General features: G+C 61.8%; 57 protein-coding genes (1 of these 57 only partly in view). 42 read left to right on the forward strand and 15 right to left on the reverse strand.

What is annotated here, in order from left to right:
• The 5 genes from Q1A91_RS20965 to gspL form a co-directional block, all read right to left on the reverse strand.
• A partial coding sequence (locus Q1A91_RS20965) for a penicillin-binding protein activator (protein WP_299882277.1) occupies positions 1–848 on the reverse strand: 848 nt, incomplete at its 3' end.
• A gap of 37 nt (positions 849–885) precedes the next feature.
• Positions 886–2,091, reverse strand: a complete 1,206-nt coding sequence (locus Q1A91_RS20970; RefSeq protein ID WP_299882279.1) for a type II secretion system F family protein — start codon at positions 2,089–2,091, stop codon at positions 886–888.
• Entirely contained in the window at positions 2,088–3,500 is a 1,413-nt protein-coding gene (locus tag Q1A91_RS20975; protein WP_299882281.1) for a GspE/PulE family protein, read from the reverse strand. The genes Q1A91_RS20970 and Q1A91_RS20975 overlap by 4 nt, the downstream gene beginning before the upstream one ends.
• Before the next feature lie 71 nt (positions 3,501–3,571).
• Positions 3,572–4,018, reverse strand: a complete 447-nt coding sequence (gene gspM, locus Q1A91_RS20980; protein ID WP_299882283.1) for a type II secretion system protein GspM — start codon at positions 4,016–4,018, stop codon at positions 3,572–3,574.
• On the reverse strand, positions 4,015–5,175 hold the full coding sequence (gene gspL / locus Q1A91_RS20985; RefSeq protein WP_367278702.1) for a type II secretion system protein GspL: 1,161 nt from the start codon (positions 5,173–5,175) through the stop codon (positions 4,015–4,017). Before gspL ends, gspM begins: the two co-directional genes overlap by 4 nt.
• Before the next feature lie 74 nt (positions 5,176–5,249).
• Between gspL and gspG the strand changes: the two genes are divergently transcribed.
• The 8 genes from gspG to Q1A91_RS21025 are packed head-to-tail and all read left to right on the forward strand — an operon-like array spanning position 5,250 to position 11,377.
• Positions 5,250–5,726 (forward strand): type II secretion system major pseudopilin GspG, encoded by a 477-nt coding sequence (gspG, locus tag Q1A91_RS20990; protein ID WP_299882285.1) that lies wholly within the window; start codon positions 5,250–5,252, stop codon positions 5,724–5,726.
• A complete protein-coding gene (locus tag Q1A91_RS20995) occupies positions 5,723–6,214 on the forward strand; it encodes a prepilin-type N-terminal cleavage/methylation domain-containing protein (protein ID WP_299882287.1) in 492 nt (163 codons plus the stop codon). The genes gspG and Q1A91_RS20995 overlap by 4 nt, the downstream gene beginning before the upstream one ends.
• Positions 6,215–6,224: 10 nt before the next feature.
• The gene (gene gspI, locus Q1A91_RS21000) at positions 6,225–6,590 is read left to right on the forward strand and encodes a type II secretion system minor pseudopilin GspI (RefSeq protein WP_299882289.1); all 366 of its coding nucleotides are present in this window, start codon (positions 6,225–6,227) and stop codon (positions 6,588–6,590) included.
• Positions 6,587–7,453, forward strand: a complete 867-nt coding sequence (locus tag Q1A91_RS21005; RefSeq protein WP_299882291.1) for a type II secretion system protein N — start codon at positions 6,587–6,589, stop codon at positions 7,451–7,453. Before gspI ends, Q1A91_RS21005 begins: the two co-directional genes overlap by 4 nt.
• Positions 7,454–7,456: 3 nt before the next feature.
• On the forward strand, positions 7,457–9,370 hold the full coding sequence (gene gspD / locus Q1A91_RS21010; RefSeq protein WP_299882293.1) for a type II secretion system secretin GspD: 1,914 nt from the start codon (positions 7,457–7,459) through the stop codon (positions 9,368–9,370).
• 30 nt (positions 9,371–9,400) lie between these two features.
• Positions 9,401–9,964, forward strand: a complete 564-nt coding sequence (locus Q1A91_RS21015; protein ID WP_299882295.1) for a sigma-70 family RNA polymerase sigma factor — start codon at positions 9,401–9,403, stop codon at positions 9,962–9,964.
• A complete protein-coding gene (locus Q1A91_RS21020) occupies positions 9,961–10,617 on the forward strand; it encodes an anti-sigma factor (RefSeq protein WP_299882297.1) in 657 nt (218 codons plus the stop codon). Before Q1A91_RS21015 ends, Q1A91_RS21020 begins: the two co-directional genes overlap by 4 nt.
• Positions 10,618–10,657: 40 nt before the next feature.
• On the forward strand, positions 10,658–11,377 hold the full coding sequence (locus Q1A91_RS21025; protein ID WP_299882299.1) for a hypothetical protein: 720 nt from the start codon (positions 10,658–10,660) through the stop codon (positions 11,375–11,377).
• 41 nt (positions 11,378–11,418) lie between these two features.
• Here the strand turns inward: Q1A91_RS21025 and ppsR are convergent, their stop codons facing one another.
• A complete protein-coding gene (ppsR, locus tag Q1A91_RS21030; RefSeq protein WP_299882301.1) occupies positions 11,419–12,846 on the reverse strand; it encodes a transcriptional regulator PpsR in 1,428 nt (475 codons plus the stop codon).
• Positions 12,843–13,649 carry a hypothetical protein gene (locus Q1A91_RS21035; protein ID WP_299882303.1) on the reverse strand — a complete coding sequence of 269 codons (807 nt, stop codon included), beginning with the start codon at positions 13,647–13,649 and terminating at the stop codon, positions 12,843–12,845. The genes ppsR and Q1A91_RS21035 overlap by 4 nt, the downstream gene beginning before the upstream one ends.
• Positions 13,650–13,897: 248 nt before the next feature.
• Between Q1A91_RS21035 and bchF the strand changes: the two genes are divergently transcribed.
• From bchF to Q1A91_RS21120, 17 genes are all read left to right on the forward strand, one after another.
• Entirely contained in the window at positions 13,898–14,386 is a 489-nt protein-coding gene (bchF, locus tag Q1A91_RS21040) for a 2-vinyl bacteriochlorophyllide hydratase (RefSeq protein ID WP_299882305.1), read from the forward strand.
• Positions 14,383–15,675 (forward strand): ferredoxin:protochlorophyllide reductase (ATP-dependent) subunit N, encoded by a 1,293-nt coding sequence (locus tag Q1A91_RS21045; RefSeq protein ID WP_299882307.1) that lies wholly within the window; start codon positions 14,383–14,385, stop codon positions 15,673–15,675. Before bchF ends, Q1A91_RS21045 begins: the two co-directional genes overlap by 4 nt.
• Before the next feature lie 85 nt (positions 15,676–15,760).
• Positions 15,761–17,299 carry a ferredoxin:protochlorophyllide reductase (ATP-dependent) subunit B gene (gene bchB / locus Q1A91_RS21050; RefSeq protein WP_299882309.1) on the forward strand — a complete coding sequence of 513 codons (1,539 nt, stop codon included), beginning with the start codon at positions 15,761–15,763 and terminating at the stop codon, positions 17,297–17,299.
• Complete coding sequence (locus Q1A91_RS21055) at positions 17,271–20,831, forward strand: magnesium chelatase subunit H (protein ID WP_299882311.1); 3,561 nt, start codon at positions 17,271–17,273, stop codon at positions 20,829–20,831. Before bchB ends, Q1A91_RS21055 begins: the two co-directional genes overlap by 29 nt.
• A 31-nt stretch (positions 20,832–20,862) precedes the next feature.
• A complete protein-coding gene (gene bchL / locus Q1A91_RS21060) occupies positions 20,863–21,762 on the forward strand; it encodes a ferredoxin:protochlorophyllide reductase (ATP-dependent) iron-sulfur ATP-binding protein (protein ID WP_299882313.1) in 900 nt (299 codons plus the stop codon).
• Complete coding sequence (gene bchM, locus Q1A91_RS21065; protein ID WP_299882315.1) at positions 21,763–22,431, forward strand: magnesium protoporphyrin IX methyltransferase; 669 nt, start codon at positions 21,763–21,765, stop codon at positions 22,429–22,431.
• Positions 22,428–23,858 (forward strand): PucC family protein, encoded by a 1,431-nt coding sequence (locus tag Q1A91_RS21070; RefSeq protein WP_299882317.1) that lies wholly within the window; start codon positions 22,428–22,430, stop codon positions 23,856–23,858. The genes bchM and Q1A91_RS21070 overlap by 4 nt, the downstream gene beginning before the upstream one ends.
• Positions 23,859–23,923: 65 nt before the next feature.
• Entirely contained in the window at positions 23,924–24,697 is a 774-nt protein-coding gene (gene puhA / locus Q1A91_RS21075; RefSeq protein ID WP_299882319.1) for a photosynthetic reaction center subunit H, read from the forward strand.
• A 63-nt stretch (positions 24,698–24,760) separates the two neighbouring features.
• Positions 24,761–25,396 (forward strand): photosynthetic complex putative assembly protein PuhB, encoded by a 636-nt coding sequence (gene puhB / locus Q1A91_RS21080; protein WP_299882321.1) that lies wholly within the window; start codon positions 24,761–24,763, stop codon positions 25,394–25,396.
• A 5-nt stretch (positions 25,397–25,401) separates the two neighbouring features.
• Positions 25,402–25,872: a photosynthetic complex assembly protein PuhC gene (gene puhC / locus Q1A91_RS21085; RefSeq protein ID WP_299882323.1), complete on the forward strand. Its 471-nt coding sequence runs from the start codon at positions 25,402–25,404 to the stop codon at positions 25,870–25,872.
• A gap of 23 nt (positions 25,873–25,895) precedes the next feature.
• A complete protein-coding gene (locus tag Q1A91_RS21090) occupies positions 25,896–26,192 on the forward strand; it encodes a hypothetical protein (RefSeq protein ID WP_299882325.1) in 297 nt (98 codons plus the stop codon).
• Positions 26,189–27,331, forward strand: coding sequence for a magnesium-protoporphyrin IX monomethyl ester (oxidative) cyclase (gene acsF, locus Q1A91_RS21095; RefSeq protein WP_299882327.1), 1,143 nt, complete (start codon positions 26,189–26,191; stop codon positions 27,329–27,331). Before Q1A91_RS21090 ends, acsF begins: the two co-directional genes overlap by 4 nt.
• An 8-nt stretch (positions 27,332–27,339) precedes the next feature.
• The gene (gene puhE, locus Q1A91_RS21100; protein WP_299882329.1) at positions 27,340–28,140 is read left to right on the forward strand and encodes a putative photosynthetic complex assembly protein PuhE; all 801 of its coding nucleotides are present in this window, start codon (positions 27,340–27,342) and stop codon (positions 28,138–28,140) included.
• Positions 28,130–29,344 carry a 5-aminolevulinate synthase gene (gene hemA / locus Q1A91_RS21105; protein ID WP_299882331.1) on the forward strand — a complete coding sequence of 405 codons (1,215 nt, stop codon included), beginning with the start codon at positions 28,130–28,132 and terminating at the stop codon, positions 29,342–29,344. The genes puhE and hemA overlap by 11 nt, the downstream gene beginning before the upstream one ends.
• Positions 29,345–29,404: 60 nt before the next feature.
• Entirely contained in the window at positions 29,405–29,983 is a 579-nt protein-coding gene (locus Q1A91_RS21110; protein ID WP_299882333.1) for a GNAT family N-acetyltransferase, read from the forward strand.
• Positions 29,984–30,059: 76 nt separating this feature from the next.
• Positions 30,060–30,338, forward strand: coding sequence for a type II toxin-antitoxin system ParD family antitoxin (locus Q1A91_RS21115; protein WP_299882335.1), 279 nt, complete (start codon positions 30,060–30,062; stop codon positions 30,336–30,338).
• Entirely contained in the window at positions 30,313–30,663 is a 351-nt protein-coding gene (locus Q1A91_RS21120; protein WP_299882337.1) for a type II toxin-antitoxin system RelE/ParE family toxin, read from the forward strand. The genes Q1A91_RS21115 and Q1A91_RS21120 overlap by 26 nt, the downstream gene beginning before the upstream one ends.
• Here Q1A91_RS21120 and hemC read toward each other — a convergent pair.
• Complete coding sequence (gene hemC, locus Q1A91_RS21125; RefSeq protein WP_299882339.1) at positions 30,660–31,607, reverse strand: hydroxymethylbilane synthase; 948 nt, start codon at positions 31,605–31,607, stop codon at positions 30,660–30,662. The genes Q1A91_RS21120 and hemC overlap by 4 nt on opposite strands.
• Before the next feature lie 95 nt (positions 31,608–31,702).
• On the opposite strand from hemC, the gene hemE reads away from it, so the two are divergent.
• Positions 31,703–32,737, forward strand: a complete 1,035-nt coding sequence (gene hemE, locus Q1A91_RS21130) for a uroporphyrinogen decarboxylase (RefSeq protein WP_299882341.1) — start codon at positions 31,703–31,705, stop codon at positions 32,735–32,737.
• Positions 32,738–32,754: 17 nt separating this feature from the next.
• On the opposite strand, the gene Q1A91_RS21135 is transcribed toward hemE, so the two are convergent.
• Complete coding sequence (locus Q1A91_RS21135) at positions 32,755–33,432, reverse strand: hypothetical protein (protein ID WP_299882343.1); 678 nt, start codon at positions 33,430–33,432, stop codon at positions 32,755–32,757.
• A gap of 496 nt (positions 33,433–33,928) precedes the next feature.
• On the opposite strand from Q1A91_RS21135, the gene Q1A91_RS21140 reads away from it, so the two are divergent.
• Both Q1A91_RS21140 and Q1A91_RS21145 read left to right on the forward strand, forming a co-directional pair.
• The gene (locus Q1A91_RS21140; RefSeq protein ID WP_299882345.1) at positions 33,929–35,233 is read left to right on the forward strand and encodes an AAA family ATPase; all 1,305 of its coding nucleotides are present in this window, start codon (positions 33,929–33,931) and stop codon (positions 35,231–35,233) included.
• Entirely contained in the window at positions 35,230–36,303 is a 1,074-nt protein-coding gene (locus Q1A91_RS21145) for a ParB N-terminal domain-containing protein (RefSeq protein WP_299882347.1), read from the forward strand. Before Q1A91_RS21140 ends, Q1A91_RS21145 begins: the two co-directional genes overlap by 4 nt.
• 52 nt (positions 36,304–36,355) lie before the next feature.
• On the opposite strand, the gene bchO is transcribed toward Q1A91_RS21145, so the two are convergent.
• From bchO to crtA, 4 genes are read right to left on the reverse strand one after another with little or no spacing between them, the layout of a single operon-like run.
• Positions 36,356–37,183, reverse strand: coding sequence for an alpha/beta fold hydrolase BchO (bchO, locus tag Q1A91_RS21150; RefSeq protein ID WP_299882349.1), 828 nt, complete (start codon positions 37,181–37,183; stop codon positions 36,356–36,358).
• Positions 37,184–37,218: 35 nt separating this feature from the next.
• Positions 37,219–38,856, reverse strand: a complete 1,638-nt coding sequence (locus tag Q1A91_RS21155) for a magnesium chelatase subunit D (RefSeq protein ID WP_299882351.1) — start codon at positions 38,854–38,856, stop codon at positions 37,219–37,221.
• Positions 38,853–39,857 (reverse strand): magnesium chelatase ATPase subunit I, encoded by a 1,005-nt coding sequence (gene bchI, locus Q1A91_RS21160; protein ID WP_299882353.1) that lies wholly within the window; start codon positions 39,855–39,857, stop codon positions 38,853–38,855. The genes Q1A91_RS21155 and bchI overlap by 4 nt, the downstream gene beginning before the upstream one ends.
• On the reverse strand, positions 39,854–40,558 hold the full coding sequence (crtA, locus tag Q1A91_RS21165; protein ID WP_299882356.1) for a spheroidene monooxygenase: 705 nt from the start codon (positions 40,556–40,558) through the stop codon (positions 39,854–39,856). Before crtA ends, bchI begins: the two co-directional genes overlap by 4 nt.
• A gap of 129 nt (positions 40,559–40,687) precedes the next feature.
• Here crtA and Q1A91_RS21170 point away from each other — a divergent pair, with 129 nt between their 5' ends.
• The 3 genes from Q1A91_RS21170 to Q1A91_RS21180 are packed head-to-tail and all read left to right on the forward strand — an operon-like array spanning position 40,688 to position 43,747.
• Positions 40,688–42,220, forward strand: a complete 1,533-nt coding sequence (locus tag Q1A91_RS21170; protein WP_299882358.1) for a phytoene desaturase — start codon at positions 40,688–40,690, stop codon at positions 42,218–42,220.
• A complete protein-coding gene (gene crtB, locus Q1A91_RS21175) occupies positions 42,217–43,248 on the forward strand; it encodes a 15-cis-phytoene synthase (RefSeq protein WP_299882360.1) in 1,032 nt (343 codons plus the stop codon). The genes Q1A91_RS21170 and crtB overlap by 4 nt, the downstream gene beginning before the upstream one ends.
• A 19-nt stretch (positions 43,249–43,267) precedes the next feature.
• Positions 43,268–43,747 (forward strand): TspO/MBR family protein, encoded by a 480-nt coding sequence (locus tag Q1A91_RS21180; RefSeq protein ID WP_299882362.1) that lies wholly within the window; start codon positions 43,268–43,270, stop codon positions 43,745–43,747.
• A gap of 79 nt (positions 43,748–43,826) precedes the next feature.
• On the opposite strand, the gene crtC is transcribed toward Q1A91_RS21180, so the two are convergent.
• Together crtC and crtD are read right to left on the reverse strand one after the other, a co-directional pair.
• A complete protein-coding gene (gene crtC, locus Q1A91_RS21185; protein ID WP_299882490.1) occupies positions 43,827–44,666 on the reverse strand; it encodes a carotenoid 1,2-hydratase in 840 nt (279 codons plus the stop codon).
• Entirely contained in the window at positions 44,651–46,225 is a 1,575-nt protein-coding gene (crtD, locus tag Q1A91_RS21190) for a 1-hydroxycarotenoid 3,4-desaturase CrtD (protein ID WP_299882364.1), read from the reverse strand. The genes crtC and crtD overlap by 16 nt, the downstream gene beginning before the upstream one ends.
• A gap of 92 nt (positions 46,226–46,317) precedes the next feature.
• Between crtD and Q1A91_RS21195 the strand changes: the two genes are divergently transcribed.
• From Q1A91_RS21195 to pufM, 11 genes are all read left to right on the forward strand, one after another.
• A complete protein-coding gene (locus tag Q1A91_RS21195) occupies positions 46,318–47,202 on the forward strand; it encodes a polyprenyl synthetase family protein (protein ID WP_299882366.1) in 885 nt (294 codons plus the stop codon).
• Positions 47,202–48,329 carry a methyltransferase gene (locus Q1A91_RS21200; RefSeq protein ID WP_299882368.1) on the forward strand — a complete coding sequence of 376 codons (1,128 nt, stop codon included), beginning with the start codon at positions 47,202–47,204 and terminating at the stop codon, positions 48,327–48,329. Before Q1A91_RS21195 ends, Q1A91_RS21200 begins: the two co-directional genes overlap by 1 nt.
• A 117-nt stretch (positions 48,330–48,446) precedes the next feature.
• Entirely contained in the window at positions 48,447–49,388 is a 942-nt protein-coding gene (gene bchC / locus Q1A91_RS21205; protein ID WP_299882370.1) for a chlorophyll synthesis pathway protein BchC, read from the forward strand.
• Positions 49,385–50,404, forward strand: a complete 1,020-nt coding sequence (locus Q1A91_RS21210) for a chlorophyllide a reductase iron protein subunit X (protein WP_299882372.1) — start codon at positions 49,385–49,387, stop codon at positions 50,402–50,404. The genes bchC and Q1A91_RS21210 overlap by 4 nt, the downstream gene beginning before the upstream one ends.
• Positions 50,397–51,977, forward strand: a complete 1,581-nt coding sequence (gene bchY, locus Q1A91_RS21215; RefSeq protein WP_299882374.1) for a chlorophyllide a reductase subunit Y — start codon at positions 50,397–50,399, stop codon at positions 51,975–51,977. Before Q1A91_RS21210 ends, bchY begins: the two co-directional genes overlap by 8 nt.
• 64 nt (positions 51,978–52,041) lie before the next feature.
• The gene (gene bchZ, locus Q1A91_RS21220; protein WP_299882376.1) at positions 52,042–53,505 is read left to right on the forward strand and encodes a chlorophyllide a reductase subunit Z; all 1,464 of its coding nucleotides are present in this window, start codon (positions 52,042–52,044) and stop codon (positions 53,503–53,505) included.
• The gene (gene pufQ / locus Q1A91_RS21225) at positions 53,502–53,738 is read left to right on the forward strand and encodes a cytochrome PufQ (RefSeq protein WP_299882378.1); all 237 of its coding nucleotides are present in this window, start codon (positions 53,502–53,504) and stop codon (positions 53,736–53,738) included. Before bchZ ends, pufQ begins: the two co-directional genes overlap by 4 nt.
• 144 nt (positions 53,739–53,882) lie before the next feature.
• Positions 53,883–54,041 (forward strand): light-harvesting antenna LH1, beta subunit, encoded by a 159-nt coding sequence (gene pufB, locus Q1A91_RS21230; protein WP_299882380.1) that lies wholly within the window; start codon positions 53,883–53,885, stop codon positions 54,039–54,041.
• A gap of 15 nt (positions 54,042–54,056) precedes the next feature.
• On the forward strand, positions 54,057–54,224 hold the full coding sequence (pufA, locus tag Q1A91_RS21235) for a light-harvesting antenna LH1, alpha subunit (protein ID WP_299882382.1): 168 nt from the start codon (positions 54,057–54,059) through the stop codon (positions 54,222–54,224).
• Between the two features lie 127 nt (positions 54,225–54,351).
• Entirely contained in the window at positions 54,352–55,185 is an 834-nt protein-coding gene (pufL, locus tag Q1A91_RS21240; RefSeq protein ID WP_299882384.1) for a photosynthetic reaction center subunit L, read from the forward strand.
• A 14-nt stretch (positions 55,186–55,199) separates the two neighbouring features.
• On the forward strand, positions 55,200–55,965 hold the 5' portion of the coding sequence (pufM, locus tag Q1A91_RS21245; RefSeq protein WP_299882386.1) for a photosynthetic reaction center subunit M. Its footprint extends 161 nt past the window's final position; only the first 766 of its 927 coding nucleotides appear in the window; the start codon lies at positions 55,200–55,202; its stop codon lies beyond the right edge, outside the window.

The raw sequence follows: 55,965 nt of genomic DNA on the forward strand, positions 1-55,965 counted from the left end.
GCCCGGTAGGTGGCGGAAAGCCGGTTGAACTGAACCGGATCGGGCCCCACAAAACAGGCCTTGTCGAGCCGCACCAGCGTTGCCGGGGGCAATCCCGCCCATTGCAGTGACCCGATGGTCGTGACCCCGGTCTGCACGGCGGCAATTGCCTGCTCCAGCGTCTTGCCGCCCGATGAGGGCACATAAATGATGTCGGGCGCTGATCCGTTGCCCACAGCCGCCATGGCCTGCTTCATGCCTTCAGGCGTGGTGTTTGCCGGCACCGATGGCAGTGGATCAACCCGCGCCTTTCGCGCGCCGCGGGTCAGGGCCGCATGCGCGCGCGGCGCAAGGGCACTGGCGGTTTCAAGCATCGTCACCCGTCTGGCACCGCTTTGTTTTGCAAAGCGCAGAACGGCCTGGGCCGATTGCGACGGTGTCACACCAAACACCCAGGCCCCCGTCTTGGCCAAAGCCGCGTCGTTCGACAGGGTCATCACCGGGACACGTCCCGCCGCCTGCACCACAGATGGCGTCTGGTCCCGAAAGAGCGGCCCGACGATAACATCTGCGCCCTTGGTGAGCGCGGTTTGGGTGGCTGCGGCCGCTGTCTGTGCGGTCTCCCCGCTGTCAATGACTTCGGTCCGACCCCGCTGGCCGGAAAGATCCTCAACCAGCCAAACCGTTTTGGCCATCTGCTGACCCAAAGGGGCGCGTGGCCCGGAAAGGGGCAGCAGCAAAGCCACGCGATTTTTTGCACGCTCCGGGCTGCGCGTTGGAATGCGCCCCTCGCCGCAGGCCGCTAAAACGGACAGGGCCATCAGCCCCGCACCCATTTTTCGTCGGCTTGGTCTGTGGTCATGTGTCATGGTTATCCTCCATTCCATGGACAGTGATTGCGCGGGCCTACCCCACAAGCGAATTCAGATTGACGATGGGCATCAGGATGGCGAGCACCAGCAACATCACCACGCCCCCCATCGCCAAAAGCACCAAGGGCTCCACAAGCCCGACAAGCGTCTTCACCCGCGCCTGCAAATTCTCCGCCTGATCGTCAGCGAAACGCCCGAGCATCTGGGGAAGCCGCCCGCTCGCTTCGCCACTGGCGATCATGGTGATCATCATCGGGGGAAAGTCCTTTTGCCGGGCAAGTGCGTGTGACAATGCCACGCCATCGCGCACGTCTTGCACAACGGCGCGCAGGCGTGCGCGGGCCACACTGTTGGCAACGGTTGAGGTGGCCGCCCCAAGGGCATCAGCCAAGGCAACACCGCTTTGGGTCAGGGTGGCAAGTGTGCCGGTGAACTGCACAAGCGTCATCTGGCGGCTGAGGCCCAGCCGCCAAAGCATCCCATCAATCCCGCTCCGCGCTGCAGGCCGCTGCGCCGCCACAGTGCCCCCTCCAACGACAGCTGCAATGCCGCCAAGGATGAGAAATCCATGACGGGTCAGACCATCACTCACCGCGATCATAAGCTGCGTGAGCCGGGGCAAATCCGCCCCCCGCGCCGCGAAGACCCGCACGATGTCCGGCAGCACAAACACCAGAAGTGCCAGGATGACAGCAAGCGAGACAAGAATAAGGATCGCCGGGTATATAAGCGCAAGCGCAATGGTCTGCCGGTTCCGCTGTCGGCTTTCAACATGCTCTGCCAGACGTTCGAACACCGCACCCATACGCCCTGCCCGTTCCCCCGCTTCGACGGACGTGAGGAAGTAGCGATCAAACCCCTGCCATTGCAGGCTGAGCGCCGCACTCAGACTTTCACCATCCATGATCGACTGGCGCAGGCTGATGCAGAAGCCTTTCAGGCGCGCGCCGCTCTGCCCCGCAATCGCAGCCAGCGCAGCCTCCACCTGCACACCGCTGCTGATCAGCGTGGCCATCTGCCGTGTGAAGACGGTGAGATCCGCAATGGAAAGCCCCCTCGCCTTGCGGCCAAGAAGCTCCCCCGCAGGCAGCGCAAAAACGCCCCGCGTCTCTGCGACATCCATCGGAAGCAACCCACGCCCCCGCAATACAGCCCGCGCGGCGGCCGGATCACTGGCTTCAATCACCCCTGTGGAATACCTTCCCGAAGGGTCAGCCGCGCGGTACCGAAACCGGGTCACGCACCCGCACCAGAGGCCACATCAAAAACGACACGCGCAACCTCTTGCGGTGTTGTGAGACCCGCGCGCACCTTCTTGACACCATCCGCCAAAAGCCCCGCCCCGTCACTTTGCGCCAGGGCGGCCAGCTCATTTTCCGGCGCACCTTGTGCAATCGCCTGTTCCAGCGGCGGCGTGATACAAACAAGATCATAAAGCGCAATACGGCCCCTGAACCCGGTCCCGTCGCAGCCATCGCACCCCGCCCCGACCTGTGTCTTCTCACCCACGCTGAGCCCGCCTTGCAGGAGCGACGCTTCTGCCACGCTCAAGGGGTGTGGACCGGCACAATCCGGACAGATGCGCCGCACCAGTCGCTGCGCCAGTACCCCGCGCAACATGGGCGCAAGAAGGAACCGTTCAACACCCAGATCAATCAGTCGCGCGATGGAGCCGATGGCGGTATTGGTGTGAAGCGTCGAAAGAACCAAATGCCCTGTCATCGCGCTTTCCACGGCGATCCGCGCCGTTTCACCATCGCGGATTTCGCCGACCATGATCACATTTGGGTCCTGTCTGAGGATCGCACGCAGGCCGCGGGCAAAGGTCAGATCTGTTGCTGTGTTGACCTGCATCTGCGAAATGCCCGGAATGGCATATTCAATCGGATCCTCAATCGTCATGATGTTGGTTTCCGACCCGTTGAGCGCATCCAGCCCGGCATAAAGGGTCGTTGTCTTGCCTGACCCTGTCGGCCCGGTGACAAGCAACAGACCGTCAGGTCGGCGCAACATTCTGGTGAAGCTTTCCAGCGTTGCAGGCGCCATGCCCAACGTCCCGATGCCTGCGCGGGTCTGACTGCGGTCAAGCAGACGCATCACAACCCGCTCCCCATGCTGGGCGGGGATCGTGGAGATCCGCGCATCCAGATGAAACGCTGCCACCCGAAGGGAGACGCGCCCATCCTGCGGCAGACGTTTTTCGGCAATGTCCAGATTGCCCATCACCTTGATGCGGCTGATCAGTTGCGGCGCGAGTGCGCGATTGGATGTCAGCGCTTCGCGCAGCAGACCGTCGACCCGGAAGCGTACGACAAGCCTCTCCTCCTCCACCTCAATATGGATATCGGAGGCACGGGCACGGATGGCTTCCAGCAGCACGGCATTGATCAAACGCACCACCGGCGCATCTGCGCGCTGATCAAGCAGATCATCCACCGCCGCAGCGCTGTCAGCCAGCGCGGACAAATCAGCAGACGATGCGCCTGCATTTGCCTCTTCGGCAGCCCCTGCCGCCGCGCTTGCGCTGTCACGGTACGTCTCTTCCAGCGCCTGCCGAAATGCCTTTGATGACACCCATCGTGGCGTGAGACAGCGGCCTGAAAGGCGCTGCGCTTCGGCCAGCGCCGACAGGGGTGTTTTCCGGGTCATCAAGCATGTTGCACCATCACCGCTGATGATGATCTCATGGGTTCGGGCGAAGGCGTAGGAAACAGCGGGCATCATCGGCTCTCCAACAGGAACCGCGCCGATACGACACCCGGCTCAGGGCGGCGCCCGATCTCTGCGGACAGAACGCGCACCCGGTCCTGCCCCGTCAATTGGTCCAGCCATCCAATCATCGCGGCGAAAGGCACGTCATCCAGGGACACTGCCAAAGCTGAAGCGCCCTGTGGATCCAGTCTGCGGATGTCCAGCCCTGCCCGCCGGGCACTGTCCGCCACCCGGTTGCGCAGCGGTGGAAGATCGGCAACTCCGTCCACCGCAGGCGCGCTCGGCAAGACATCAAGTACGGAAAGTACGATGTCGATCTTGCGGAGATAGGCAAAGCTGTCTTGCCGGCTTGCCATGGCCGGAATGACACCCATCTGAACACCACCAAGGACGCCGATGACCAGCGCACTCCCTTTAAGAAGCATCCGCTCACGAAGACTCAACGCGCGCTTCATCCTGACGGCCTCACAATAATCTCCATCTCAGCACGGCCATCCGTGCGGGTCGCAGCACCGCTGGTGACGGTGAGGCCCTTGGCCTGAAGTTTCATTTCCGCCTCTTGCAACGCGCCAAGATCGCTTGCCGTGATCAGCACTGACAGCGCACCAGTGGCGTCATCGTACCGGAGGTCCCGAAACGTCAGGGAGGCACCGGACGCGAGCCCGGCTGTTGTTGCGCTGAGCAGCGACAGAAAGGGATCTGCGCTCTGTTGGGGCGGTAGGGTCCGGGTCAGGCGGGCCATGATCACATCGGTGGGTTGGGTGATCTTCCACGGGTCAATCCCGCGTTCAGCAAGCCGCGTCTCGACAGTGGCCGCACGTGCGCCTGCCACTTTCGCCAACGCCATCGCGTCCAGCTGGACCAACCCAAGCTGGGCAATGCAGGTGGCCCCGCCGGCAATCAGGGCAAACCGCCCCAAACGCCGCCATTCATGGTGATGCAGCCGATGGGATGCTGGCCGCAAATCCATCTTAAGAAGCGCCGGATCAAGAACGGGCGCATCTTCAATCCGCCGCGCGATCTTGAGGCCAACGGGTGGTGTGCCATGCCACAGGTGCAACTCGGGCCGTCCCTGCGCCCGCCAGAGGTCTGCCAGAACATCTGTCCGAAGGGCGATGCCGCCGCCATCTGCAAACCGGAGATAGGCACATGCCTCTCCACACCAGAGCGACCAGGCATCGGTGTCAAAGGGGGGCGGCACGGCCAGATAATCTGCCAAAACAGGGCCGGGTGCCGTGCTGGTTTCCAGCGCAACCTCAACAAGTCCCCTGTCCACAGCCGCGCACAAGTAGAGCCCTTCGGTCATCTCCGGCCCCAATACCAGTTGCGTTTCTTCAAGGCTGGCGCCAAGGACCGGCTCCGCCGCGAAGGGCAAGGCAGCGCGCCGTTGGCGGGCAGTCTTCAATGGCAAAGGCACACTGAGAAGATGCACCGCGGCACCCGGCAGAACATGGGGGGATGGGCAACCGGAAGCCGCGGCAAGACGCGCAAGATGCCCTGCAAGGATCGGGTCGCACGCCAAAAGCCCTGGGTCCGGGCACGGTGCGACCAGTGCTGTGGACCGACCTGGGGGACACGATCCATCATCCATGCTAACATATTGATTTAGCATATTTATTTTCCTTTACGGGGCGAAAATTCGCGCCTATGTACCCTGAGATACGTCAGTCGAAAGGAAATAGTTTCATGGACCAGACACACGCAGGCCTGTGCAGATCTCAACACGAACGACAAGGCGATGCCGGGGTCACCCTGATCGAAATGATGGTTGTCCTTGTGATGATTTCGATCGTTGCAGCCTTGATCGTACCAAATGTCATTGGCCGCCCGGATGAAGCCCGCGCCACGGTTGCCGGAACCGATATGCGCTCAATTGCGAATGCCTTGCAGATCTACCGGCTGGACAACGGCAGCTATCCCACAACCGCGCAAGGCCTTTCGGCCCTGGCCAAACGGCCCGTCAGCCCGCCGCTGCCCCGCATCTGGCCGGAAGGTGGCTATCTGCCTGATGTACCGGTTGATCCCTGGGGGACACCCTATGTCTACACCGCAACCGGCAACCAGTTTGAGCTGACATCGCTGGGCGCGGATGCGGCCCCCGGCGGCGACGGCGCAAATGCGGATATCCCGCTGCGTGACCGGGTGGCGCGCAACGACACATGAGACAGCACCAGCCTGCGCACCGCCGACGCGATGCCGGCGTCACCCTGATCGAAATGCTGGTTGTTCTGGCGCTTTTTGCTGTGGTTTCCGGCGCGGTCGTGATGTCCCTGCCTTCAGGCAGGGCAACCACCTCTGCCGAGGTTGGTACAGCAGCGTTTGTCTCTGACCTCAACCATGCGGTGAAGCTGGCCTTGTCAGAAGGGCGCGGGTTCGGGATCGCGGTGGAGGACAACAGCATCCGCTTCCTGCAACGGTCTGATGAAGGCCCATGGCGTGCTCATCTGAACCCCGATCTGGCTCAGGTGAAACTTTTTCCCGCAGGGGTCCGTATCTTTGATCAAGCGCGCCGTAACGGGGTGGATTTTGTGGTGTCAGCAAGACTGCTGCCAGACCAGGAACACCCGCTGCGTGTGAGGTTCGGGGACGTCAGCACGGGCCCAATTGTCACCTTTGACGGGCTGGCAGTCACGGTCGAGGACGACAGGTAAGGAGGGACAGATGCTTCGGGACACACAAGCGGGTTTTACGCTGCTGGAAACGCTTGTTGCGCTTGCCGTTCTTGCTGTGTCGGCGTCTTTCCTGTTGTCCGCCACCGAAAGCCATACCCGCAACACCGCAGCGCTTTCAGACCGGATGATCGCCTTGTGGGTCGCACAGAACAGAGTGGCGCAGATCGAGGCAGGACTTTCCCGGCAACCCGGCAGCATCACAATGGCAGGTGCATCCTGGCGCATTCGCACTGCTGTCACGGGCACATCCGACGCAGATCTTTTGCGGCTCACCGTCGGGGTCGCACCCGAAGGGGATCCCGGTGCGACGATGGCCAGCTTGACCACTTTCATCGATGCAAAGCGCCGCCCATGATCAGATGGCGGCCCTTTGTTTTGCTCCGTGTTGGCATTCTGGCCGCCTGTGGCCTGTCGATTGCCATGGTTGCCACGCCTGTTGCACGGCACATGGCGGGGATTGTCCTGCTTGAACGGCAGCCCACACCCCGCTTGCCGCAAGCGGCACCCGCTGCATCAGTGGACATCACCCCGATCCTTGCCTTTGTGCCATTCGGACGGACTGCACCTGCGGCACTGCCATCAGGCACATCTGACCAGACACCCCCGGATCTGCGGCTGAAAGGCATCTTTGCCGCCACATCCGAAGGCTCTGTTGCGATGCTTGAAGTGGATGGAGAAACCGCGCTCTACCGCGCCAGCCAGATGGTGACAGATATCTACGAACTCACCCTGATCGGCGCGGATTTTGTTGAGTTGTCGAGCCCGCAGAAAACGATCACGCTCTACTTCGATGATGCCCAGATCACCGACACCCGTCCCAAAGAAAAACCCGGCGAGGACCTGAATGCGCGCCTGCTGGAGCAGATCAGCGCAAACCTCGTCATCCCGGCCCTCTACGAAAAACCCGCCGCGCCGGAAACGACGTCTGAGTATATCGACTACTGGCGCAACCGCATCCGGAAGAACCCCCAGGCCGTGCTGGATGAAATCGGTCTGACACCCACGCGGGATGGCTATGTCATTGCCTCGAAACATGACGTGGGTGTGCGTCTTGCCGGGCTGAAGGCGGGCGATCTTGTGCGCACGGTCAACGGTCAACAGGTCGGCAATCTGGAAGATGACCGGCGCTTCTATGACCGCGTCGCGACCAGCGGGCAGGCGCGGCTTGAAATTGAACGGGGTGGCAAGATGCTGACCCTTTCCTTCCCCTTGAGGTGAAACATGAGACTGCTGCGTGTCCTTTTCCTGCTGTGCCTGATCGGCTGCCCGCCTGTTTGGGCGGCGGATGATGACGCAACCTACACCATCAATCTGCGCCAGACGGACGTCACCATATTGACCGAACAGATATCCGACATCACCGGGCGGACCCTGATCGTGCACCCTGATCTGCGGGGCGAGATCACGGTTGTTTCAACAAACCCGCTGGATGCGGCCGGGGCCTGGGAGCTGTTTCAATCAATCCTGCGGGTGCGCGGGTTTCATGCGGTCCAGAGCGGCGCAATCTGGCAGATCATTCCACTGGACGCGGCCCGCGCCGCAGCACAGGTGGTGGCAGAACCGGGTGCGACCGGCAGTCAGGATTTCGTGACCCGCACCCTGCCCCTTCAAAACCTGCCGGCCACCGAAGCCGTGCGCGTGCTGCGCCCGCTGGTCGCCAGTTCCGGGACAATTGAAGCGCTGGAAAACCCGAATGCCATACTGATCACCGACACCGCTGAAAGCGTGCAAAAGCTGATTGACGTTGCACTGGGGCTCGACCGCAACGAAACCCGCGATTCCCGCGTACTACAGTTCCGCCATACACAGGCAAGTGTTGCGGGCGCGGCCATTGTCGAGGTGCTTGGCGTGAACCCGAACGGTGCGCGCCTCTCTGTCGATCCCGGCTCAAACACCTTGCTGGTGCGCGGCACGGCAGAGCAGTTGGAAGAAGTCGAGACGCTGGCCCGGTCCATGGATGTGCCCCCTGTCCGCAATCCCCAGGTGGCGTTGAACACACGGGTGTTTCCCCTGCGCTTTGGTCAGGCGGAGGAAATCGCAGCGATTCTGAATGCAACGCTCAGCGGGAATGGCACTGCCGTGACAAACGCCGTTGCGCAAAACCTTCAGCAAGAAGGGCTCGCAGCCGCAGCGCCCGCTGCGGAGGCCAAAGACGTGACTGTTGCCGCCGATGTTGCCCAGAATGCCATCGTTGCCCGCGGGACGCAGGCCCAGCTTGATGAGGTCGCCGCCCTCTTGCAGCAACTCGACCGCAAGCGCGCGCAAGTCCTGATCGAAGCCGCCATTGTCGAAGTCTCGGGCGAAACGGCGCGGCGCATCAGTACGCAGCTGGGTTTTGGTGATCTTGCCCCTCCCGGCGGGTTGGCCGCGACCTCATTCAGCAACGGCGGCGCTGGCCTCGGTTCACTGCTGGCGGCCCTTGGTGCGCCGAATGCAGCCCTTGTCACGGCAGGCGGCAGCCTGACCTTGGGCGGCGGGGATTTTGGCCTGCTGGTGCAGGCGCTGAGCCAGAACACCAGCGCAAACCTGTTGTCCACCCCCTCGCTGATGACGCTGGACAATCAACCTGCCTCTATCGTGGTGGGTCAGAACGTGCCGTTCCGCACCGGATCATTTGCCACTGACGGCAATACTGTCCAACCCTTCACCACGATCGAACGCCGTGACGTGGGGCTGACCATGAACGTGCTGCCCCGGATCAATGACGGTGACACCGTGCGGCTGGACATTAGTCAGGAGGTGTCTTCCCTGGTCAATGCCAACATTGAAGGGGCCGCCGATCTTGTCACCAACCGGCGATCAATTCAGACAAGCATCCTCGCGCAAAGCGGCGCCACTATCGTGCTTGGCGGTCTGATCACCCGCGACGACCTGAAAAGCCTGCAAAAAGTGCCGGGTGTCGGGGACGTGCCGATCCTTGGTGAACTGTTCAAATCCCGCGGCCGCAACAGCACGCAGCGCACATTGTTTGTCTTTCTCAAACCAACGGTGATGCGGTCAGGGCAAAGCCTGAAGGCAACATATGACGCCCGGCTCAAAGCCCTTGACCGGGCGCGGACAGCAACACTTGAAACACCCAAAATCCAGTCACAGGCAACCAAACCTGTCAGACTGGAACTCGGTGGTATCTACTAATCAGAGAGACATATTGGGGGAAAATCAGTTTTGAACCGGACACAGCCCGCACAACCCGATCTAGAGAGCCTGATCGCACGTGTCGCACTGCGCGACAGACGCGCCTTTGATCAGCTTTATGCCGATGCCTCTGGCAGGTTATTCGCCGTTGCCTTGCGGATCATGAAAGACCGCGCCGAAGCCGAAGATGTGCTGCAAGAGGCCTTCATTCGCATCTGGCAGAAATCCGACAGCTTTCGCCCCGGTCAGGCAAAAGCCATTTCATGGCTCATCACCATCGTGCGCAATCTGGCCATCGATAAACTCCGCGCGCGGCAGATGCCCGTGGCCCCGATGGAAATGGCGCAGGACATCGCGGACGAAAACCCCACGCCCGAAGCGGAAGCCAGCAACACCGAAGTCCGCGCCCAGCTTGATGCCTGTCTGGAAGAGCTTGAAGTGAACCGCGCCGAGGCGATCCGGTCTGCCTACATCGAGGGCTATTCCTATCAGGAACTGGCAGCCCGTTTCGACACACCCCTGAACACCATCCGCACGTGGCTGCGGCGCAGTCTGCTTCGGCTGCGTAATTGTCTGGAGCAGACCTCGCCATGACTGAATCAATGCCCACCCCGGACGCAGATGACGCGCTGGCGGCTGAATACGTGCTTGGTGTTCTGGACGACACCGAACGACAAGCAGCCGCACAGCGCGCCCGGACGGATGCCGCGTTTGCCGCCAGAATATCAGTTTGGGAAACCCATTTGGAAAACCTCAACAACGACTACGGCACGCAGGCCCCGCCAAAACACGTGAAGGTTCAGATCGACCGCAGGCTGTTTGGCGCCCCGCCACGGCGCGGGCTGAACTGGATTGTGACCGGGCTTGCGACGGCTGTTGTGCTCCTTGGCCTGTTCCTTTTCCAGACAGATCAGTCACCGCAACCCGATCTGCGTGCGCAGTTGAAAAGTGACGGCTCGGCCTATGCGTTTTCTGTTGCGGTTGACCTGGACGACCGCCTGCTTGAGATGGTGCTGACTGCGGGCGCGCGCCCAACAGATGGCACGTTTGAACTGTGGTTGATCCCCGAAGATGGCGCGCCGCAATCGCTGGGCATCTTCGCCTCTGGCGATGCACTCACCCTTGCGCCGCAGGTCCGCCTGTCTGCATCCAGCACCTTGGCCGTCAGCCTTGAACCTTCCGGCGGATCCCCAACAGGGGCCCCGACGGGTCCTGTCCTGGCAGTTGGAGTGCTTGCAGATGTTTAAAGCGTTTCTGAGAATTCTCGTTCTAAGTCATTCTGTTGCGATGACCGCCCATGCGCATGAGTTCTGGGTTGAACCCGACCGGATGATGATCCCGGAAGGCGGTGTCATGGCGCCGGTTCTAAGGATCGGAGAGCAGCTTTCGGGAGAAACTTACCGGTTCCAGCCCCAGGCTTACGCCCAAGCCATCTGGAGCGGTCCGGCTGATCAGGTCGATTTCAGCCGCTGGCCGCTCTCCGGGCCAAAACCGGCATTCCGCGCCTTTGCCCCCGGACTTCACAGCGTTGCTGTCGCAACCTTTCCCCAAAAACTCACCTACGCGACACCGGACGATTTTCGCGCGTTCCTTGTTGAGGTCGGGCGGGAAGATCTATGGCCATGGGAGACGGCCAGCCCCGCAGCACCGATCCAGATCCGGGAAACCTACCGCAGATATGCCAAGACAATTGTCCACTTCACGGCACGAACGGGCATGGATCGCCGGGTCGGCCTGAGACGTGAGTGGGTCTGGGACACAGACGCCTTTGTGCTGTTTGACCGGGAAGCCCCGAAAGCAAACCAAAAGACCAAGGTTACATGCCGCGCAGGGCCGGCCCCTCAAGCCGTGACTGAAATCCACATGGTGACAGGACAGGACGGAACGATCCGGCCGGTTTTGCCCTCCGGCGGTCGGTGCCTGATCAATACTGTTTTCATGGAGAAGGACGCCGGACAGGACATGTGGAAGAGCGACTGGGTATCGCTGTTCCTGTTGGTGCCCTGAAGAAAGGGTCTGCCACAACACAAGACGCGGCTGAGCCTGCTTTAAGAGTGCTCTTCCGGGTCTTTCTTCAGAAGGTCGTACTTGCGCAGCTTCACATACAGCGACTGCCGCGAAAGCCCCAACATCTCTGCTGCCGCCACGCGGTTGTTCGAGGTCAGCTCGACCGCAGTTTCAATGCACATCTTCTCAATCACATCTGTGGTCTTGGCCACGATGCCCTTGAGCGTTTGTGACCCGATCAATTCAATCACCGACCTCATGTCGACATCGGTGATCTGCTGGCTGGACTTGCGCACCATTTCCGCCCGGCTTGCATCACGGACCACCATGGCAAACACTGTCTCTTTGGAACCCGTAAGCCGTGCAGTCGAAATCTCCACCGGCACTTCAACGCCGTTCTCACCAATCAGGCGGGTCGCATAGAGCCGCATCGCACCGGTCCGGGTCGCATTTTCAACGATCACGTTGAAATCAACCGATCCACGGCCCAGGAAATCCGTCAGGACGCGCCCTTTGACCGCCTGCGCATGCACGGCATCCGTCAACCGCAGGAAAGCCTCGTTCGCGCTCAGGATCTGTCCCGCCTTGCTGACGAAGATAATTCCGTCCGTGCTGCGCTCAAACAACCCGGTCAGTTGTTCATCCAACACATCGGAGCGGACGCTCGCGCCCTCTTCGTCCATGATCTGGCACAGCAACATCTGCTCACCCGTGGTCCGGAACACTGTCGGGCGCAGAATGAAGGCCCGTCCTTCAACGGTGCGCACCCTCACCTCCCCGCCGGACTGGCTGGAGGCGATGCGCGTCAGCGTTTCAATCATCGTGTAATCGCCGGGCGTTTCCAGCATCTCTGCAAGGTTCGCGCCAACAAGATCACCGCGTTGCTTGTCCAGCATCGACATCGCGGCGGGATTGCAATCGACAATCTCACCTTGGCTCAACGTCACAAAAAGCGTGCCGCGGTCGGTCGCGGCCATCAGCACGCGGAGGCGGGTTTCATATTCCCGCTGCGCCTCATAATCCTTTTCAAGCGCGATCTGAGCCGCCACAAGCTGCTGCTGCATTTCTGCGACGGGGCGCAGATCCTGGCCCAGCATCAAGATCGCACCATCCGTACCGATCCGGTGAAAGCTGTATCGCATCGGGAATTCCTGCTGCGCGCCATTGGCCGAATGGTTCAACTCAATCGGCCGCACCATCGCGCCGTTCCCTTCAAGGAACTCAGCAAAGCGGTCTTCGAACTTGGGCAGGGATTCAACGGTCAGATGATCCCGCAGGGATTGCCCTTCCCAGCGTGACACACCGGAGTGCATCTTGAAGTTGGGATTGCTCAACACGCCCAGAACCGTACCGGTGCTGGATACCACAAGCGCCAGATCGGCAATCCGGGAGATAATCTCCGACACGATCTCCGGTTCGATCATCGGGATCAGGCCGCTTGTCCAGGTCATTTCGCCCTGAGACATCATGCCCGCATCTCCACCATCGCCATATCGCCGGTTGCGACGCGGTCGGTGAGGGCCTGCTCACAAAAGGCCATCGCGCCACCCAGGCTGCTGGTCACCATATCTGCCCCGGTGAAGGATTGAATGTCTGCCACGTGTTCCAGAATGCTACCGCCGATAATCACCGGCGTGCTCCGGCTCATTGCTTTCGCAGAATCCACTAAATCACGCAGCGGATCAAGACACTTCCTGCCCGACCCTGACAACATGACCCCGGCATAGTGGCCGGTGGTCAACGCCGCTTTCAACTTTTGCGGGGTCAGCTCATACTCCAGCAAGACCGGCGCGCCCCTGTGGCGCAACTGCCCGGCAAGAACGGTTGCGCCAAGGGTGTGTTGAACCCCATCGGGAACCCCGACCAGATACCCCGGTCGGCCATGCAAACGCGCACCGTCCAGAACACCCCAATCGGCTTCCATCCGGCGCAGCAATCCTTGCAGCCGCGCGCAGCCGATTGTGACCGCACCAAAAGCCAGCTTGTCCGTGCACCAAAGTTCCCCCAGACGCTGCGCCACTGCAGGGATATAGTTTTCCGCAACCTCCGCATGGCTGATACAGGCCCGGCGCATATCGCGCAGAACCTCCTGCATCCCCGCCGGGTCCGGCGCAAGGACAGCTGAAGACAGGTGAGAAACATAGGTTTCGAGGAGTTTTCGACGGGCCTGAGCCTCCCGTAAATCAGGTGCAAGCAGGCTGATCGCCTGCAAGGCAATCCGGTTGACCTCATGCGAGGCCAAAGACTGCGCTGGGTCGGTAGGTTCAGGCATGCCTTCCTCCCTGACACTCCAGACGATTGTCTGTTAGAAAAGTAAAAAACCAGTCACATGGTCCAACAGCGACACTATAATGTCAAATCAAATTGACAGAATCAAGGCGATCTCCGGAGAAGCCCTTATTCTATAAGCGGAACGATCATTCTGCGACCTGTCTAGTTTGCAAACAACCTGTAAATTAAAATTGACACTTTTGTGCTTTCCTGCCAGATTTTGGACAGACATTCGCGTCTGGGGGAGCCATGACAGACAGTACAGCCACACCTGCCAGCCACCACCCGCTCTATACGCCGGACCAAAGGGCACGGCGGGATGGAACGGTTTGGACCCTTGTGCAGGGCATCCTCGCACCGGCGCAGTTTGTGGTGTTTGTCGTCTCCCTCATTCTGGTTCTGCGCTACCTGTCGACGGGCGACGGATATGCGGCGGCAACAGCCTCCATCCTGGTCAAGACAGGCTTTCTCTACCTCATCATGGTGACCGGTGCGATCTGGGAAAAAGTCGTTTTTGGTCAATGGCTTTTTGCGCCTGCCTTTTTCTGGGAAGACGTCTTCAGCTTTGCCGTGATCGCCTTGCACACTTTGTACCTCTACGGGCTGATCTGGGGCGGCATGCCGCCTGAAACCCTGATCGCAATCGCGCTGGCAGCCTATGCCGCCTACGTCGTCAATGCGGGCCAGTTTGTGTGGAAGCTCAGACAGGCGCGCCTGCAGGCGGAGGCCGCCGCATGAACGATCAATTCACGCCCCCGCCAACCCCCGGCTGCCGCAATGCACCGATTCTCAAACAGCGTGGCCAACGGGAGGTGTTCTGCGGGCTGACCGGCATCATCTGGCTGCATCGCAAAATCCAGGATGCCTTCTTCCTGGTCGTCGGATCACGGACCTGCGCACATCTGCTCCAAAGCGCGGCGGGCGTGATGATTTTTGCGGAACCACGATTCGGCACGGCGATTCTCGAGGAATCGGATCTGGCCGGTCTGAACGACGCCCATGCGGAGCTCGACAAGACGGTTGAGCAACTTCTTGCCCGCCGTCCCGACATCCGGCAACTGTTTCTGGTGGGCTCCTGCCCCTCCGAAGTGATCAAGCTCGATCTCAGCCGCGCGGCAGAACGCCTGACCCAGCAATTCGCGCCCGCCGTGCGCGTGCTGGAATACTCCGGCTCCGGCATCGAAACCACCTTCACCCAGGGCGAAGACGCCTGTCTGGCCGCGATGGTGCCTGTCCTTCCTGCCAGCGATGCACGCGAATTGCTCGTCGTCGGCGCGCTGCCCGATGTGGTGGAGGATCAGATGCTCGCCCTTCTGGACGGTCTGGGCGTCGGCCCCGTGCGCGTCCTGCCCGCCCGCTCCATCGACGCAGAAGTCGGCATCGGCCCCAACACCGTCTACGCGCTCACCCAGCCGTTCCTCACAGAAACCCACGCCGCGCTTGAGCGCCGTGGCGCGCAGCACCTCGCCGCACCTTTCCCCTTCGGCGACGAAGGCACAACCGCATGGCTGCAAACCATCGCCGACGCATTCGGCGTCAGTGCTGAGACGTTCGCCGAAGTCACCGACGCGCCCCGCCGCCGTGCCCGTGCCGCCATCGCGCAAGCTTCTGCACCGCTGAACGACAAATCGGTCTTCTTCTTCCCCGACAGCCAGCTTGAAGTCCCCCTCGCCCGTTTCCTCACCCGCGAATGCGGCATGTCGGCCGTCGAAGTCGGCATGCCCTACATTCACGACGCCATCCATGGCCCCGACCTCGATCTGCTGCCGGAAGGCCCGCAGATCTCCGAAGGACAGGATGTGGACCTGCAACTCGATCGCTGCCGCGACGCGCGCCCCGATCTGACCGTCTGCGGCCTCGGCCTCGCCAACCCGCTGGAGGCAGAAGGCCTCTCCACGAAATGGGCCATCGAACTCGTCTTCACACCTGTCCATTTCTACGAACAAGCCGGCGATCTGGCGTCCCTCTTCGCCCGCCCCCTGCGCCGCAAAGCGATCCTCAAACATGAGGGGGTAGCCGCCGAATGACCCTCCCTCTTTTCTCCAAAAATATCCCGGGAGCGCGAGGGCTGGCCCTCGCATCCGACACCCGCATCACCCACAGGACGCGCAGATGAAGCTCACCGTCTGGACATACGAAGGCCCGCCTCACGTTGGTGCCATGCGTGTCGCCACCGGCATGAAGGGCCTGCACTACGTCCTGCACGCCCCGCAGGGTGACACCTATGCGGACCTTCTCTTCACCATGATCGAACGCCGCGATCACCGCCCGCCGGTGACCTACACCACGTTTCAGGCCCGCGATCTGGGTTCCGATACAGCGGGGCTCTTCAAGAAAGCCTGCCAGGACGCCTACGACCGTTTCCAGCCCGAGGCGATCATCGTCGGCGCCTCCTGCACGGCAGAACTCATCCAGGACGATCCCGGCGGTCTGGCCGAAACCATGGGCCTGCCGGTCCCGGTGATCCCGCTGGAACTGCCCAGCTACCAGCGCAAGGAGAACTTCGGCGCGGATGAGACCTTCCTCCAGATCGTCCGCCATCTTGCCAAGCCCATGCCGAAGACGGAGCGCGTCAGCTGCAACATCATTGGCCCCACCGCTCTGGGCTTCCGTCATCGCGATGACGTGCAGGAAATCACCAACCTGCTTTATGAGCTGGGGATTGAGGTCAACGTCACCGCCCCGATGGGTGCCACCCCCACCGGCATCGCCCGCATGGGTCAGGCACATTTCAACGTATTGCTTTACCCCGAAACGGGGGAGCAGGCCGCGCGCTATTGCGAAAAGACCTTCGATCAGCCCTACACCAAGGTGATCCCCATCGGTGCGGGCGCGACCCATGACTTCATCGCTGAAATCCGCGCACTCTCCGGCTCCAAGGCAGAGATCGACACCGATCGTCTGCGCCAATCCTGGTGGTCCCGCTCCGTGGACAGCACGTACCTCACCGGCAAGCGCGTTTTCATCTTCGGCGACGGCACCCATGTGCAAACCGCCGCCCGCATCGCCCGCGACGAGATGGGCTTCGAAGTGGCGGGCATCGGCTGCTACAACCGTGAATTCGCCCGCCCCGTACGCGCCTTGGCCAAGGAATACGGACTGGAGGCGCTGATCACCGACGATTACCTCGAAGTCGAGCGCGCCATCGAAGAACTCCAGCCCGAGATGATCCTCGGCACCCAGATGGAGCGGCATATCGGCAAGCGTCTGGGCATCCCCTGCGCCGTCATCTCCGCCCCCGTCCACGTGCAGGATTTCCCCGCGCGCTACTCCCCGCAGATGGGTTTCGAAGGCGCGAACGTCATCTTCGACACATGGATTCACCCGCTGGTCATGGGGCTGGAGGAACATCTCCTGCACATGTTCCGCGAGGATTTCGAGTTCAACGACGCCGCAGGCCCGTCCCACCACGGCGGCCACGCGCCCAAACCTGCCGAAGCGCACAGCAATGAGGCCCCCGCGCCTCAAACCCAAACCGCCCAATCCGGTGAGGTCATCTGGCTCGATCAGGCCGAACGCGAGCTGAAAAAAATCCCCTTCTTCGTGCGCGGCAAGGCCCGCCGCAACACAGAATCCTTCGCAGCCGAAAAAGGCCTGCACGAAATCTCCATCGACACTCTTTATGAGGCGAAAGCACACTTTGCGCGATAACGTCGATCATATCCCCTACCGCGTCGTGCTTCTGACGCTGGACCGCCACGCAGCGGGCCCTGCCGCGCGCGCCGCACCGCGTCTGGCAACAGAATTCGCTGGGTTGGAATTGTCGATCCACGCCGCAGCCGAATGGGGCAAGGACGATGCGGCCCTCGACGCCGCACGTGCCGACATCGCGCAGGCCGACATCATCATCACCTCCGTGATCTTCCTCGAAGAGCATATTCAGGCAATTCTGCCGGACCTCAAAGCCCGCCGCGATGCCTGCGACGCGATGGTCGGCATCATCGCCGATCAGGAAATCGTACAACTGACGCGCATGGGCGATCTGGATATGTCCCGGCCCGCCTCCGGCGTGATGGGCCTGCTGAAGAAACTCAAGCCATCGAAGAAATCCGGCTCCTCCGGCCGCGACATGACCAAGATGCTGCGCCGCCTGCCCAAGATCCTGCGGCTGGTCCCCGGCAAGGCGCAGGACCTGCGCGCGTGGTTCCTGACTATGCAGTACTGGCTCGGTGGCTCGGACGAGAACATCGAGAGCCTCGTGCGCTTTCTCATCTCCCGCTATACCCACCGCCCCGAATGGCGCGGCGTCGAGGCGGCTTTGCCCGTGGAGTACCCCGAAGTTGGTCTTTTCCACCCCGATCTGCCCGGCCACCACATCACCACCGATCCCGCCACCCTGCCTCACACGCCGGGCGCGCCAACCGTCGGTGTGCTGATGCTGCGGAGCTATATCCTTGCCGGGGACACCGCGCACTACGCGCACGTCATCCGCACGATGGAAGCACGCGGTTTGAACGTGATCCCCGCCTTCGCTGGCGGTCTGGACGGTCGCCCCGCGATGGACGCCTTTTTCGGTGGCCTCGACGCGATGGTCTCCCTCACCGGGTTCAGCCTTGTCGGCGGCCCCGCCTACAACGACAGCGATGCCGCCGTCGACGCACTGCAACAACTCGACATTCCCTACATCGGCGCGCAGCCGCTGGAATTTCAAACGCTGGCGCAATGGGCGACGGGTGGTCAGGGCCTCAGCCCGGTTGAATCCACCATGCTCATTGCCCTGCCTGAAATCGACGGCGCCACAAACCCAACCGTGTTCGCCGGCCGTCACGGTCACGATGGGTGCAGCGGCTGCGCCCACAAATGCAGCGCCGTGGGTGACGTCAAAGCCATGGCCCCTTGCATCGAACGCATTGACGCGCTGGCCGAAAAGGCCGACCGCCTCGCGCGTCTGCGCCGGAAAAAGAACGCAGAGAAATCCGTCGCCGTGGTCCTCTTCGGCTTCCCGCCCAACGCAGGGGCTGTGGGCACCGCCGCGTATCTCTCTGTATTCGAGAGCCTTTTCAATACCTTGAATCGCCTCAAGAAGGAAGGCTACGACGTCTCGCCGCCCGCCACAGTCGATGACCTGCGCGAAGCGGTCCTGCACGGCAACGCCAAAACCCACGGACAAGACGCCAACATCGCCGCCGCCGTCAGTGCCGACCAGATCGTCGCGCGGACGCCATGGCTGGACGAGATTGAAGCCGTCTGGGGCCCCGCCCCTGGCCGCATTCAATCAAACGGCCGCGATGTCTTCGTGCTCGGGGCACAGTTCGGCAAGGTCTTTGTCGGGGTGCAGCCCACCTTCGGCTACGAGGGCGATCCCATGCGCCTTCTCTTCGAGAAAGGCTTCGCCCCCACCCACGCCTTCAACGCCTTCTACCAGTACCTCAAACATGACTTCGAAGCTGACGTCGTCCTGCATTTCGGGATGCATGGCGCGCTGGAGTTCATGCCGGGCAAGCAGAATGGCCTGTCGGGCGCATGCTGGCCTGAGCGGATGATGGGTAACCTGCCCAACGTTTACCTCTACGCGGCCAACAACCCATCCGAAGCCACACTGGCCAAGCGCCGCAGCAATGCGGTGACGATCACGCACCTCACGCCGCCTCTGCAATCGGCGGGCCTCTACCGTGGTTTGGCTGACCTCAAAGACAGTATGACCCGGTGGCGCGCGCTGCCTGCGGATGATCCCGCCCGCACCGATCTGACCGATCTGATTGCCGCCCAGGCCGAGGCTGTGAACCTTGACGGCAGCGACCCGGATACGCTCTGGCTCAAACTCCTGGAGACCGAAGACGCGCTGATCCCGGACGGTCTGCACATCGTTGGCAAACCGCTCTCAGACGACGCCCGCGCTGACCTGCTGAACCTGATGGAATTCGCCAGTGACGAGGACCGCGCCCGCGCCGACGCCAATCTGGCCACCGACCATGAGCTGCCCGCATTGATGCGCGCGCTCAACGCCCAATTCATCGCTCCGGTCCCCGGCGGCGACGTGATCCGCGCGCCGGAAATCCTGCCCACGGGCCGCAACATCCACGCCTTTGATCCCTTCCGCATGCCAACCGCCTTCGCGCTGCTGGATGGCAAAGCGCAGGCCGAGGCGTTGATCAAAACCCATGAGTCCTTGCCACGCACCGTCGCTCTGGTGCTTTGGGGCAGCGACAACATCAAATCCAACGGCGGCCCGATTGCACAAGCACTTGCGCTGATGGGCGCGACCCCCCGTTTTGACACCTATGGCCGCCTTTGTGGTGCGGACCTCATCCCGCTCGCCGAACTTGGCCGCGCGCGCGTCGATGTGGTGATGACGCTGTCCGGCATCTTCCGCGACCTGCTGCCCTTGCAGACCAAATTGCTGGCCGACGCCGCACTCAAATGCGCCGAAGCCGATGAGCCCGGTGACCTGAACCCCATCCGCGCCCATGTGCTGGCCTTCATGGCCGAAAACGGTTGCGACATCAAAACCGCAGCACTTCGCGTGTTCTCCAACGCCGAAGGCGCCTATGGCTCCAACGTGAACCAGCTTGTCGACAGCTCAGCCTTCGACGATGACGCAGACCTCGCCGACGCCTACCAAGCGCGCAAATCCTTCGCCTATGGCACCGATGGCGAAGCGTCACAGCAATCCGCACTGCTGCAAGACACGCTGAAGAACGTCGATCTCGCCTACCAGAACCTCGAATCCGTCGAACTGGGCGTGACCACTGTCGATCACTACTTCGACACGTTGGGCGGCATTGCATCAGCGGTCAAACGCGCCAAGGGCACCGATGACACACCTGTCTACATCGGCGATCAGACGCGCGGCGCAGCCACCGTGCGCACGCTCCAAGATCAGGTCGCCCTTGAGACCCGCGCGCGCAGCCTGAACCCGAAATTCTACGAACCGCTCTTGAAGCATGGCCACGAAGGCGTGCGCCAGATCGAGGCGCATATCACCAACACCGTCGGGTGGAGCGCCACCACCGGCAAGGTCGATCCATGGGTTTACGAAAAACTGTCTGAGACTTTCGTGCTGGACGACGAGATGCGCCAGCGCCTTGCGGATCTGAACCCACAAGCCTCGATGCGGATGGCAAATCGCCTGCTCGAAGCTTCCGACCGCGACTATTGGCAACCCAACGAAGAGACGCTTGCGGCGCTGCAATCGGCAGCGGACGCCATTGAAGACCAACTTGAGGGCATTGCAGCCGAATGACCTTAAGCAACAGAATTATAGGGATAAAACCATGAGCCCACTCGACAAAGGAATTCCAAGCCTCCGCGGACAGGACGGTGAAGGATCCGTTCAAGTGCATCAGGACGACAGCACCAAGATTGAGGGTGCCAAGGTTTTTTCTGTCTATGGCAAAGGTGGGATCGGGAAATCCACGACCTCTTCCAACCTCTCGGCGGCGTTTTCGATGCTGGGCAAGCGGGTCTTGCAGATCGGCTGTGATCCCAAGCATGACAGCACCTTCACGCTGACCGGCACACTTGTGCCCACGGTGATCGACATCCTCAAAGAGGTCGATTTCCACCCCGAAGAACTGCGCGCCGAGGATTTCGTGTTCGAAGGCTTCAACGGCGTGAAATGTGTGGAGGCCGGCGGGCCGCCTGCGGGCACCGGGTGTGGTGGCTATGTTGTCGGCCAGACGGTGAAACTGCTCAAACAGCATCACCTGCTGGAAGACACCGATGTGGTGATCTTTGACGTGTTGGGTGATGTGGTCTGCGGCGGGTTTGCCGCTCCGTTGCAGCACGCCGACCGGGCGTTGATCGTCACCGCCAATGATTTCGACAGCATCTATGCGATGAACCGGATCATTGCCGCCGTTCAGGCAAAATCGGCCAACTACAAGGTGCGGCTTGCGGGCTGTGTGGCCAACCGCTCCAAGGATACGGACGAAGTCGACCGTTATTGCAAGACCGTCGGCTTCAACCGCATTGCGCATATGCCCGATCTGGACGCCATCCGACGCTCGCGTCTGAAGAAAAAGACACTCTTTGAAATGCCCGACGATCAGGAAGTGGTCGAGGTGCGCAAGGAATACATCCGTCTGGCCGAAACGCTCTGGAACGGGACCGAACCACTGGCCCCTGCCCCGCTGCCGGACCGGGAAATCTTTGAATTGCTGGGGTTCGATTAAGTGACCTATGAGGCCACCAGAAACCGGGTTGAAACCTACTTCGACCGCACGGCGACCCGCACATGGGAGCGTTTGACGTCTGACGCGCCTGTGTCGGGCATCCGGGCGACCGTGCGCGCAGGCCGGGACCGGATGCGCGAAGTCATTCTGAACGGCTTGCCGCAGGATATGACCGGGCTGCGGGTGCTGGACGCCGGTTGTGGTACCGGCGCGCTTGCCTTTGAAATGGCCAAACGCGGCGCGGTGGTTGTGGGCGTCGATATCTCCCCTCAACTAATTGATATCGCAAAGAAACGTACACCGGAACACCTCAACCGCCACATCTCCTTCCGTGCAGGTGACATGTTGGATGACCGTCACGGCACTTTCGACCACATCGTCGCCATGGACAGCCTGATCTACTACTGCGGCCCGGACATCGCCGCGATCCTCGAAGGGCTGCGCCCGCGTCTGCTGGGCAACATGATCTTCACCGTCGCCCCGCGCACACCGCTTTTGATGCTGATGTGGCGCGCGGGAAAACTCTTTCCCCGCTCTGACCGCTCCCCCACCATGGTGCCGCACAGCCCTGACCGGCTGTCGAAGGCCCTGAGCGAAGGCAACCTGCGGGACATCGAACGGGTGAGCTCGGGCTTCTACATCTCCAACGCGCTGGAGTACCGCCCATGATCGTGACCCGCAATCTGGTGAAGAACATGGGGCTGCGGATGCTGCCGTTCTCTGACGCGGTCAGTGATCAATTGCCCCTGTCGCAGCTGCTGCGGTTGTCGTTGTTTCAGATCTCTGTGGGCATGGCCGCTGTCATGCTTTTGGGCACGCTCAACCGCGTGATGATCGTCGAACTCAGCGTGGCCGCCACCATCGTCGCTGCGATGATCGCGATCCCTGTGCTGGTCGCCCCCTTCCGCGCGCTTTTGGGGTTCAAATCGGACAATTACCGCTCCGCCATCGGGTGGAAGCGTATTCCCTACCTCTGGTTCGGCTCCATGTGGCAGTTCGGCGGGCTGGCGATCATGCCGATGGCGCTGCTGGTGCTGTCCGGGGATCAAACCATCGAAGTCGGCCGCTGGGGCGAAGTGGGCGCGGCACTCGCCTTCCTGCTGACCGGCCTTGGGATGCACATGACGCAAACCGCAGGTCTGGCACTGGCGGCAGATCGCGCAACCGACGAAACCCGGCCTCAAGTCGTCGCCTTGCTCTATGTGATGTTCCTGATCGGCATGGGCATTTCCGCCATCATCATTGGAACATTACTGCGTGATTTCAGCGCCTTGCGCCTTGTTCAGGTGGTACAGGGCGCCGCCGTCGTGACCCTGCTGCTCAACGTCATCGCCTTGTGGAAACAGGAACGCGTCGCCCCGATGAGCCAGGAAGAACGCAGCGCCCCCATGCCACAGTTCAAGGACGCATGGCACGATCTGACCTCCGGCACTGAAGCAGGTCGCCTGCTTGTGGTGATCTTTCTGGGCACGCTGGCCTTCAACATGCAGGACGTGCTGCTGGAACCCTATGGCGGCGAAATCCTCGGGCTTTCCGTTTCTGCCACCACACTGCTGACCGCGCTCTGGGCGCTTGGCGCGCTGGTTGGCTTTGGCCTTGCCGCGCGGTGGCTCAAATCGGACACACATCCACACCGCATGGCCGCCCGTGGTATCCTGATTGGTCTGGGCGCTTTTTGCGCAGTGATCTTTGCCGCCCCCATGAACAGCCCAACGCTGTTTTTCGCCGGTGCAGGAGGCATTGGTCTGGGCGGCGGATTGTTCGCTGTAGCGACGCTGACCTCCGCCATGGCGCTGGATACACAGGGCACCGCCGGCAAGGGCCTCGCCCTTGGTGCGTGGGGGGCGGCACAGGCAACGGCGGCTGGCGTGGCGATCTTCATGGGCGGCGCGCTGCGCGACATCGTAAACTCCGCGGCCACATCCGGCGCCTTGGGCGAAGCCCTACAATCCCCCGCCACGGGCTACTCGGTCGTCTACCACATTGAGATCGGCCTGCTGTTCATCACGCTCATCGCGCTGGGGCCTCTGGTCCGGGCGCGCCCGCTTTCAGACACGACACCCCTTCCCAAGGGGCTTGCGGATTTTCCCACATGATCCGCTTCATCCCATCCCGCGCGAGACCCTCGCGTCACGACACGCACACCACGGAGGACTAAAACATGGTTGGCACAGAATTCTTCGGCAACTTCGATCTGGCAAGCGCCGCGATCTGGGGTTTCTGGATCTTTTTCGCACTGCTGGTGTTCTACCTGCAAACAGAGAACATGCGCGAAGGTTATCCGCTGGAAACAGACGATGGCGCGCCTGCACCAAACCAGGGGCCGTTCCCGGTGCCAAAGGACAAGACCTTTGTCCTGCCCCATGGCCGTGGCGAAGTAACTGTGCCTTCGGGTCAACATCCTGACCGCCCCGTGCTGGCGCTGCAACGCACCTCAAAGGCCGCAGGTTCTCCTTATGTGCCGACCGGTGATCCGATGATGGACGGTGTCGGCCCTGCCTCCTGGGCCCCGCGCCGCGATGTGCCGGAGCTTGATGCCCATGGCCATGTGAAGATCAAACCGATGACCAGCCTGCCGGACTTTGCTTTCTCCGCCGGGACAGACCCGCGCGGCAAACCGGTTGTCACCGGCGATGGCGAAGTCGTGGGGCGCGTGATCGACATGTGGGTGGACGTACCCGAACAGCTGGTCCGTTACCTCACCATGGATGTGAACCCCGAAGGCTCCGGTCAGACGCGGCTCATCCCGATCAACTTCGCGCGGATCAAAAGCGACCGCGTCGTGGTCCGCTCGCTCTATGCCCATAACATCGCGGGCATTCCAGGCATCAAGAACAGCGAAGAAGTGACCCTCCTCGAAGAGGAGAAGGTCATGGCCTACTTCGGCGGTGGAACGCTTTACGCCGACCCTGCCCGGATCGAGCCTCAGATCTAAGAAAACCACATCGCCGGACCTGCCCAGCCACAGGTCCGGCGCACCAACCCAGGGATAGCTGTCATGCACCATGATGATTTCAAATTCGAACCCGTCCCCGGCCTGCCAGAGGCACTGCCGGATGACGAACATATCCTCTGGCAGGGGCGTCCTGATGCGATGCGTCTGGCCCGTGAGGGGCTGAAACTGAATTGGGTGCTGGGATATTTCGCGGTGCTGACGATCTGGCGCATCGGGGTGTCCTCCACCACCGTGCCAATCAGCGAAGCGATCTGGCATGGGGTGCCTTTTGTCCTTGCTGCCGCAGTCGCGGCCCTGCTAATCATCACGATGGCCTATGTGCAGGCCCGCAGCACCGTCTACACGCTGACCAACAAACGCGTGGCCATGCGCATCGGCGCTGCACTCACCATGACGCTGAACCTGCCCTACGTCTGCATCGCCAACGCCGCCGTGCAACAGCGCGGGTCCGGCCACGGCACGCTGTCGTTTGAGCTTCTGGGCGACGCCCGGCTCAGCTATCTGATGACATGGCCGCACACGCGGCCCTGGCATTTCGCCCGCACGCAGCCTGCGCTGCGCGCGATTGCAGACGTGGCAAAGGTGGCAGAGATCTTTGCCGAAGCGGCCGAAACCCGCGTTGCCACCCCTCAGGTCACCCGTGTCAGCCCCGGCGCTGACCCGATTGCAGCGGAGTAAATGTGATGAGCCAACCCACCGCATCCCTCGCCAATCAGATGAAAATGCGCGACCGTGAAATGGTCCCGCGCTTTCTGGTCCTTGCCATGTTCGGTCTGATGGGCCTGTCACTGGCACTGGTGACATTCGCACAGCTGACCGACCAACCGCTGCGCGGCGTTGTGCCCGCAAGCGCCGTGACCCAGTCGCGCCAGATCACGCTTGAAGGCAGCCGCAACACCGGCGTTTCGGTGCTGGACGCGCAGGGCACTGAACTTGCGCGGTCTGATCTGAACAAATCCGGCTTCATCGACGTGATCTGGGTCTCCATCAGCCGGGCGCGCAAGATCAACCGTATCGAGGGCAATCCGCCCTTGACGCTGGTGCGCCGTGAAAACGGCCACACCGCCATTATCGACCCTGCCACCAACTGGTCCATCGAACTTGTGGGCTATGGGGCAGACAATGTCGCAGCTTTCGCCAGGCTGCTGGACTAAACGCTAACCAAAGGGACAAACCAATGGGACTTCTGACCAGAACTCGAGAACAAGCACCCTGCACCGTCACCATCTCGCACCGTTTCGAGGAGCTGTCGGCGCATGTGAAATTCACCAACGGCGCCGTGATTAACCCCGGTGACAGCGTCCTCGTCCATGGGGCCGAAATCATGGCCCCCTACGGTGAGATCATCGAAGAGGACCGCACCGCCACCATCACCCGCGCCAGCGGGCTGGAGCGGCTCTGGACCCGGATGACCGGGGATTTCGAATTCATGGAACTGTGCGAATTTTCCTTCTCCGAGGAGGTGCTGTCATGAACGCCCACTCCAAAACCCCCGACCATTCTGCCTATGCCGCCACTGCCGAAGAGGCGATTGCCGCACAGGACGCGCTTGATGATGGTCCCATGACGTCCGAAAAGGCGACCGAAGTCGCGATGCAGAACACGCTGCTCACGCCGCGCTTCTACACCACCGATTTCGATGAGATGGACGCGATAGACGTGACACCCGTGCGCGCCGATTGGGACGTGCTGATCGATCAGATGAAATCAGATCCGAACAAAGGCCATTTCAAGAAAAACGAAGACTGGGACACCGTCGATTGGGACGGGATGGAGCCGAAGCTGAAGGCGGAGTTCATCGACTTCCTGATCTCCTCCTGCACGGCGGAATTCTCAGGCTGCGTGCTCTACAAGGAAATGAAGCGCCGTGGCTCGAACGAGGACATCACAACCCTCTTCCAGCTGATGGCACGGGATGAGGCGCGGCATGCCGGTTTCATCAACGACGCCCTGCGCGAAGCGGGCATTCGCGTGAACCTTGGCTTCCTGACGCAGCAGAAGAAATACACCTACTTCCGCCCCAAGTTCATCTACTACGCGACCTATCTGTCAGAAAAGATCGGCTACGCCCGCTACATCACCATTTTCCGCCACCTGGAGAAGCATCCCGAACATCGCTTCCACCCGATCTTCAAGTGGTTCCGCGAGTGGTGCAATGATGAGTTCAGCCACGGCGAAGCTTTCGCCCTGCTGCTGAAAACAGACCCTAAGTTGACCCAAACGACTGGCAACAAGCTGTGGATCAAGTTCTTCCTCACTGCCGTTTACTCAACAATGTGGGTCCGCGACCACCAGCGGCCTCTGTTCCACGAAGCACTGGGCGTGGACACCACCTGGTACGGGCAGGAGGTTTTCCGCAAGACGTCCGAGATTTCCAAACAGGTCTTCCCGATCACACTGGACATTGATCACCCGCGCTGGCGTCCGAACCTCGACAAGATGGAAGCGGCCTCCCGTCAGGTGGCCGAAGCCAAGGAACGTGGCGGCATCGGTGGCATGATCTCTCGCATTGGGGGTATGGCCAAAGCGGCAACCGCCTTTGTCGCGCTCTACACCATCCCCGCCCACAAACATCAGGTGCCTGCGTCAACGCGCCTGGAACCTGCGTACTAAGGAAAACCATGTCTCCCTGGATCGCCGCATTGATAGCCGTATTCGCCTGGTGGTTCTTCACCGGGGCAATCCTGCTGTTGGTGCGGCGGGCCGATGCGGGGGACGCGGTGGCGCATGGTCGCAACGTGTTCCTCACCGTGCCGCTTCTGGCGATTGGCGCGGCAGGCGTGGTGGTATCCTCCTCAGAGCTGACCGTGCTCAACGTCTACATCGCCTTCCTGTCCACGCTGCTGATCTGGGGCTGGATCGAACTGGCCTTCCTGTCGGGCGTCATCACCGGCCCCGAACGTCGCCCCTGCCCGGTGGGGCTGACCCCTGGCGACCGTTTCTACCGCGCCTGGCAGACCGTCAGCTATCACGAACTGCTGCTCGCCTTTGCACTGCTGGTCCTCGTCACGATCACGCGGGGCGCAGAAAACACCTTCGCCTTCTGGACCTATCTGATCCTCTTTGTGGCGCGCATCTCGGCCAAGCTGAACCTGTTCTTTGGCGTCCCGCGCATCAACACCGAATTCGTGCCGCGCACGCTGGAACACCTCAAAAGCTACTTCCGCACCGGCCCGATCACCATGGCCTTCCCCATCGGCATCACCTTTCTGTCGATCGCCGCGGCCTGTTTTGGCGAACGGCTCTATGCCGCGACGCTGCCTGCCGATGCCATCGGCTTCGCCCTGCTGACCGCTCTGGCCAGCCTCGCAACCCTCGAACATTGGCTGATGGTGGTGCCGCTGCCTGATGCCAAGCTCTGGCGCTGGATGCTGCCGGAAACGACACAATACCAAGACAAGGACAAGACCCATGAACTTTGATGCCCTTTTCCAGACCCAACTTGATACCTTGAAAGAAGAGGGCAATTACCGCTATTTTGCGGAGCTTGAGCGCAAAGCGGGCAAGTTCCCCAAGGCCGCCAACCACGTGGATGGTGAGACGCGCGATGTCACGGTCTGGTGTTCAAACGACTATCTGGGCATGGGTCAGAACCCGATTGTGATCGACGCCATGTGCGAAGCCGTCCAGCGGACGGGCACCGGTGCCGGCGGCACGCGGAACATCTCAGGCACCAACCACGATCATCTGCTGCTGGAGCGCGAACTGGCCGATCTGCATGGGAAAGAAGCGGCACTTCTGTTCACCTCCGGATACGTCTCTAACTGGGCCGCGTTGTCTTGTCTTGGCAGCCGGTTGGCGAATTGCGTGATCCTGTCGGATTCCGGCAACCATGCCTCCATGATCGAAGGCATTCGCCATTCGCGCGCACAAAAGGTCATCTGGAAGCACAACGATGTCGCCGATCTGGAAGCCAAGCTGGCCGCCCTGCCCGCCAACGTCCCGAAAATCGTCGCGTTTGAGAGCGTCTATTCCATGGATGGGGACATCTGCCCCATGCGTGAAATCGTCGAAGTGGCCGAGAAATACGGCGCCATGACCTATCTTGACGAAGTCCACGCTGTGGGCATGTACGGCCCGCGTGGCGGTGGCGTCAGTGAACGCGAAGGCCTCGCCGACCGTATTACGCTGATCGAAGGCACCCTTGGCAAAGCCTTCGGCGTTGTCGGCGGCTACATCACCGGCTCCGCAGCACTCTGCGATTTCATCCGCAGCTTTGCGTCGGGTTTCATCTTCACCACCGCCCTGCCCCCGGCCGTTGCGGCAGCCGCGCGCGCGTCAATCATCCACCTCAAGGAAAGCAGCGTCGAACGGGACCGGCAAAAGGAACAGGTCGCCAAACTCCGCACGATGCTGGATCGCCATGGCATCCCGCACATGCTGAACGAAAGCCACATTATTCCGGTTATGATCAAGGACCCGGTTAAAACCCGGATGCTGGCTGATTATCTCATGGACGAATGGGGCATCTACGTGCAGCCCATCAACTATCCCACCGTGCCCAAAGGCACCGAACGGCTGCGGTTCACGCCGTCACCGCTGCATACGGACAAGGATCTGGCCTATCTCGTCGAAGCACTGTCTCACCTGTGGAAGCAATGCGCGATCAGCCACGCGGTCGCGTGACGCAGCGGCACGGACACCTGTAGGGAACAAACCACGGGCCGTTGCGGTTGGGTTGCTGTAATGGCCTCACATCTCCCTTTCCGCGCGGTGCTGCGCAACAGCGAAATCGTGCTTGTCCGGGAGGTTGTCCCGGACGACCGCAAGTCCATGCGCGAAGGGTTTGAGAAGCTCTCCAAACAATCGCGGTTCTTTCGCTTTCTGGCACCCCACCGGCATCTGTCGGAGGCGGAACTGGACCGATTCACCGAAGCCAACACTGATGAGCATTTCGCCATCGGGGCCGCTTCCATCGGGGTCGAGGCGAACATGCCCCTCGCGACCGCGCGTTTTGTGCGCGTCGCCAAAGGCTCTGAGGAAGCCGAATTTGCCATCACCATCATCGACAGCCATCAACGGCTCGGTCTTGGCTCCTTGCTGCTGCGCACCCTCGCACGGGAGGCGCAGCGCCGGGGTATCCAACGGTTTACCGCCCTCGTGCATCACGACAACGCAGGGATTCAGGCTCTGATGAAGCGGTTTGGCGGCTACCGCCAATCCGGCGGCGTGGCTGAGCAATGGGTGCTTCCCCTGCCCCTTACACCCGCCCCCACGCTCTCCATCCAACCCAATGAGATCGCGATCTGGCCAAAGCGGTCTTAACCCCGTTGCAGCAAATCCTTGGCGCAGGCCTACGTTTGGCATATATTGCCAATAGTCGCTTCAAGGAGTTCCCCTCATGGCCACCCGCAATGTCGTCCTCACTGAACAACAAGACCAGTTGGTTAACGATCTGGTAAGCTCCGGCCGCTACCAGAATGCGTCAGAAGCCCTGCGCGCAGGGCTGCGCCTGCTGGAGCGGGAGGAAGCCGGGTTGGATGCGTTGAGAGAGCGGTTGGAGCAAGGGTTGCGAGAGGCCCATTCCGGGGAGCGCGCAGAAGGAACAGGGGAAGAGGTCATTCGACGTGCCTTTGCCACAGCACGCGCGCGTTATGAAGAAAGCCACAAGGTTGGCTAAGTACTATACGCTAACACCGGGCGCGGAACGCCGTTTGGCGGATATTGCCCTTTGGACGATTGAGAACTTCGGCCCCGGACAGGCTGATGTTTACATCACGTCCCTGATTGACCGGTGCGACGCCATTGTAGCCGGTGACGCGCACCTTCGAACGCCAGCGTCCTTTTCAGAGAATTTTCCAAAAACCCAGATCTTGCTGGCAAAAGCCGAATCTCATTTTGTCGTCTTTGCGGAACTCGGCGATGAATACGTCATCTTCGATTTTCTGCACGAGCGCAGCGACCTTCCCCGCCAGTTGAACGCGCTGATCGAAAAGTTCGCCTAACCCCGCCAGTCAAAGAACCCCTCACCCGCCTGGGCGAGCAATTTCCCGGCCATCTCGCGCCCGGCCTCTGCGCCATCTTCGATCACACAAGACAGCGCGTCATCCACCGCTTCGGATCCATCAGGCCGCAGCACCTCTCCGCGCAGATGCAACGTGCCGCCCTCCAGCACAGCCAAGCCGGCAATCGGCGTCTCACAGGACCCGTCAAGGGCGGCCAGAAACGCCCGCTCCGCCGCCAACCGCTGACCGGTGGTCCCGTCATGGATCGCTTCCAGCATCTCCGCCGCGCGGCTGTCCTCCACCCGTCGCTCAATCCCGATGGCCCCCTGCGCGACCGCAGGCAGCATCGTCTCGACTTCAATCGCCGTTTTTGGCACCTCGTCCATCTTCAGCCGCTTGAGGCCCGCCATCGCCAGGAACGTCGCTTCCGCCACGCCTTCCTCCAGCTTCTTCAGCCGGGTCTGCAAATTTCCGCGAAACTCCACCACGTCCAGATCCGGCCGCCGCAGCTTCAGCTGTGCCTTGCGCCGCAAGCTCGACGTGCCCACAACCGTGCCCGGCGCCAGTTCCTCCAGACCGGAGGCGCGCGGAGAGATAAACGCATCGCGCACGTCCTCGCGCGGCAAATACGTCTCTAACACAAGGCCTTCGGGCTGTAGGGTTGGCATATCCTTCATCGAATGCACCGCGATGTCGATCTTGCCCGACAACATGTCGTCCTCAATCTCGCGGGTAAACAAGCCCTTGCCGCCGATCTCTTTCAACGGGCGGTCGATGATCTTGTCGCCGGTGGTTTTGATCACCACGATCTCGAACGCGTCAAAGGGCAGATCAAACGCCTTGGCCAGCCGTTCGCGGGTCTCATACGCCTGCGCCAACGCCAGGGGCGATCCACGGGTGCCAATCATCAAAGGTGCTTGCGGGGTAGGTAAATTCAGACTCATACCCTTTCGTACCCCTGTAAACCTTTCCTGACAACTCTTGTGTCCCCGCCCTTCTGGGGTAAAAAGGAAACAGCCCTTTTCTAAGAGAGAACAACATGACCGCCCAGAAAACCATCCTGCGCGCCCTTGCGGGTGAAACACTGCCGACGCCCCCGATCTGGATGATGCGGCAGGCAGGGCGGTACCTGCCCGAGTACAAGGCGACACGCGCGCAGGCGGGCGATTTTCTGTCGTTGTGCTATAACCCCGAACTGGCAGCGGAGGTCACGTTCCAACCCATCCGCCGCTATGGTTTTGATGCAGCGATCCTCTTTGCGGACATCCTGCTGGTGCCCCAGGCCCTCGGTGCCGATCTGTGGTTCGTCACCGGCGAAGGGCCAAGGCTGTCCACGATCACCACCCAGGCGGAGGTGGACGCACTGAAACCCGTTGAAGCGATCCACGACACGCTGAACCCCATCTATGAAACGGTCAAAATCCTCTCCAAAGGTCTGCCCGAAGAAACCACATTGATCGGTTTCGCAGGCGCGCCCTGGACCGTGGCCACCTATATGATCGCCGGGCGGGGCACGCCGGATCAAGGACCTGCCCACGGGCTGAAGGCCGAGAACCGCGCGGTGTTTGACGCCCTGCTGGAGCGGATCACCGAAGCGACGATCCACTACCTCAGTGCCCAGATCGAGGCAGGAGCGGAAGTGGTCAAGATCTTCGACAGCTGGGCTGGATCGCTGCAAGGCGCTGATTTTGATGACTATTCCCTCAAACCCATGCGACAGATCACCCAAGCCATCAAGGAAAAGCACCCCGGCATTCCGGTCATCGCCTTCCCCCGTGGCGCAGGCGAACGCTATGTCGGTGCTCATGACGCCATCGGCGCGGACTGTGTGGCGATTGACGACGGTGTTGATGCGGCCTGGGCCGCGGAACACGTCCAGACGGGCGGCTGTGTGCAGGGCAACCTGAAATCCTCCCACATGGTCACAGGCGGCGACGCGCTGGTGTCCGAGACGCGGCGGATTGTCGATGCGCTTTCAAACGGGCCGCATATCTTCAATCTGGGTCATGGCATCACGCCGGATGCGGATCCTGAGAACGTGCAACTGATGATCGACACGGTGCGCGGCAAGTAGAGCGCCCAAAACAGACCCTATTCCACCACATCAATGGTGTTCACGTCCCCATCCACCGCTTGGCAGGCGGTCAGGATCGCGCCTGTCAGATGGGTCTGCACATACGCCGCATGAAACCGGCTGGGCGCTTGCAGGGTCAACCGCCCCCCTGCCCTGTCCACCCGCCTGAGCGCCTGGAGCCACGCCCCATAGCGCCCTGCGTCCTGTTGATAGAGGATCGCCCGCGCCAGCCCCCACTCGGTGGCGTCAGACACGTCAGGGGCGGTCACCGAGCCTTTGACCGGAAACGGCACCACAGTCTCTGCTGGCGCGCCTTCCAGCCGGACCACGAAATCAGAGCCTATCTCAGGCCAAATCGCCTTTGTTGCCCCCAACATCTTCTCGGTATCAAGCCCGTAGGTGGTCACCCTGCCCCGCGCGCCCTGCGTGCGCACCACCAGCCAGCCCAGGCCGCGCAGCTTGGCCATCTCGCGTTTCACCGTGCGTTCATTGCAGGACCACAGCCGGGCAATCTCCCGCTGTCCAATCGACAGCTCATCGCGACCCCAGTTGTACCGGGCCGTCAGCAGCGTGATCAGCCGAAGCACCATGCGCTGATCGTGCTTGCCCAACGACAGCGCATACGCTCCAAGCGCTGTGATCACGTCGTATTTCCGCGCAGAAGCCCCCGGCCCTGCCAGTTTTTTATGGAGCATATGCTCGCCCGCCTTTAGTTTGCACCGATTGGTGCGTCGCCTCATCGTCAGGATCTTCTGCCCTGATCGCGGTCTGCCGGGAAACTCAACGCTTTTCGGCGACCATGCCTGATTTGCGTCCAAAGATACGATTCTGTCAAGGGATTGCTGTGGAGGGTTCTCTGAACTGACCCTATTCCAAATGAAATTTGAAGGTATATAGGTATTGGGGGACAGACTGAGTGGCCCCTATTCAGAGCCTTTTGTCCCCTATTAGGCTCTTGCACCCAGAAACCTGTCCCCCTGTTTTAGGCCCCGGCATACGCTGTCCGACCCCCGTTCCGATTCGCCGCAAACCCCAGCATTTCCTCGCCAATCACAGAATAATGCAATTTACTTCTTTTTCAAAATCAGCGTAAATCAGGAAAGAGGCAGAATTAGCGTCCTGCGGTTTTTTGCATTTCCGAAGAACCTTGTCCCTGCGGGGACACCAAGCAGGCACACAAGGGACAAGAGCATGTTCACACATCACGACCTGGCCAAGCTGCAAGCGCAATCGCTCAAGATGCAGGGCTTCATCCGACAGCAGACCTTTTCACCGGAGCACGAGAAGACGCTGAGGCGGTTTTCAAGCTGGGAGGTGGCCGAACTGATCTTCAAGGTGAACCAATCGACCCTGCGGGGACGGCTGGCGGCTGATCCCTCCCTGCCCCAGGGTACCACGGAGGAAGATGGGCGGCAGCATTGGTACACGCTTGAGGAAATCAACGAGTTGCGCCGCCGGCTGAAGGTCAACCGCAAGTCCCTGATGCCGCCCCGCCCCGCGGGGAAACGCGCCATCCGCGCGGCGATTGCGAATTTCAAAGGCGGGGCCGGCAAGTCGACCGTTGCGCTGCACTTCGCCCATGCCGCCGCCTTGGACGGCTACCGCGTGCTGGTGGTGGATTTCGACCCGCAAGCAACGCTCAGCCACTCCATGGGTCTGAATGACGTGAATGAGGAATACACTGTCTGGGGCGTCATGGCCCGCGACCTGATCCGCGAAACCGAACGGATGAACGCCGCCGCCCAGGGTGCGGAAAGTGGCGCCGCCCTGCCCCAGCGCAAGCTGCCTGCCGCCGTCACGGACATGGGGTTGAGCGAGCTGCGCGTGACCGATTTCATCAAGCCCACCAACTGGCCGACGATTGACGCCCTGCCTTCTTGCGCCAACGCGGCCTTTGTGGAATTCGCCTCCGCCCAGTATCGGCACCTGAACCCCGAATGGTCGTTCTTTGCCGCCGTCTCCCGTTATCTCGACCAACTTCCCGATGACGCTTACGACCTGATCCTTTTCGACTGCCCGCCGGCAATTGGCTATCAGTCGATGAACGCAGTCTTTGCGGCGGATGTCCTCTATATCCCCTCCGGCCCCGGCTATTGGGAATACGATTCCACCACCTCCTTCATTGGCCAGCTTTCCGAGGCGCTGGAAGATCTCGAACGGTTCGGCGGCGCTGTCCCTGCGGGGACACTGCCGCTGCCCAAGGTTTTTGCCGATGTGCGCTTCCTGCTGACGCGGTTCGAATCCAACAATGAATTGCACCGTGCGATGCAGCAGGCCTTTGGCAAGGTTTTTGGGGATAGATTGGCAACCCACCCGATCGAGATGACCCGCGCGGTGGAGCAATCCGGGCGCTTCCTCAACTCGATCTACGAAACGGACTACCGCGACATGACCCGCGAAACGTGGCGGCGGGCGCGGGCGTCGTTTGATCAGGCCTACGATGAGTTCAAGGGCAACCTTGTGACCGCGTGGGACCATCTGGAGGATAAGGCATGAGCAAGAAGAAACGCGTATTCGACATCGACTTTGAAGATGCTGACCTGACAGAGGATGTCCCCGCGGGGACAGAAGCACGCCGGGGCCCAATGGCCGCTGCAATCACCGAGAACGCCGAAGCGCTGAGCGCGCGGCAACAGGCCGAAGCGGCGATCCGGCAGGAGAACGACGCGCTCGCGCATGAGCATGTGCGGTTGAAGAAGGCCGGGCTGATCACCGATCTGGTGCCGCTGGAACTGATCCGCACCGACAAGCTGACCCGTGACCGGGCAGAGGGGCGCGATGCCGAGATTGATGAGCTCAAGCGTTCGATCAAGGACATTGGCCTGTCCAACCCGATCCGGGTGGAGGTCGTGGGTGATGCCTATGAGTTGATCCAGGGTTACCGACGTCTGACCGCATTTCGGGAGCTGTTCGAGGAAACCGGGGAGGCGCGTTTTGCCCGTATCCCCGCGGGGATCAACGCCAAGGGCGAAGACCTGCTGCGGCTCTATCGCCGGATGGTGGATGAGAACCTTGTGCGGCGCGGTGTGGCTTTCGGAGAGATGGCGCAGCTTGCCGTGCAGTACCGCAACGAAGATCCGAACATGAAGAATTACGATCAGGCGGTTGAAGTGCTCTATTCCTCTGCCGCGCGGCAGAAGCGGGCGTATATCAAGCAGTTTGTCCGGCTCATCGTGGCCGCAGATGGCGCGCTGCGTCATGTCCCTGCGGTGTCACGGGCGCTGGGGCTGGCGGTGGTCAAGCGGCTGGATGAGGATGTGAACGGCATCGCCATCGGTCTGTTGCGCCGCACGCTGCGTCAGCGTGATGACCGGACGGAGGAAGAAGAACTGGCGCTGCTCTCGGACTTCGCCAAGGGCAAAGGCAAGATGTCCCGCAAGGCGGCGAAGGCGCCCGTGGCGCGTCAAGCCAAGACCACCTTCCGGCTGGCCCGTCCCGAAGGGGACGCCAAATGCACCGTGGCAGATGGCCGGATTGAGCTGCGGCTGGAGAAGGATTTCAGCGGGGTGGAGCGCGGCAAGCTGGAAGCTGCCGTGGCCGCGTTCCTGGCGGCTTTGGAGCGCTGAAGTTCTGTCCCCGCGGGGACAGATTGGCCTTTAATGACGTAAATTCAATATATTAGGCGTTTGCCTCCTGCATGAAGTGCTGAATCTCGGCCAAGACGCGCGGGGCGTCTTCCTCATGGGCAAGATGCCCCAGGTTGGGCAGGTTGATGTGCCGCGCATGGGGCATGGTTTCGGCCACATCGCGGGAGGTCGCAGGCGGCACGGCTTTGTCATTCTCCCCGGTGATCAGCAGGGTTTTCGCGCCATGTCCCGGCAGGGCGCGGAGCAGGGGGTTCAGGTCCCATTGCGCCATCATCGCCAGGGTGCCGTCCACATGATCCCGGTCGCTGACCAGCGTGCGATACCAGCGCAGGTCGTCGTCAGGCAGGGTGGATCCGGTGCCTTCGATCAATCGCCGGACAGAAGCGGGCTGTGCCGCAGAAGCGGTGAAGATGCGCGCCACCATGGGCGTCATTGCCAGCGCCTTTGCCATGATCGGGAAAAGCAGGCCTGCCAATCCTTTGAAGTTGCCCAACGCCGCGTTGATCCCGATGACGCGTTGGGCAGGGCGCTGCCGGGTCATTTCAAGTGCAATCGCAGCGCCGGCGGAATGTCCGATGATCAGCGTGGGATTCCAGCCCTCCTGTGCGCACAGACGGTCGATGTCTTCGGCCATGTGCCGCAGCCCGCAGCGCTGGCGCGCGCCCAGTTGGGTCAGACCCTGTCCCGGCAGATCCATCGCCACCACCCGGTTGGATTCGGCCAGCAGGGGCATCAGGTGTCGCCAACTTTGCGTCGCGCCACCCGCGCCGTGGATCAATAAGATCAAAGGCCCGGTGCCCATCTCCTGCACATGCCAGCGGTGCGGGCGGCAGGAGACGATGCGGGAATGCGCGGCCATGGGCCAGTCTGCCGGACGTCGCGCGGGGTCCACTCCTAGCTGTCCAGCGCGGTGGTCACCGCATCAGACAGGCTGCGCGCGTCCGCGCGGGGCAGGGAGGCATAATGTCCCCGCAGGGACACCGCCAACTGGCTGAGGCTGCGGTCCGGGCGTTTGCCGCAGTCGATCACGATGGTCTCAACCCCGGCCTGTGCAATCTGGCGGGCGACGGCGGTGGAATCTTCCGCAGCCCGACCCCGGTGGCCGCTGCCGTCCAGTGCGACGTTGCTGCGCCCGTCCGTGAGAACAATCAAAACCGGGCTGAGGCCACGGCGATCCGCCTGTTCCGCAGTCTCTAGACCCAGTTTCAGGCCCGCCGCCAGCGGTGTCCCGCCACCTCCCGGTAAAGCGGCCAGTCGGCGTTTGGTCTGCACCAGTGACCGGGTGGGCGGGAGAAGCAGTTCAGCCTCCGCCCCCCGGAAGGAAATCAGCGCCACATGGTCCCGCCGGGCATAGGCTTCGGCGAGCAGCAGTTCCACCGCGCCCTTCGCTTCGGCCAGCCGCGCCATCGCGGCAGACCCCGAGGCATCCACGGCAAAGACCAGCAGGCGGTCTGAGAGCTCCTGATAGCGCTTGTAACGCAGGTCAGAGGGGCGGATGAGGGGGCGGGCGCCGATATGCCCTGTTTCGCGCCTGCGCAGGCCCTGCCAGGGGATTGCAGCGCGCAGGGTGGCCATCAGGTCCACACGGGGCTGGTCGCCTCTGGGTGCGCCGTCACGGGCGGGCAGGGGGCGTCCCCGCCGGTTGCCCACACGTTTGCGCCCCGCACCGCTGCCTTTGGCATTTCGCGCTGTATTAGAGCCTGTTTTTGCCAGCAGATCAGGGGGCAAGGCGGTCTGGATGGCTTGCAGCAGGATCTCATCGGGCAGGGCGATGTTTTCAGGCGTCTCAGACGGTGTTTCGCTGCGTTCGGGCTCCGGCGCGTCGTCTACCTCCTCCGGTGGGGCAGGAAGGCGCGTGGCGCGGGGGGCGAGGACCAGTTCTGCGGCGGCGGTGATGTCTTCGGTCGTGACGGAGCTACGCCGGGATAGAGCCGCATGGGCTTGCGCAGCGCAGAGCGCGAGGTAGGGCGCGCGCAGGCTGTCGATGCCGAGTGACACAGCGAGGGTAACGAGATCATCAATCGCATGATCCGGGGTCTGAACAGAGCCTAATTCGGCGGAGCGCGCGCTTTGCAGCATGGGTTCGATATCAGCCTGACCCAATCCATCCAGCGTGAGGTGAAACGCCAGACGGTCGCTGAGCGCAAAGGGGATCTTTTCGTCCTCCTCCACCCCTTCATCCAGCGCAATCAGCGCTGATTTAGAGCCTGAGTCCAACGCCTGCGCCAATGTCGTGACCATCAGCGGCGGGGTCCGTTCCGCCATCGCCAGCAGCAGCGTGCTGCATCCATGGGACAGCATTCCCCGGTGACGCACCAGCTGGCCCTGCGCAAGGCTGGTGGCCACGTCAACGCCTCCTTCCAGCGCTTCTGTGGGCAGGGCAGGGTGCAGGCGGAGGGTATCATCGGGCAAAAGCGCAATCACCCCGTCCCGAGCAGGGCCGGATCGCGCGCGCAACACCATGCCGCCCAGCCGGACGGGATCAATCGCCAGAAGCTGCAACGCGGTTGTGGCGCGTGCAAAGGGGGTCATCCCAGAACGTCCTCAACCACGCGGCACACACGGGCACCGCTGCCTGCCTCATCCAGGGGATCGCGGCGCAAGCGGTGGCGCAGGGCCATCGGGGCCACATCGCGGATATGCGCGCGGGTCAATGCCGTGTCGTCGCGCCAGGCGGCATAGGCGCGGGCGGCTTTCAGCAAGGTCAGTTCGCCCCGCAATCCGTCCGAGCCAAGGGCAATGCAAAGCTCAGCCACATCATGCAGCGCGCTGTCGGGTGCCTTGAGCTTTTTCAGCGCTTTGCGCGCATGCAGGACCTGATCGCGCAGGGCGGCGTCTTCGGCCTGCCAGCGCAGCATGAAGGCGGTGTGATCGGTTTCATAGGCGTCGCGGCGTTTGATCACCTCAACCCGTTCGGCGATTTCCGTAGGCGATGTGACATCGACCGACAGGCCGAACCGGTCGAGCAGTTGTGGGCGCAATTCGCCTTCCTCCGGGTTGCCGGAGCCGACAAGGACAAAGCGGGCGGGATGGCGGATCGACAACCCCTCCCGTTCGACGACATTCTCACCCGATTGGGCCACATCGAGAAGCAGATCAACGATGTGGTCTTCCAGCAGATTGACCTCATCAATGTAGAGGTATCCGCGGTTGGCCTGTGCGAGCAGACCGGGCTGAAACGCCTTTTCGCCCCGTGTTAGAGCCTTTTCAATGTCCAGCGCGCCGGTCACACGATCCTCTGACGCGCCAAGGGGCAGATCAACGACGGGGGTGGCGATCTTGTGTGTCGTCTTGCGGGTCACACCCGCCCAGTCCGGGCTTTCGGCCAGCGTCGCGGCGTTCACGGGGCAGTCTTTCAGCGCCTTGATCGGCGGCAGCAACGCGGCCAGCGCGCGCACAGCGGTGGATTTGCCGGTGCCCCGGTCGCCAAACACCAGAACCCCGCCAATCGAAGGGTCGATGGCCGTCAGCAGCATCGCGCGTTTCATCTCGGTCTGGCCGACGATGGCGGAGAAAGGGAAGGGCTGTTTCATGAAGCCTCCGGCAGGGAAAGGGGAGAGCGCCCGCCCCACGTGCCCTCTTCGGACAGGAGGGAGAATCGGGCGTAGAGTTCTTCGCGGAACCATCCTTCGTCGCGCACGGCGCGGATGGCTTCGGCATGGGGTCCGGTACGGGCGAAATTGGCCATGCGCGCGGCGTCCGGCCAGATCGAAAAGGTGACCTGATGCAGCCAGGGGACTTCACCGATGCCGATCTTGAACATCACGTTCGGGTCTTTGCCGATGACGTTCGAGATGTCAGGCACGCGGCCCCAGAAACGGCTGAGGATACCGGGTTTGATGGTGGCACGGGTGAGCGCGGCAAGCGGGCCTGTTTCAGGGGTTTCGCTGGCCTCAAAAGGTGTCTGGCCGGACCATTGCCCGCGCACGCTGGAGGCGGTCATGTAGAGCGTCCAGTTTTCCGACGCGCGGGTGCGGTAGCGGGCGAAGATGGAGGCGGTGGCATGGGCGCGCTGCGCCGTCTCCAGATCAGGCCAAGTGGCGAGAATCGCATAGACGGCGGTGTTGGGGCGGGGGGTGAACCCTTCGCCCGTGCCGGAGCCGCAGAGTTTCCAGAATCCAATGCCGGGCACCCGTGCCATGGACAGACGTGCACCGCCCATCATGGTCAATGCCCATGCGCGCGCACCTACGCTGTCAAAGCGGTAAAAGCTGAGGCTAACAACCTGCGCCACTTAAGTGAGTCCCTTTAGATGTCAGCTTTAGTTTACAGATTTCGGCCGTTTTGAAAAGGGGCGTGACAGATAGATTGTAAATCTAACTAGACACCGTTAGTCTGGAGGATGATGCAAAGAGGTGATCATATGGACCCGACTGCTGACAATCGCGCGCTCGTCATTGGGGCTGGATTGGGGGGTCTGGCTGCTGCGATGCGGCTGGGCGCAAAGGGCTATGCGGTGACGGTTCTGGACCGGCTGGACCGGGTCGGTGGGCGCGGGTCTTCGATCAGCCAGGACGGCCATCGCTTTGATCTGGGGCCAACGATTGTCACGGTGCCGATGGTGTTTGAACAGCTGTGGGCCGATTGTGGTTTTGATTTTCGCAAAGCCGTGGACCTGCGTCCGCTTGATCCATTTTACGAAGTGCGTTGGCCGGATGGCAGTTCGTTCAAAGCGACCAGCGATGATGCGCGGATGTTTGAGGAAGTCCGCAAGCTGAGCCCGGCGGATTTGGCGGGGTACAAGCGGTTTCTGAAGGATTCGCAGGCGCGCTATGTCGTGGGCTTTGAAGGCATGGTGGCCAAGCCGATGCACCGGCTGTGGGAAACCATCAAGGTGTTGCCGAAATTTGCGATGCTGCGGGCGGACAGGTCAATTTACGGTCTGGCGGCGGCACGGGTCAAAGACGAACGGCTGCGCATGGCGCTGTCGTTTCATCCGCTGTTTATCGGGGGTGATCCGGCGCATGTGACCTCCATGTATGCCTTGGTGGCGCATCTGGAGAAAGAATACGGCGTGCATTACGCGATGGGCGGGGTGCAGGCGATTGCGGATGCCATGGCCGATGTGGTGCGCGCGCAGGGCGGCAGGATCCGGCACGAGGTTGAGGTGGATGAAATCCATGTGCGCGGTGGTGCCGCGACGGGTGTGACGCTGACGGATGGCGAAACACTTGATGCGCCGTTGGTCGTCAGCAATGCGGATGCGGGGCATACCTATGACCGGTTGCTGCGCAACCATGTGAAGCGGCGCTGGACAGGTCCGAAGCTGAAGCGCAAGCGGTGGTCGATGGGGCTCTATGTCTGGTACTTCGGAACCAAGGGCACCAAAGGCATGTGGCCTGATCTGGGGCATCATACGATTGCCAACGGGCCAAGGTTCAAGGGGCTGTTACGGGACATTTTCATGCGCGGAAAACTGGCGGATGACATGAGTTTGTATGTGCATCGTCCCTCGCTGACCGACCCCTCTGTCGCGCCGGAGGGGGATGACACGTTTTACGTGCTGTCGCCGGTGCCGCATCTGGGCTGGAAGGATGCCGTGAACTGGAAGACGGAAGAGCCGATTTACCGTGAGAAGGTCGCGGCGGAGCTGGAGAAGATGATGCCGGGGTTCCGCGAAAAGATCAGCACAGAGACTGTTTTTACGCCGGAGACCTTCCGGGATCGGTACCTCAGCCCGCATGGGGCGGGGTTCTCATTGGAGCCGCGGATTTTGCAATCGGCGTGGTTCCGCCCGCATAACGTGAGTGAGGAAGCGACGGGTTTGTATCTGGTGGGGGCGGGCACCCATCCGGGTGCAGGGTTGCCCGGTGTGGTGTCGAGCGCGGAGGTGCTGGCCAAGCTGGTGCCCGATGCGCCGGCCATGACCGCAGAGCAGAGGCTGGCCGCAGAATGATCCGCGCAGATGATATGGAGCATTGCCGGGCGGTGATCCGCACCGGGTCCCTGTCGTTTCACACGGCGAGCAAGCTGTTGCCTGCATCGGTGCGCGATCCGGCCTTGGCGCTTTATGCGTTTTGCCGGTTGGCGGATGATGAGGTGGACGAGGGCGATCACAAGGCGCGTGCTGTTCTGTCGTTGCGGGATCGGCTGGACGCGGCCTATGCCGGGCGGCCGCGCAATGCGCCGGAGGACCGGGCGTTTGCGGCGATCATTGAGGAATTCGATATGCCACGCGCCTTGCCGGAGGCGTTGCTGGAAGGCCTGGCGTGGGATGCGTCGGAACGGCGGTATGACACGCTCTCTGGTGTGATTGATTATTCCGCACGTGTGGCGTCGGCTGTGGGGGCGATGATGTGCGTGTTGATGCGGGTGCGGGATGCGGATGCGCTGGCACGGGCCTGTGATCTGGGTGTAGCGATGCAGTTGACGAATATCGCCCGCGATGTGGGTGAGGACGCCCGCGCAGGGCGGCTTTATCTGCCGCTGGACTGGGTGCGGGACGCGGGGCTGACGCCGGATGCGTTCATGGCGCAGCGCGTGGCGACGCCCCAGACCAAGCGCATGGTGCGGCGGCTGCTGGCGGAGGCGCACAGGCTCTATATCAGGTCAGAAGCGGGGATTGCAGCACTGCCGCTGTCGGCGCGGTCGGGCATATTCGCGGCGCGGTTTGTCTATGCCGGGATCGGCAAGGAGCTGCGGCGCAACGGTTATGACAGCGTCACGCGGCGCGCCCACACCAGCAAGGTGCAGAAGCTGGGTTGGGTGGCGCAATCGGGGCTGCGGGCCGCAGGCTCTGTGGTGATGCCGCAATCGCCGGTGATTTTCGCGCGGGCTTTGCCTGAGGTTCAGTTTCTGGTAGATGCCGCATCTGCCGGACAGATCGGAGCAGGGCAGGGCCGGACGGCCGCTTTGCTGGATGTGCTGGCGGATCTGGATGCGCGCAGTTCTGCGCCATCCTCCACGCAGATGGCGGCGGAGTAACGCCGCAACGGGGGCGGCCATGGATTTTGCACTTTTCGGGATTTTCCTGCTGGCCTGTGGTGCCGCAGGTGCGACGGGCGCGGTGTTTCAGCCGGGCGCGTGGTACAAGCAACTGGCCAAGCCGGACTGGACCCCGCCGGATTGGGTGTTTCCGGTGGTCTGGACCAGCATCTATCTGTTGATCTCTTTTGCGGGCATGCGCGTGGCGCTGCTGGAGGGGAATGCCTATGCGATGGCATTCTGGGCGGCGCAGGCCGGGTTCTCGACCCTCTGGACGCCGGTGTTTTTCGGGTTGCGGCGGCTGAAAGGCGCGCTCTTGGTGATGGTGCCATTGTGGCTGTCGGTGGCCGGGGCAACCTGGGCGCATTTGCAGCTGGACCTGTTGGCCGGGTTGGCCTTTGTGCCCTATCTCATCTGGGTCAGTGTGGCGGCAGCCCTGAACGCGAGTGTCTGGCGGCTGAACCCCGGTGTGAAGCCAATTGTGCCGTCCGAGGTGTAGCGCATCATCGTTGGTGCGGTGCATGGGGCCGGTGTCGCGCTGGGATATTTATGGCCAAAAAGAGGGGCGGCGTGGTCGCCTAGAACTGCCAGCCTGCGCGTCTGGGGACACGGACGGCGAGCATCGGTTTGAGAAGGGGGTTGGCATAGCGATTGAGGTCGAGCGCTTCGTGCACGCCGGAGGTTTTTTCGCCGTTGATCTGGGTTTCCACCACGGAGCGAGAGTAGAATGGTGCATCCAGCATCGCCTTGGTCTGGCGCGGCATGGTACCGGGATCAGCACGGGTTTCGCGGCGCAGCGCCCAGAGGGTGCGTTTGAACGGGGTGCGCGGTGGGGCGTCGATCATGCGGGCCTGCCCGTTTTGATCGAAGGCGATGGCGGCTTCAAGCGATGTGCCATCGCGGCGGGTGGCGTCGTAGAAGCAGGTCGCGCCCTGCCGGGTCGGGTAGCGGCCCCATGTCCAATAGCTGAAATCAGTCTCTAACGGGCGCGTTCCGAAGTTGGCGTCGAAGTATCCGTGCCCGTCGAACTGCCAGCCCTTTGCCTCAAGCGCGACGTTGATCCGGCTGACGGGCGCGAAGGGGCGCCAGACATGGGCGCCGTCGCGGGTGAGGGGGAGTTCGACGTTTGTGATGGCTTCGGGTGTCACCGTGATCTGGCCGCGCATGCGGGAGATCAGCGGCAAAGAGGAGACTTCGTTGATGTCGATGATCAGTGCGCTGCCGGTCCAGCGCATCGAGGATGGGCCAACGGTGAAGCTGTCTGGCGTGGTGCGCAGGGCGGATGTGCCGCGATCCGTCATCGCGAAGCGCCCGCCGGCTCCGTAGGTCGCCACGTTCATGCAGCAGTGGTTGGCCGGCGTATGCCGCCCTGACCATGCGTACCAGGGGGAGAAAACAGACCCTATGAAGCCGATGATTGAGACGGCGCGTGTGCCATCGTCGGAGACGCCGTCGATGTACCACCATGCGTAGCCACCCGGTGGGGGGGAGAGGTCAAATGCAGGTCTCTGATCATCGCCGCGGCCGCATGCGCGCCGCAGAGTGTCGCCATCGGGATCCCCGCCCCCGGATGCACGCCGCCGCCCACCAGATACAAGCCCGGTATCCGGCTGCGCACTGTCGGGCGCTTGAAAGCTGCCATCATCCCATGTGGCGATCGGCCGTAAAGGGCGCCGTTGCTGGCCGGGAACATCGCTGCGAAGCCCTGCGGCATGGTGAGGCTGTCGGGCGGGGGTGTCGGGCTGAAGCGCAGGCCGAAATCCTGCAATTGCGCCATGATCCGGGTGTGACATGTGTCTTTCTCCTCAGCCGTGAGTGCGGTGCGGTCGGCCACGGGTGGCGCGTTCATGATGATTTCAAAGCGTTCCGGCCCGGTGGGGGGCTGGCCCCCGAAACGGTCCTGCGCGCAGACGTACAGGGTTGCGTCCTGCGGGATGTCCCCTTGGGCGATGGGCCCGAATTCAGTGGCGGGGTCATCGCAGAAGAACACGTTGTGCGCCGCCAGATCGATGCCTGTCACTTCAGCCGCGAAGCTGTGCACACAGGCCGACAGGCTGCGCGGGCTGGTTGTTTCCGGCTCCACCGCGCGGGCAACATCGTTGCCCAGCATGCCAATCGCAATGGCGCGCGGGTCGCCGTTGAAGCAGATGGCATCAACCGCGATGCGCCCCGCGTCGGTGATGAGCGCTTTGGGCTGGCCCTCTTCCATGTCGATACGGCTGACGTGGGCGTTGTAGTGAAAGCGCGCGCCAAGGGCCGTGGCACGCGCCGCGATGGCGCAGGCCAGCTGGTGCATCCCGCCTGTCACATGCCAGACGCCTTGCGATTCGGCGAAAGCGATCAGGCTGAGCAAGGCCGGAGAGGCGTCGGGCCGGCCGCCCACATAGGTGGCGTAGCGGCCAAAAAGCTGTGCGAGCCTGGGTTCAGAAAAGAGCCGCTCAAGGTTCTGTGCCATGGTCCGGTGCGGGGCCATGGCGGGGATCAGGTGAGGGCGGCGCATGATCTGTGCGGTCATCGACAGCAGTGATGGGGCTGCCGTGCGCATCATGGGTGCGTCAAACGCCTCGAACAATTTCGCGGTTTGGGCGTGGAATGCAGTGAACTCCCGTGCGGCTTTGTGCCCGAAGGTTTGTTCCACCGCATCTATACTTGCGTCGGTATCGGCAAACAGATCCAGCGTGGTCCCGTCGCGCCAGAAGTGGCGGGCAAGGGTTTCTTCCCGCGTCAGGGTCACATGGTCTGACAAGGCGCTGCCGGTTTCGGCGAAAAGCGCCTCGAACACATGTTTCATGGTCAGGACGGTGGGGCCGGCATCGACGGGCCCGGCCACGGAAGGCAAGGTGCGCATTTTGCCGCCCGGTGTGCTGTGTCGTTCAAACACAGACACCCGCGCGCCGACATGGGCAAGGCGCAGGGCAGTCGACAGCCCGCCAATGCCTGCGCCGATGATGGCGATGTGAGGCGCGGGATGTGTCATTTTGTATGGACAGTTTTCAGCAGCATGTGTCTAACTTAGTTGACACACGACGAGTCATCAATAGAGTAGATGCAGCCAATGGGAGAGTCTTCATGGATGTCGCCGCGCGTATTGATACTGCGATCAACCAGGCCATTGCCTGTGCCCAGGCTGCGCCGTCGCCGGGAAAGCTCGCGTCTGCCCTGCATTATACTGTCACCCCGGGTGGGGCGCGGATCAGGCCGACGATCCTGATGTCTGTGGCGCTGGCCTGTGGGGACAAGAACCCGCGTCTGGCGGATGCGGCGGGGGCCGCGCTTGAGTTGATCCATTGCGCGTCGCTGGTCCATGACGATCTGCCCTGTTTTGATGACGCCGATACGCGGCGCGGCAAACCCGCCGTGCATCGCGCCTTTGGAGAGCCATTGGCGGTGCTGACCGGCGACAGCCTGATCATCATGGCGTTTGAGGTGTTGGCGCGCGCCGCACCGGAAGATCCGATGGCGGCTGTGAAGCTGATACAGCTGCTGGCCACGCGCACCGGGATGCCCAATGGCATTTGTGCCGGACAGGGCTGGGAGAGCGAGGAAGAGGTGAACCTGTCCGCCTATCACCGGGCCAAGACCGGCGCCTTGTTCATTGCTGCCACCCAGATGGGGGCGGTTGCCTCCGGAGAGGATGCGGAGCCTTGGGAAGAACTGGGCGCGCGCATCGGGGAGGCGTTTCAGGTCGCCGATGATCTGCGCGATGCGCTGTACGATGAAAAGACGTTGGGCAAGCCGGTGGGGCAGGACGATCTGCACGGGCGCCCGAACGCGGTGACAGAACTGGGCATCGAAGGGGCGATTGAGCGGATGGGGCAGATCCTGACCGGTGCGATTTCATCGATCCCCAAGTGTCCGGGTGAAGCGCGGCTGGCGAAGCTGGTCACGGCTCAGGCACAGGCGTTGACGCCGATCAAGTTCCGGGCGGAGCGAAAGGCCGCACGGGGCGCGTAATGGCGGATGTGCCGATTCCCCAAGGCAGGCGCGCAGGGTGGCAATGGCCGCAGATGCGCAAGCTGGTGGCGGCACGTGGATTTCAGAAATGGGCGGCGCGGAATGTTCTGACCCGGCGGATTGTCCGGGCCGAAGGTGAGGCGCTGTTTGATCTGGTTGCGGGGTTTTGCCACTCGCAGATTTTGCAGGCGCTGGTCGCCTTTGACATTCCCGCCCGGCTGATGAACGGACCTGCGGGTGCGGAGGCTTTGGCGCGTCAGGCTGGCGTGCCCGAAGACCGGATGCTGGTGCTGCTGCGCGCCGGTGTTGCGCTGGGGCTGCTCAAGCAGAAACGCGCAGGCCGCTTTGCCTTGTCCAGACGTGGTGCCGCGTTGGTCGGGGTGCCGGGCTTGCAGCAGATGATCCGACATCACGATGTGCTCTACCGTGATCTGTCAGATCCAGTCGCGTTTTTCAGGGGGGAAACACAGCCGGAGCTTGCCGGGTTCTGGCCCTATGTCTTTGGCGGTGAGGTCGGTCCGCAAGACGCGGCGACCTACTCTGACCTGATGGCGCAGAGCCAGCTGTTGGTGGCGGATGACACGCTGGATGCGGTGAACCTGTCCGGGGTCACGCGGCTGATGGATGTGGGCGGCGGCACGGGCGCGTTTCTGACGCAAGTTGGCGCGCGGCATGCGGAGCTGTCGCTGACCTTGTTTGATCTGCCCGCCGTGGTGCCGGAGGCCGAAGCACGATTCGCATCTGCGGGGTTGACCGACCGGACGAGAATCATGCCGGGCTCTTTCCGGTCCGATGCGCTGCCTGCCGGGGCTGATGCGATCTCTCTCATTCGGGTGCTCTACGATCATACGGATGAGACGGTCGCTGATCTGCTGGCCAAGTGTTTTGCCGCGTTGCCGGACGGCGGGCGGCTGATCGTGTCGGAGCCGATGCGCGGCGGCGCTGCGCCGGAACGCGCGGGAGACGCCTATTTTGCGCTCTATACGCTGGCGATGGGCACGGGCAAGGCCCGGTCCGCTGATGAAATCGCCGCGCTCTGCGCGCAGGCAGGTTTCGCGGACATCCAGAAACCGGCGTCGCGCAGGCCGTTTGTGACGCGCTGCGTGACGGCTGTAAAGAAAAGCTGACAATGTCACTTGTGATTGACAGTTATGAGTGTCAGATTTAGTTTACATATATCGCCTTGCGCGAAGTGAGTCCTTTTCGAAGGCCTTTCGCGCAAAGACCACCAGAGGGGAGGACCTGTGCAAACCACTGCCGTGATCCTGAATGGGCCTAAAGATCTGGGTCTTGACGCATTGAACGTCACGCCGCCCGGTGCGGGTGACCTCGTGGTGCGGGTAAGTCATTCCGGTATCTCGACGGGCACGGAGAAACTTCTGTGGTCAGGTGCGATGCCTCCTTTTCCCGGCATGGGCTATCCTTTGGTCCCCGGTTACGAAGCCGCTGGCGAAGTGATCCACGCGGGATCGCAGACCGCGTTCAAAGTGGGCGACCGGGTTTTTGTGCCGGGTGCGAATTGCTTTGAAGGGGCGTTTGGACTGTTTGGGGGCGCGGCAAGTCTGCTGGTCACCGATGCGCAACGGGTCACACGGATTGATCCCGCTCTCGGGGCGGAAGGCGCATTGCTGGCCCTCGCCGCGACGGCGCGCCATGCGATGGCAGGGCCGGGCAAATCCGTGCCGGATCTGATTGTGGGCCACGGCGTGCTGGGCCGTTTGCTGGCCCGCCTGACAATTGCAGCAGGCGCGCCTGCGCCCACCGTTTGGGAAATTGACCCGGCCCGCACGCAAGGTGCGCAAGGTTATGACGTGCTGAACGCCGACACCGATCCGCGTCGGGACTACACCTCCATCTATGACGCCACGGGGCAAGCTGGCCTGCTGGGCGATTTGATTGGCCGTCTGCAAAAGGGCGGAGAGATTGTGCTTGCCGGGTTTTATCCGGAGCCGATCAGTTTTGCCTTCCCGCCGGCCTTCATGAAGGAAGCGCGGTTTCGCATCGCGGCGGAATGGACACCTGACGATTTGCTGGCGACCCGGTCGCTGGTGGAAAGCGGCACGCTCAGCCTGGGTGATCTGATCACGCATCGCGCGGCGGCGGCGGATGCCCCTGCGGCCTACGCCCGCGCCTTTGACGACCCGGCTTGCCTGAAAATGATCCTCGACTGGAAAGGTCACGCATGACACTCGATATTCCCAATCTCAAGGATGGTGGCACCATCAAGGATTTCGACCAGCGCCTGCGCGACGAGGCGCATGAGGACTTCGCTGACATCGTGGTGGAGGAGCCGACCTCCAAAACACAGATCATCGCGATCTATGGCAAAGGCGGGATCGGGAAGAGTTTCACACTGGCCAACCTCAGCCACATGATGGCGGAGCAGGGCAAGCGGGTTCTGCTGATCGGTTGTGATCCCAAGTCCGACACCACATCGCTGCTGTTTGGTGGCAAGGCCTGCCCGACGATCATCGAAACCTCCACCCGCAAAAAGCTGGCGGGTGAAGAGGTGAAGATTGGCGACGTCTGTTTCAAACGCGGCGGTGTATTCGCGATGGAGCTGGGCGGCCCGGAAGTCGGTCGCGGCTGTGGCGGGCGCGGGATCATTCACGGGTTTGAACTTCTGGAGAAGCTGGGCTTTCACGATTGGGATTTCGATTATGTTCTACTGGATTTTCTGGGCGACGTGGTCTGCGGTGGTTTTGGCCTGCCAATCGCACGTGATATGGCGCAGAAGGTTATCCTCGTCGCGTCAAACGATCTGCAATCTCTTTACGTCGCCAACAACGTCTGTTCGGCGGTCGAATACTTCCGCAAGCTGGGCGGAAACGTGGGTGTCGCGGGGTTGGTAATCAACAAGGACGACGGGTCCGGAGAGGCCGCGGCCTTTGCCGAAGCGGTGGACATTCCGGTGCTGGCCGCCATTCCGCAGGACGATGACCTGCGCAAGAAATCTGCCAATTACCAGATCGTCGGCACGATGGAGAGCCAATGGGGTTCGCTGTTTGCGGCCCTCGGTGATGAAGTTGCCGTGGCACCCCCCGTGAGGCCTACGCCGCTGGATCAGGACGGTTTGCTGGGGCTGTTTGATGCCTCGGAAACCGGCGGCGACGTGGTGCTGGAACCGGCCACCGATCAGGACATGCGCGGCAAGAACGCGGCCCCCAAGGCGAGCCTGGAGGTTGTCTACGACGATGTCTGAGCGCACCGGATATAACGTGTCCTACGATGACGTGGGCGAGGTGCGGATTGATGAAGCCTCTCACGGGGCTGATTTGCCGCCGGTTGTCGATGCGCCTGCCGCCGAAGGCATGTGCGGATCGCGCGGCACGCTTGAAGAAGCGGCGCGTTCGGCGGGCAAATCCGATGTGCTGGATCAATACGCCAAGGATTACCCCAAGGGCCCCCATGATCAGCCGCAGTCGATGTGTCCTGCGTTTGGATCGCTGCGTGTGGGTCTGCGGATGAAGCGCACGGCGACGATCCTGAGCGGTTCGGCCTGTTGCGTATATGGTCTGACGTTTGTGTCGCACTTCTATGGCGCGCGGCGTTCCGTTGGATATGTGCCGTTCAATTCCGAGACTTTGGTGACCGGCAAGCTGTTCGAAGATATCCGCGAGGCGGTGCACGATGTTGCCGATCCCGCGAAGCTCGACGCGATTGTCGTGACGAACCTTTGTGTGCCGACGGCGTCCGGTGTGCCACTGCGGCTGCTGCCCGAAGAGATTGACGGCGTGCGCGTGGTGGGCATCGACGTCCCCGGTTTTGGCATCCCGACCCACGCAGAAGCCAAGGACGTGCTGGCCGGCGCGATGCTGAATTATGCCCGGCGGGAGATTGAGGCGGGGCCGGTGGCCATGCCCGAAGGCGGTCGCGCGGATCGTCCGCAGGTCGCCCTGATGGGAGAGATGTTCCCGGCTGATCCAATGATGATTGGCCAGATGCTGGCGCCCATGGGGCTGGGCGCGGGGCCGGTCGTGCCATGCCGAGAATGGCGTGAGTTGTACGCAGCGCTTGATTGCGGTGTCGCGGCGGCGATCCATCCTTTCTACACCGCGAGTGTGCGGGAGTTTCAGGCGGCAGGGCGCACTGTTGTCGGCTCTGCCCCCGTGGGCCATGACGGCACCGCCGCGTGGCTGGCGGCGATTGGCGATGCTTACAACATTTCCGCAGACAAGATCGCTGCGGCGCAAAACGCCTGCCTGCCTGCGATCAAGGGCGCGCTGGGTGGCGCGCCGATTGACGGGACGATCACGCTCTCGGGCTATGAGGGCAGCGAATTGCTGGTCGCGCGGCTGATGATCGAAAGCGGTGCGGATGTTCCTTATGTGGGCACGGCCTGTCCCAAGACGGAATGGTCAGCGGCGGATGCGGAATGGCTTGAAGCGCGCGGTGTGAAAGTGAAGTTCCGTGCGTCACTGGAAGACGATTGCGCTGCGATGGAGGCGATCCAGCCTGATCTGGCAATCGGCACCACGCCTGTTGTCCAGAAGGGCAAGGAGCTGGGCATCCCCTCGCTCTATTTCACCAACCTGATTTCCGCGCGGCCCCTGATGGGTGTCGCGGGCGCGGGCTCCCTGGCGCAGGTGGTGAATGCCGCCATGGCGAACAAGGACCGCATGGATCACATGAAAGCGTTCTTTGAAGGCGTGGGTGCGGGTGACACTGCGGGCGTCTGGGAAGGCAGCCCGAACGTGCAGCCGCAGTTCCGCGCGCAGAATTTGAAGAAGCTGGAAAAGCAGGCGAGGGCGGCGAAGGCCGCGCAAATGATATGAGCGGCGCGTTTCATCATATCCCCGCCGTAGGGTGTGCATTCATGCGCACCAAGGCAGGTGCCCAATGCTAGTCCAGGACCACGACCGCGCAGGCGGATATTGGGGCGCAGTTTATGCCTTCTGTGCGACCAAGGGTTTGCAGGTGGTGATCGACGGCCCCGTGGGCTGCGAAAACCTGCCCGTCACATCCGTTTTGCATTACACCGATGCTTTGCCACCGCATGAGTTACCCATCGTGGTCACCGGTCTGGGCGAAGGTGAGATGGGATCAGGCACCGAAGAGGCGATGAAACGCGCCTGGGAAACGCTTGATCCCGCGTTGCCAGCGGTGGTTGTGACCGGGTCGATTGCGGAGATGATTGGCGGTGGGGTGACCCCGCAAGGCACCAACATTCAACGTTTCCTGCCGCGCACCATTGATGAAGATCAGTGGGAGAGTGCGGACCGCGCGATGACGTGGATCTTTACCGAGTTCGGCATGACCAAGGGCCGGATGCCGCCCGAGAAGAAACGCGAGGAGGGCGCCGCCCCCCGCGTCAATATCCTCGGGCCGATGTATGGCACGTTCAACATGCCCTCCGATCTGGCGGAAATCCGTCGGTTGGTTGAGGGGATAGGCGCAGAGGTCAACATGGTGATGCCGCTGGGCAGCCATGTGTCAGAGATGCGCGGGCTGGTGAATGCGGATGTGAACATCTGCATGTACCGCGAGTTTGGTCGGGGCTTGTGCGAAGTGCTGGGCAAGCCCTATCTGCAAGCGCCCGTTGGAATCGAGTCGACCACGAAATTCCTGCGTAAGCTGGGTGAACTCACGGGCCTTGATCCCGAGCCGTTTATTGAGCGCGAAAAGCACTCCACCATCAAACCCGTCTGGGATTTGTGGCGGTCGGTGACGCAGGACTTCTTTGCGACCGCCTCCTTCGGGATTGTGGCCAATGAAACCTATGCGCGCGGTATCCGCAATTTCCTTGAGAATGATCTGGGTCTGCCCTGCGCCTTTGCGGTTGCCCGCACACGCGGCAAGAAGACCGACAATGATCAGGTCCGCGCGATGGTGCACGAAAAGCGCCCGCTGATCCTGATGGGGTCGATCAATGAAAAGATGTATCTGGCGGAGATGAAATCGGGCTTTGGCCCGGCGCCCACCTTTATTCCTGCGTCCTTCCCCGGTGCTGCCATCCGGCGCGCAACGGGCACGCCTTTCATGGGCTACGCAGGTGCGACTTATCTGGTGCAGGAGGTTTGCAATAGCCTCTTTGATGCACTGTTTCACATACTACCGTTGGGGTCTGAGATGGATGCGACCCCGGCGACACCAACCCCGCTCAAGCGGGATTTCCCCTGGGATGCGGATGCCCAGGCCAAGCTGGACGAAATTGTTGCCAGCCATCCGATCCTGACACGTATTTCCGCCGCCAAGACCCTGCGCGACGCTGCTGAAAAAGCAGCGCTTGATGCGGGTGCTGAACGGGTGGTTCTGGAATGCGTCGAGGGACTTCAACCAGCTTCGGGAGGAGCCAAAACATGACCGATATCAGCAGCGACCAAAGCGTTGCGCGCACACCCGCGCGCCACCGCAGCGTCCCCAACATGCGCGAATACTACGTCTATTTCGCCGTGATCTTCGTGGCGACGCTGCCCTTGAGTTTCCTGACATGGGGCTTGAGCGCCGCGCGCCGGATGGAGTTGCCCGAAAAGGGCCCCATCAAGGCCGCCTGGAGCCAGGCCCAGATCATCACCCCGCGCATCTTTTCCGCGTGAGGCAAACATACCGTTTCGGGTGACCGTCACGGACAACAGGTTCGCCACTCCCCCCCGGAGTGGTGGATTAGGGCAGGGGATGAGCCCCTGTCGTAACCCGGCCGCGGGGGGCGCGGCGTCGGCACTTTTTCTGAGGAGAAAAACATGGCTGATAAAAATGACCTGTCCTTCACAGGTTTGACAGACGAGCAAGCGCAGGAGCTGCACTCAGTCTACATGAGCGGGTTCACGATCTTCACGATCGTGGCCGTTGTCGCGCATGTGCTGACGTACATCAAACTGCCCTGGTTCTCCTGGGGCTGATAGGAGCATATCGACATGGCACAGTTTTACAAAATCTGGCTGATCTTCGACCCGCGTCGCGTTTTCGTGGCGCAGGGCGTGTTCCTGTTCCTGCTGGCGGCGATGATTCATCTCGTCCTGCTCAGCAACCCGGAAACAAACTGGTTCGACCGCGCCTTTGGTGCGGCTGAAGCAGCGGAGTAATCGGACTGCAAGAAAACGCAGCGGGCGGACTGGTGTCACGCCGCCGCCCGCAGCAACCCGAAATCATTCACGTGCGCGCCGCACCGGGCCTTTGGCCTGTGGTTGTCGGCGCAAGAGGAGTAAGAAGATGGCTCAGCTCAGCTTCGAAAGAAAATACCGGGTCCGAGGTGGGACATTGGTTGGCGGTGATCTGTTCGACTTCTGGGTAGGCCCCTTCTATGTCGGCTTTTTCGGCGTCACGACGTTCTTTTTTGCCGCGCTCGGCACCATCCTGATCTTTTACGGGGCGGCGCTGGGTGATACCTGGAACCCCTGGTTGATCTCAATCAATCCCCCCAGCCTTGAAGTGGGCCTTGGCATGGCGCCGCTGGCCGAAGGCGGGCTTTGGCAGATCATCACGATGTGCGCGACGCTGGCGTTTGTCAGCTGGGCGCTCAGGGAGGTGGAAATCTGCCGCAAGCTGGGGATGGGGTATCATGTGCCCTTCGCCTTCAGTGTTGCGATCCTGGCCTATGTCACGCTGGTGATCATCCGGCCGGTGCTGATGGGGGCCTGGGGACACGGATTTCCTTACGGCATCTTCAGCCACCTCGATTGGGTGAACAACGTCGGCTATGCCTACGGCAACTTCCACTACAACCCCGCGCATATGGTCGCGATCACCTTCTTCTTCACCACCTGTCTGGCGCTTGCGCTGCACGGCTCGCTGGTTTTGTCGGCGGTCAACACCGGTGGCAAGGAAAACAAGATCGTCACACCCGATCACGAGGACACCTATTTCCGCGATCTGATCGGCTATTCGATCGGGCCACTCGGCATTCACCGTCTGGGTCTGTTCCTGGCGCTGCAAGCCGGTCTGTGGAGCGCGATCTGTATCGTCATCTCCGGCACGATCTGGTTCGACCAATGGTCAGCCTGGTGGGATTGGTACGCCGAATTGCCCTGGTGGGCGGATCTGTAAGAGGGATATGAAAAATGGCTGAATATCAAAATATCTTCACGCAGGTTCAGGTGCAGGGCCCCCCGGAAATGGGGGTCGACCCTGACGGTCTGCTGGACCGCGAACGGACCAGGAAGGCGGGTTTTTCAAGCCTTGCGGGTCTGATTGGCAACGCACAGTTGGGGCCGATCTATCTTGGCACCTTCGGGGTTGTGTCGCTGGCGACCGGGTTCTTGTGGTTCTTTATCGTCGGCATGAACTTCTGGTGGCAGGTGGATTATTCACCCGCTTTGTTCATGCGCGAACTTTTCTGGATGGCGCTTGAGCCACCGGCAGAGGAATACGGGCTGGGCTTTGCCCCGCTGGATGAAGGGGGATGGTGGATCATCGCCAGCTTCTTCCTGCTGGTTTCGGTGATCAGCTGGTGGATCCGGACCTACCTGCGCGCCGAAGAGCTGGGCATGGGCAAACACGTCAGCTGGGCTTTTGCTTCTGCGATCTGGTTGTTCCTTGTGCTGGGTCTGTTCCGGCCCATCCTGATGGGCAGCTGGTCAGAGGCGGTGCCCTACGGCATTTTCCCGCACCTTGACTGGACGAACCTGTTTTCGCTGACTTATGGCAACCTGTTCTACAATCCGTTCCACGCGTTGAGCATTGTGTTCCTTTATGGCTCTGCCCTGCTGTTTGCGATGCATGGCGCGACGATCCTTGCCGTCAGCCGCTATGGCGGTGAGCGGGAGATCGAACAGATCGTGGACCGCGGCACGGCTTCGGAACGGGCGGCCTTGTTCTGGAGATGGA

This window comes from uncultured Sulfitobacter sp., assembly GCF_947500075.1.
Classification (GTDB): domain Bacteria; phylum Pseudomonadota; class Alphaproteobacteria; order Rhodobacterales; family Rhodobacteraceae; genus Sulfitobacter.

Excerpts from the sequence above, each read along its gene's own strand:
- Q1A91_RS20975 (WP_299882281.1), bottom strand. The coding sequence starts at position 3,500 with ATGACCCGGAAAACACCCCTGTCGGCGCTGGCCGAAGCGCAGCGCCTT.
- gspM (WP_299882283.1), bottom strand. The coding sequence starts at position 4,018 with ATGAAGCGCGCGTTGAGTCTTCGTGAGCGGATGCTTCTTAAAGGGAGT.
- gspL (WP_367278702.1), bottom strand. The coding sequence starts at position 5,175 with ATGCTAAATCAATATGTTAGCATGGATGATGGATCGTGTCCCCCAGGT.
- gspG (WP_299882285.1), top strand. The coding sequence starts at position 5,250 with ATGGACCAGACACACGCAGGCCTGTGCAGATCTCAACACGAACGACAA.
- Q1A91_RS20995 (WP_299882287.1), top strand. The coding sequence starts at position 5,723 with ATGAGACAGCACCAGCCTGCGCACCGCCGACGCGATGCCGGCGTCACC.
- gspI (WP_299882289.1), top strand. The coding sequence starts at position 6,225 with ATGCTTCGGGACACACAAGCGGGTTTTACGCTGCTGGAAACGCTTGTT.
- Q1A91_RS21005 (WP_299882291.1), top strand. The coding sequence starts at position 6,587 with ATGATCAGATGGCGGCCCTTTGTTTTGCTCCGTGTTGGCATTCTGGCC.
- gspD (WP_299882293.1), top strand. The coding sequence starts at position 7,457 with ATGAGACTGCTGCGTGTCCTTTTCCTGCTGTGCCTGATCGGCTGCCCG.
- Q1A91_RS21020 (WP_299882297.1), top strand. The coding sequence starts at position 9,961 with ATGACTGAATCAATGCCCACCCCGGACGCAGATGACGCGCTGGCGGCT.
- Q1A91_RS21025 (WP_299882299.1), top strand. The coding sequence starts at position 10,658 with ATGACCGCCCATGCGCATGAGTTCTGGGTTGAACCCGACCGGATGATG.
- ppsR (WP_299882301.1), bottom strand. The coding sequence starts at position 12,846 with ATGATGTCTCAGGGCGAAATGACCTGGACAAGCGGCCTGATCCCGATG.
- Q1A91_RS21035 (WP_299882303.1), bottom strand. The coding sequence starts at position 13,649 with ATGCCTGAACCTACCGACCCAGCGCAGTCTTTGGCCTCGCATGAGGTC.
- bchF (WP_299882305.1), top strand. The coding sequence starts at position 13,898 with ATGACAGACAGTACAGCCACACCTGCCAGCCACCACCCGCTCTATACG.
- Q1A91_RS21045 (WP_299882307.1), top strand. The coding sequence starts at position 14,383 with ATGAACGATCAATTCACGCCCCCGCCAACCCCCGGCTGCCGCAATGCA.
- bchB (WP_299882309.1), top strand. The coding sequence starts at position 15,761 with ATGAAGCTCACCGTCTGGACATACGAAGGCCCGCCTCACGTTGGTGCC.
- Q1A91_RS21055 (WP_299882311.1), top strand. The coding sequence starts at position 17,271 with ATGAGGCGAAAGCACACTTTGCGCGATAACGTCGATCATATCCCCTAC.
- bchL (WP_299882313.1), top strand. The coding sequence starts at position 20,863 with ATGAGCCCACTCGACAAAGGAATTCCAAGCCTCCGCGGACAGGACGGT.
- Q1A91_RS21070 (WP_299882317.1), top strand. The coding sequence starts at position 22,428 with ATGATCGTGACCCGCAATCTGGTGAAGAACATGGGGCTGCGGATGCTG.
- puhA (WP_299882319.1), top strand. The coding sequence starts at position 23,924 with ATGGTTGGCACAGAATTCTTCGGCAACTTCGATCTGGCAAGCGCCGCG.
- puhB (WP_299882321.1), top strand. The coding sequence starts at position 24,761 with ATGCACCATGATGATTTCAAATTCGAACCCGTCCCCGGCCTGCCAGAG.
- puhC (WP_299882323.1), top strand. The coding sequence starts at position 25,402 with ATGAGCCAACCCACCGCATCCCTCGCCAATCAGATGAAAATGCGCGAC.
- Q1A91_RS21090 (WP_299882325.1), top strand. The coding sequence starts at position 25,896 with ATGGGACTTCTGACCAGAACTCGAGAACAAGCACCCTGCACCGTCACC.
- acsF (WP_299882327.1), top strand. The coding sequence starts at position 26,189 with ATGAACGCCCACTCCAAAACCCCCGACCATTCTGCCTATGCCGCCACT.
- puhE (WP_299882329.1), top strand. The coding sequence starts at position 27,340 with ATGTCTCCCTGGATCGCCGCATTGATAGCCGTATTCGCCTGGTGGTTC.
- hemA (WP_299882331.1), top strand. The coding sequence starts at position 28,130 with ATGAACTTTGATGCCCTTTTCCAGACCCAACTTGATACCTTGAAAGAA.
- Q1A91_RS21110 (WP_299882333.1), top strand. The coding sequence starts at position 29,405 with ATGGCCTCACATCTCCCTTTCCGCGCGGTGCTGCGCAACAGCGAAATC.
- Q1A91_RS21115 (WP_299882335.1), top strand. The coding sequence starts at position 30,060 with ATGGCCACCCGCAATGTCGTCCTCACTGAACAACAAGACCAGTTGGTT.
- Q1A91_RS21120 (WP_299882337.1), top strand. The coding sequence starts at position 30,313 with ATGAAGAAAGCCACAAGGTTGGCTAAGTACTATACGCTAACACCGGGC.
- hemC (WP_299882339.1), bottom strand. The coding sequence starts at position 31,607 with ATGAGTCTGAATTTACCTACCCCGCAAGCACCTTTGATGATTGGCACC.
- hemE (WP_299882341.1), top strand. The coding sequence starts at position 31,703 with ATGACCGCCCAGAAAACCATCCTGCGCGCCCTTGCGGGTGAAACACTG.
- Q1A91_RS21135 (WP_299882343.1), bottom strand. The coding sequence starts at position 33,432 with ATGCTCCATAAAAAACTGGCAGGGCCGGGGGCTTCTGCGCGGAAATAC.
- Q1A91_RS21140 (WP_299882345.1), top strand. The coding sequence starts at position 33,929 with ATGTTCACACATCACGACCTGGCCAAGCTGCAAGCGCAATCGCTCAAG.
- Q1A91_RS21145 (WP_299882347.1), top strand. The coding sequence starts at position 35,230 with ATGAGCAAGAAGAAACGCGTATTCGACATCGACTTTGAAGATGCTGAC.
- bchO (WP_299882349.1), bottom strand. The coding sequence starts at position 37,183 with ATGGCCGCGCATTCCCGCATCGTCTCCTGCCGCCCGCACCGCTGGCAT.
- Q1A91_RS21155 (WP_299882351.1), bottom strand. The coding sequence starts at position 38,856 with ATGACCCCCTTTGCACGCGCCACAACCGCGTTGCAGCTTCTGGCGATT.
- bchI (WP_299882353.1), bottom strand. The coding sequence starts at position 39,857 with ATGAAACAGCCCTTCCCTTTCTCCGCCATCGTCGGCCAGACCGAGATG.
- Q1A91_RS21170 (WP_299882358.1), top strand. The coding sequence starts at position 40,688 with ATGGACCCGACTGCTGACAATCGCGCGCTCGTCATTGGGGCTGGATTG.
- crtB (WP_299882360.1), top strand. The coding sequence starts at position 42,217 with ATGATCCGCGCAGATGATATGGAGCATTGCCGGGCGGTGATCCGCACC.
- Q1A91_RS21180 (WP_299882362.1), top strand. The coding sequence starts at position 43,268 with ATGGATTTTGCACTTTTCGGGATTTTCCTGCTGGCCTGTGGTGCCGCA.
- crtD (WP_299882364.1), bottom strand. The coding sequence starts at position 46,225 with ATGACACATCCCGCGCCTCACATCGCCATCATCGGCGCAGGCATTGGC.
- Q1A91_RS21195 (WP_299882366.1), top strand. The coding sequence starts at position 46,318 with ATGGATGTCGCCGCGCGTATTGATACTGCGATCAACCAGGCCATTGCC.
- Q1A91_RS21200 (WP_299882368.1), top strand. The coding sequence starts at position 47,202 with ATGGCGGATGTGCCGATTCCCCAAGGCAGGCGCGCAGGGTGGCAATGG.
- Q1A91_RS21210 (WP_299882372.1), top strand. The coding sequence starts at position 49,385 with ATGACACTCGATATTCCCAATCTCAAGGATGGTGGCACCATCAAGGAT.
- bchY (WP_299882374.1), top strand. The coding sequence starts at position 50,397 with ATGTCTGAGCGCACCGGATATAACGTGTCCTACGATGACGTGGGCGAG.
- bchZ (WP_299882376.1), top strand. The coding sequence starts at position 52,042 with ATGCTAGTCCAGGACCACGACCGCGCAGGCGGATATTGGGGCGCAGTT.
- pufQ (WP_299882378.1), top strand. The coding sequence starts at position 53,502 with ATGACCGATATCAGCAGCGACCAAAGCGTTGCGCGCACACCCGCGCGC.
- pufB (WP_299882380.1), top strand. The coding sequence starts at position 53,883 with ATGGCTGATAAAAATGACCTGTCCTTCACAGGTTTGACAGACGAGCAA.
- pufA (WP_299882382.1), top strand. The coding sequence starts at position 54,057 with ATGGCACAGTTTTACAAAATCTGGCTGATCTTCGACCCGCGTCGCGTT.
- pufL (WP_299882384.1), top strand. The coding sequence starts at position 54,352 with ATGGCTCAGCTCAGCTTCGAAAGAAAATACCGGGTCCGAGGTGGGACA.